At 56.3% G+C, this 46,409-nt stretch carries 39 protein-coding genes, 1 other RNA gene and 1 pseudogene; 24 read left to right on the top strand and 17 right to left on the bottom strand.

Annotation, left to right across the window (positions count from 1 at the left end):
• Nucleotides 1-167: 167 nt before the first annotated feature.
• The 5 genes from ssrA to AAFH99_RS15930 all read right to left on the bottom strand — a co-directional run bounded on the left by ssrA (nt 168) and on the right by AAFH99_RS15930 (nt 5,902).
• Nucleotides 168-556: a transfer-messenger RNA gene (ssrA, locus tag AAFH99_RS15950) on the bottom strand.
• A gap of 359 nt (nt 557-915) precedes the next feature.
• Nucleotides 916-2,313, bottom strand: a complete 1,398-nt coding sequence (rlmD, locus tag AAFH99_RS15945; protein ID WP_406828229.1) for a 23S rRNA (uracil(1939)-C(5))-methyltransferase RlmD — start codon at nt 2,311-2,313, stop codon at nt 916-918.
• A gap of 112 nt (nt 2,314-2,425) precedes the next feature.
• On the bottom strand, nt 2,426-3,772 hold the full coding sequence (locus AAFH99_RS15940) for a sodium-dependent transporter (protein ID WP_043319130.1): 1,347 nt from the start codon (nt 3,770-3,772) through the stop codon (nt 2,426-2,428).
• 190 nt (nt 3,773-3,962) lie between these two features.
• A complete protein-coding gene (smpB, locus tag AAFH99_RS15935; protein ID WP_043319128.1) occupies nt 3,963-4,442 on the bottom strand; it encodes an SsrA-binding protein SmpB in 480 nt (159 codons plus the stop codon).
• 41 nt (nt 4,443-4,483) lie between these two features.
• Nucleotides 4,484-5,902 (bottom strand): sodium-dependent transporter, encoded by a 1,419-nt coding sequence (locus AAFH99_RS15930; RefSeq protein ID WP_043319125.1) that lies wholly within the window; start codon nt 5,900-5,902, stop codon nt 4,484-4,486.
• A 246-nt stretch (nt 5,903-6,148) separates the two neighbouring features.
• On the opposite strand from AAFH99_RS15930, the gene AAFH99_RS15925 reads away from it, so the two are divergent.
• Entirely contained in the window at nt 6,149-6,607 is a 459-nt protein-coding gene (locus tag AAFH99_RS15925; RefSeq protein ID WP_043319124.1) for a type II toxin-antitoxin system RatA family toxin, read from the top strand.
• Entirely contained in the window at nt 6,604-6,933 is a 330-nt protein-coding gene (locus AAFH99_RS15920) for an RnfH family protein (RefSeq protein WP_043319121.1), read from the top strand. The genes AAFH99_RS15925 and AAFH99_RS15920 overlap by 4 nt, the downstream gene beginning before the upstream one ends.
• A gap of 22 nt (nt 6,934-6,955) precedes the next feature.
• On the opposite strand, the gene AAFH99_RS15915 is transcribed toward AAFH99_RS15920, so the two are convergent.
• Nucleotides 6,956-7,300 (bottom strand): outer membrane protein assembly factor BamE, encoded by a 345-nt coding sequence (locus tag AAFH99_RS15915; RefSeq protein ID WP_051687150.1) that lies wholly within the window; start codon nt 7,298-7,300, stop codon nt 6,956-6,958.
• Nucleotides 7,301-7,594: 294 nt separating this feature from the next.
• Here AAFH99_RS15915 and fur point away from each other — a divergent pair, with 294 nt between their 5' ends.
• Nucleotides 7,595-8,005, top strand: coding sequence for a ferric iron uptake transcriptional regulator (gene fur / locus AAFH99_RS15910; RefSeq protein ID WP_043319117.1), 411 nt, complete (start codon nt 7,595-7,597; stop codon nt 8,003-8,005).
• 93 nt (nt 8,006-8,098) lie between these two features.
• On the opposite strand, the gene AAFH99_RS15905 is transcribed toward fur, so the two are convergent.
• A complete protein-coding gene (locus AAFH99_RS15905) occupies nt 8,099-8,692 on the bottom strand; it encodes a 1-acyl-sn-glycerol-3-phosphate acyltransferase (protein ID WP_043319114.1) in 594 nt (197 codons plus the stop codon).
• 190 nt (nt 8,693-8,882) lie between these two features.
• The gene (gene recN, locus AAFH99_RS15900; RefSeq protein WP_406828228.1) at nt 8,883-10,535 is read right to left on the bottom strand and encodes a DNA repair protein RecN; all 1,653 of its coding nucleotides are present in this window, start codon (nt 10,533-10,535) and stop codon (nt 8,883-8,885) included.
• A 278-nt stretch (nt 10,536-10,813) separates the two neighbouring features.
• Here recN and grpE point away from each other — a divergent pair, with 278 nt between their 5' ends.
• From grpE to AAFH99_RS15880, 4 genes are all read left to right on the top strand, one after another.
• Nucleotides 10,814-11,428, top strand: coding sequence for a nucleotide exchange factor GrpE (gene grpE / locus AAFH99_RS15895; protein WP_043319112.1), 615 nt, complete (start codon nt 10,814-10,816; stop codon nt 11,426-11,428).
• A gap of 151 nt (nt 11,429-11,579) precedes the next feature.
• A complete protein-coding gene (gene dnaK, locus AAFH99_RS15890) occupies nt 11,580-13,514 on the top strand; it encodes a molecular chaperone DnaK (protein WP_043319111.1) in 1,935 nt (644 codons plus the stop codon).
• Nucleotides 13,515-13,639: 125 nt separating this feature from the next.
• Complete coding sequence (gene dnaJ / locus AAFH99_RS15885; protein WP_406828227.1) at nt 13,640-14,764, top strand: molecular chaperone DnaJ; 1,125 nt, start codon at nt 13,640-13,642, stop codon at nt 14,762-14,764.
• Between the two features lie 774 nt (nt 14,765-15,538).
• Complete coding sequence (locus tag AAFH99_RS15880) at nt 15,539-17,656, top strand: TonB-dependent receptor family protein (RefSeq protein ID WP_406828226.1); 2,118 nt, start codon at nt 15,539-15,541, stop codon at nt 17,654-17,656.
• 70 nt (nt 17,657-17,726) lie between these two features.
• Here AAFH99_RS15880 and AAFH99_RS15875 read toward each other — a convergent pair whose 3' ends face one another.
• Entirely contained in the window at nt 17,727-18,179 is a 453-nt protein-coding gene (locus AAFH99_RS15875) for a hypothetical protein (protein ID WP_043319097.1), read from the bottom strand.
• A gap of 250 nt (nt 18,180-18,429) precedes the next feature.
• Here AAFH99_RS15875 and dapB point away from each other — a divergent pair, with 250 nt between their 5' ends.
• From dapB to greA, 7 genes and pseudogenes are all read left to right on the top strand, one after another.
• A complete protein-coding gene (gene dapB, locus AAFH99_RS15870; RefSeq protein ID WP_043319095.1) occupies nt 18,430-19,239 on the top strand; it encodes a 4-hydroxy-tetrahydrodipicolinate reductase in 810 nt (269 codons plus the stop codon).
• A 44-nt stretch (nt 19,240-19,283) separates the two neighbouring features.
• Nucleotides 19,284-19,685: pseudogene (locus AAFH99_RS15865) on the top strand (ATP-dependent zinc protease); the annotation flags it as partial.
• Nucleotides 19,686-19,769: 84 nt separating this feature from the next.
• The gene (rimK, locus tag AAFH99_RS15860) at nt 19,770-20,684 is read left to right on the top strand and encodes a 30S ribosomal protein S6--L-glutamate ligase (protein WP_231492013.1); all 915 of its coding nucleotides are present in this window, start codon (nt 19,770-19,772) and stop codon (nt 20,682-20,684) included.
• 198 nt (nt 20,685-20,882) lie between these two features.
• Nucleotides 20,883-21,422: a YfiR family protein gene (locus tag AAFH99_RS15855; protein WP_406828225.1), complete on the top strand. Its 540-nt coding sequence runs from the start codon at nt 20,883-20,885 to the stop codon at nt 21,420-21,422.
• A 482-nt stretch (nt 21,423-21,904) separates the two neighbouring features.
• Nucleotides 21,905-23,041 carry a glutamine-hydrolyzing carbamoyl-phosphate synthase small subunit gene (gene carA, locus AAFH99_RS15850; RefSeq protein ID WP_406829191.1) on the top strand — a complete coding sequence of 379 codons (1,137 nt, stop codon included), beginning with the start codon at nt 21,905-21,907 and terminating at the stop codon, nt 23,039-23,041.
• Between the two features lie 68 nt (nt 23,042-23,109).
• Nucleotides 23,110-26,340, top strand: a complete 3,231-nt coding sequence (gene carB, locus AAFH99_RS15845; RefSeq protein ID WP_043319089.1) for a carbamoyl-phosphate synthase large subunit — start codon at nt 23,110-23,112, stop codon at nt 26,338-26,340.
• Nucleotides 26,341-26,485: 145 nt separating this feature from the next.
• Entirely contained in the window at nt 26,486-26,962 is a 477-nt protein-coding gene (gene greA / locus AAFH99_RS15840; protein ID WP_043319088.1) for a transcription elongation factor GreA, read from the top strand.
• 86 nt (nt 26,963-27,048) lie between these two features.
• Here greA and AAFH99_RS15835 read toward each other — a convergent pair whose 3' ends face one another.
• From AAFH99_RS15835 to AAFH99_RS15800, 8 genes are all read right to left on the bottom strand, one after another.
• Nucleotides 27,049-27,921: a hypothetical protein gene (locus AAFH99_RS15835; RefSeq protein ID WP_406828224.1), complete on the bottom strand. Its 873-nt coding sequence runs from the start codon at nt 27,919-27,921 to the stop codon at nt 27,049-27,051.
• 102 nt (nt 27,922-28,023) lie between these two features.
• On the bottom strand, nt 28,024-28,911 hold the full coding sequence (locus tag AAFH99_RS15830) for a hypothetical protein (protein WP_043319084.1): 888 nt from the start codon (nt 28,909-28,911) through the stop codon (nt 28,024-28,026).
• A gap of 550 nt (nt 28,912-29,461) precedes the next feature.
• A complete protein-coding gene (locus tag AAFH99_RS15825; protein WP_043319083.1) occupies nt 29,462-30,400 on the bottom strand; it encodes a hypothetical protein in 939 nt (312 codons plus the stop codon).
• Complete coding sequence (locus AAFH99_RS15820) at nt 30,393-30,935, bottom strand: hypothetical protein (RefSeq protein ID WP_406828223.1); 543 nt, start codon at nt 30,933-30,935, stop codon at nt 30,393-30,395. The genes AAFH99_RS15825 and AAFH99_RS15820 overlap by 8 nt, the downstream gene beginning before the upstream one ends.
• Before the next feature lie 44 nt (nt 30,936-30,979).
• A complete protein-coding gene (locus AAFH99_RS15815) occupies nt 30,980-31,843 on the bottom strand; it encodes a CsgG/HfaB family protein (protein ID WP_051687148.1) in 864 nt (287 codons plus the stop codon).
• 110 nt (nt 31,844-31,953) lie between these two features.
• Complete coding sequence (locus AAFH99_RS15810) at nt 31,954-32,373, bottom strand: curli assembly protein CsgF (RefSeq protein ID WP_043319081.1); 420 nt, start codon at nt 32,371-32,373, stop codon at nt 31,954-31,956.
• On the bottom strand, nt 32,373-32,834 hold the full coding sequence (locus AAFH99_RS15805; protein WP_081848049.1) for a CsgE family curli-type amyloid fiber assembly protein: 462 nt from the start codon (nt 32,832-32,834) through the stop codon (nt 32,373-32,375). Before AAFH99_RS15805 ends, AAFH99_RS15810 begins: the two co-directional genes overlap by 1 nt.
• Nucleotides 32,831-33,424, bottom strand: coding sequence for a helix-turn-helix transcriptional regulator (locus AAFH99_RS15800; RefSeq protein WP_043319079.1), 594 nt, complete (start codon nt 33,422-33,424; stop codon nt 32,831-32,833). The genes AAFH99_RS15805 and AAFH99_RS15800 overlap by 4 nt, the downstream gene beginning before the upstream one ends.
• Before the next feature lie 816 nt (nt 33,425-34,240).
• On the opposite strand from AAFH99_RS15800, the gene AAFH99_RS15795 reads away from it, so the two are divergent.
• From AAFH99_RS15795 to AAFH99_RS15750, 10 genes are all read left to right on the top strand, one after another.
• On the top strand, nt 34,241-36,928 hold the full coding sequence (locus AAFH99_RS15795; RefSeq protein ID WP_197023816.1) for a xanthine dehydrogenase family protein molybdopterin-binding subunit: 2,688 nt from the start codon (nt 34,241-34,243) through the stop codon (nt 36,926-36,928).
• Nucleotides 36,929-36,940: 12 nt separating this feature from the next.
• A complete protein-coding gene (locus tag AAFH99_RS15790; protein ID WP_043319074.1) occupies nt 36,941-37,486 on the top strand; it encodes a (2Fe-2S)-binding protein in 546 nt (181 codons plus the stop codon).
• Nucleotides 37,487-38,722: a c-type cytochrome gene (locus AAFH99_RS15785; protein ID WP_406828222.1), complete on the top strand. Its 1,236-nt coding sequence runs from the start codon at nt 37,487-37,489 to the stop codon at nt 38,720-38,722.
• Nucleotides 38,719-39,501, top strand: coding sequence for an outer membrane protein OmpK (locus AAFH99_RS15780; RefSeq protein ID WP_406828221.1), 783 nt, complete (start codon nt 38,719-38,721; stop codon nt 39,499-39,501). Before AAFH99_RS15785 ends, AAFH99_RS15780 begins: the two co-directional genes overlap by 4 nt.
• Nucleotides 39,502-39,508: 7 nt before the next feature.
• A complete protein-coding gene (locus AAFH99_RS15775; RefSeq protein ID WP_081848048.1) occupies nt 39,509-40,699 on the top strand; it encodes an HlyD family secretion protein in 1,191 nt (396 codons plus the stop codon).
• Nucleotides 40,689-41,663 carry an ABC transporter ATP-binding protein gene (locus AAFH99_RS15770; RefSeq protein WP_406828220.1) on the top strand — a complete coding sequence of 325 codons (975 nt, stop codon included), beginning with the start codon at nt 40,689-40,691 and terminating at the stop codon, nt 41,661-41,663. The genes AAFH99_RS15775 and AAFH99_RS15770 overlap by 11 nt, the downstream gene beginning before the upstream one ends.
• Nucleotides 41,660-42,784 (top strand): ABC transporter permease, encoded by a 1,125-nt coding sequence (locus tag AAFH99_RS15765; protein WP_043319072.1) that lies wholly within the window; start codon nt 41,660-41,662, stop codon nt 42,782-42,784. The genes AAFH99_RS15770 and AAFH99_RS15765 overlap by 4 nt, the downstream gene beginning before the upstream one ends.
• 256 nt (nt 42,785-43,040) lie before the next feature.
• Entirely contained in the window at nt 43,041-44,459 is a 1,419-nt protein-coding gene (locus AAFH99_RS15760) for a hypothetical protein (protein ID WP_406828219.1), read from the top strand.
• Nucleotides 44,460-44,544: 85 nt separating this feature from the next.
• The gene (locus AAFH99_RS15755) at nt 44,545-45,309 is read left to right on the top strand and encodes a glycerophosphodiester phosphodiesterase (RefSeq protein WP_406829190.1); all 765 of its coding nucleotides are present in this window, start codon (nt 44,545-44,547) and stop codon (nt 45,307-45,309) included.
• Between the two features lie 50 nt (nt 45,310-45,359).
• Entirely contained in the window at nt 45,360-46,283 is a 924-nt protein-coding gene (locus AAFH99_RS15750; RefSeq protein WP_406828218.1) for a glycerophosphodiester phosphodiesterase, read from the top strand.
• Nucleotides 46,284-46,409 lie beyond the last annotated feature (126 nt).

The following is a 46,409-nucleotide window of genomic DNA, read 5'->3' as shown; positions in this document are numbered from 1 at the left end:
AATGCTGAACCCGGACAAGGCGGTAAATTGTTAAAGAGCTGATACCTTAAACGCGACAACTACGTTGACAGATACCGCTGATCGAACCCGGCGCTTTACGTTCCTCTCGCGTCAGTTCTTCCAAATTAAAAAGGCCCGTCACCTTGCGGTAACGGGCCTTTTTAATTTGGTGGAGATGGCGGGAGTCGAACCCGCGTCCGTCAGCACTCCGCCAGAGGCTCTACATGCTTAGATCCATCTATTGATTTAGCCGCATACAGCCCGATGGGCAGGACGTAATTGGCGAACCTGTAAAAGTTTTAACCGATCCCCGACAGGCACGGTTCACGGCGATCCAGTTCTGTATGACAGCCATCAGCGCGGTACTGGCACCTTACTGAAGGCCGCTAAGGGGCGAACCCTTAGTAGTGCTTTACGGGCTGCTTACGCAGCCAGTTGGGCACCGTAGTTGTCGTCGTTGGCAACTAATAAAATGCAGCTTTTGATTTACGTGATTCGCTACCATCACGGCATGCACCCATGGTTTTGTTACCGGCGTCGAATCCAAGTCATCCCCGAATTTCGGGGGAACTCTGATTAAGTCCGCGATGCCTCAGGCTTTCAGAGCGGCTCACAATCAAGGCGTGGCTTCGCAGGAATGTCTAGACATTTCAAGAAGTCACAACGCAGAGTGTGAATCGCTCTGAAAGCCCCGGAGGGCGCGACCTGAAGACAGCATCTGCTGCGTTGCAGCTCTTGTAAAGGGCTAGCCATTCACTGCGAGCTGCGCCTTACAGTTGCAGCCTTCAGGTCACGCTGAGGCATTGCGGACTTATTCAGAGTTCCCCTAGTGCCAAAGCACGTTTGCGTATCGATCATTATACCTGAAGCCGGATTGTCACAATAGACGTGACTCAAAAAAGTTTGACTGTCGGTTCAGGCCTTTTCGAACAGGGCGATGGACTCCACGTGAGTAGTGTGGGGGAACATGTCCATTACACCCGCTTTGCTTAGACGGTAACCGGCCTGCAGAAGTTCCCCGGCGTCCCGGGCCAGGGTGGCGGGGTTGCAGGAGATGTAGAGGATGGCTTTGGCGTTGAAGTGGCGGATGTTGCGTACTACTTCCAGGGCGCCACTGCGCGGTGGGTCCAGCAGGATGCGGTCGAAGCCGCCGCGCGCCCAGGGGCTGCGGGTAAAGTCCGCGTTGAGGTCGGCGGCCTGGAACTGGATGTTGGTCAGTCCGTTCGCCTCGGCGTTCTCGCGGCCGCGCTGGGTGAGTGATAACAAACCCTCTACGGCAACCACTTCCTTGGCGCGAGTGGCCAGGGGCAGAGTGAAATTGCCGAGCCCGCAGAACAGATCCAGCACCCGGTCCTCCGGTTGCACGTCGAGCAGGTCGAGGGCGTGGGAAACCATCTGCCGGTTGATGTCGAAGTTGACCTGGATAAAGTCCTGGGGATGAAAATCCAGTTTCAGGTCGAATGCGGGCAGTCCGTAACTCAGGCGATCGGGACCGGATTCCGGCCAGACCTTGCGGGTGCTGTCGTCGCCCGCTTCCCCCTGCAGGTACAGGTGAAGATCGTGGAATTCGGCGAATGCGCGCCAGTGAGCCAGGTCGCTTGTAGAAAGCGGTTGCAGGTGCCGGATCACCAGGGCGGTATGGCCATCACCAACTGCGATTTCGATATGGGAAATTGCCCGGCGACCTTCGCATTGCAGAACGGTTTCCTTTAATCCCGGGATCAGTGCCGAGGCGGACGTCGGCAGTACCAGGCACAGGTCAATCTCGGTGAGGTCGTTGGAGCCCTTTTCCCGGAACCCGAGCACCAGCTGGGGCTTGCCTCCGCTCTTGGGTTTTACAAAACGCACGCCCAGGCGCGCCTTGTGGCGATAACCCAGGGTTGCGCCACTCAGGGGCGGAATGACCTGGTCCGGAACGGCCTTGGCAAAGCGCTGTAGCTGCTCTAGGAGTACCTGCTGTTTAGCCTGGATCTGTGCCTCGGGAGCCATCTGTTGTAGTGCACAGCCGCCGCATACCTTGGCGTGGGGGCAGGGCGGCGACAGGCGCTGGGGCGAAGGCTCGAGGATTTCTACCGCCACGGCCTCATCAAATTTGGCGCGCTGCGCGGTAAAGCGTGCGCGTACCTTCTCCCCCGGTAGTGCGTTATCCACAAACACGGTTTTGCCCTGGTGACGGGCGATACCGCGCACCTCGTGGCTGAAGCACTCTATTTGCAGTTCCGGAGTGCCCTGTACGGGTTTCGGTTTCGCCGGGCGTTTGTTGCCGTTGGCGGGACGATTGCGGACGAACGAGGGTGATTTTCTGGCTGGCATGGAAGACTATGGGGAAACTAGGGGAGGTTGGAGGGAGAGAAGACCGGGCTGTTTTGTGGCAGCCCGGCCGGTACATCAAGGTCTCTTTAAGACGGTAGTTTAGAACAAGTGGTTACAGTACGGTCTGCGCAAAAGCGGCGAGGATCAGCAGTGGGCAGACAATGCGCACGTACCAGGGCCAGATCTTCCAGAACAGGGTCTTCTCGATACCCGGGTGGCCTTCCTGCAGTTCCGCCAGCAGCTGGTCGCGGCGCCAGATCCAGCCTGCAAAGACACACAGGGCCACGCCCAACAGCGGCTGACCGTATTCGGTGCTGATGGAAATCACCAGGCTAAACAGCGCGTTAAAATTGAAAATGATCAGGCTGCTGATGGCGAAAATAACCGCGCCCATCATCAGGGTGGCGGGCTTGCGTTTGAGCCCAAGGTTTTCAATGGAAAATGCCACCGGTACTTCCAGCATGGAAATGGAAGAGGTGAGGGAGGCAATTGTCATCAGGGCAAAGAAGGCGATGGCCACAAACAGGCCACTGGTGCCCATGGTATCGAATAGAGCCGGCAGTACCTGCAGAATCAGGCCTGGGCCGGCGATCAGGTCGCCCGCCTCGGAAAAGATCTGGGTGCCGGCCTCCTGAGCCACGTACATGGCCGGCAGAATCAACAGGCCGGCGGTGAACGCGATGCCCACATCGATCAGGGTCACCAGCGCCCCCAGGCGCGGCAGGCTTTCCTGTTTGCTGAGATAGGAGCCGTAAATCAGCATGGTGCCCACGCCCAGAGAAAGCGAGAAAAACGCCTGCCCCATGGCGGACAGCAGCAGTTGCGGCGACAGCTTGCTGAAGTCCGGAATCAGGTAGGCTTCCAGGCCCTGCATGGCGCCGGGCTGGGTGAGCACGTAGACGATCAGCAGCAGTAACAGGATGATCAGTGCCGGCATCAGCAGGGTGGACCAGCGCTCGATCCCCTTTTCCACACCACTGGCGATAATCAGCATGGTGAGACCGCTGAAGATGGCGGTGAAGGTGAAGTTGCGGGTGGCGCTGTCGCCGGTGAGCCAGTTTGCGGTGTCGCTGGCGCCCACCAGAGTGGCGAATGGGTCGGCCAGATGCGCCACCATCCAGCCGGCGACAATGGCGTAAAAACTGAGGATCAGGGAGGCAACCGCGATACCACCGAAGCCCGCCAGGGTGCCGACGCCGCGGCTTACCGGGCCGGTGGAGATCCCGCGCAGTGCTTTCACCATATTGCTGCGGGCGTGGCGGCCGATGGCGAGTTCTGCCATCAGTACCGGATAGGCCAGCATAAACGCCAGCAGCAGGTAGACCACTACAAAGGCGGCGCCGCCATTGGCGGCCACATTGGTGGGAAACCCCCAGATATTGCCCAGGCCGACGGCGGAGCCGGCAGCGGCCATCAGAAAGCCGAAATTGGAACTGAACTGTCCTCGCGGTGCACTCATTGGTGAATCTCGTCGTTATTCTTCTGTTTTTAGTTTCTGTAGGAGCCTGCCTGTCGACGAATTTGGGCTCATCGCAAGCCGCCGTCCATGGAGCTCAGTCCGGCCCGGCCATTCATGGCCGGTCGCCAATCCGATCAGCGAACGACGCTCGCTATTCGATCTGATTGGCCCTGCAGGGCAGGCGAATACATTAGCGGTGTTCGGTGCGCATCACTCGCTGCTTCTGGCGGTTCCAGTCCCGTTCTTTCAGGGTGTCGCGCTTGTCGTGGGAGGCTTTACCCTTGGCCAGCGCGATCTCGCATTTAATCAGGTGTTTTTTCCAGTAGATGGCGGTACACACGCAGGCGTAGCCCTTCTGGTTCACTGCGGCGACCAGTTTGGCAATCTCGCGCTTATTCAGCAGCAGGCGTCGGGTGCGATCCGGCTCGGTGACAAAATGGGTGGAGGCGCTGGGCAGCGGCTGGATCCGCGCTCCCAGTAGCCACGCCTGGCCGTCTTTGAACAGCACATAACTGTCGGTGAGCTGAGCCTTGCCCTCGCGGCAGGATTTGACTTCCCAGCCCTGCAATTCCATGCCCGCCTCAAACTTTTCCTCGATAAAATAATCGTGCTTGGCCTTCTTGTTGAGGGCGATGGTGTTTGAGGACGGGGCCTTTTTCTTTTTTGCCATGAATACTTCTGTGTGCCTTTCTCAGGCGAATGTCGTGTCTTTTAAAGAATGCTGGAGTCAAAGAACTTCAGTGCAACCGTGTTGATGAAGATCAACAGCAGGATTGCCGGGATAAAGGTCCCGAGGGCGAAGTTTACATATTTCTGCGACAGGGAGCCGGCAAAGCCGCTGTCACCCTCGTGCAGCTCCTGGTCAAAATTGGCCCGCTTCCACTTGTAGATCACGAAGATGCATACCAGCAGGCCGTTCAGGGGCAGGATGGTATCGTAAAACAGGATTTCTACCAGATCGAAGAAGGATTTATCGCTGCCGGCGAGGCTGATGAACTGGGTCAGCCAGTCTGCCATGCCAAACGACATGGCACAGCCTACCGCGAGTACAAACTGTACCGCCGCCACGGTGTAGATGGCTTTTTTGCGACTCATGCCGCGTTCGTCGCGCAGGGTGGCAATGGGCACCTCGATAATGGACACCAGTGAGGTGAGTGCCGCCACAAAGACCAGGAAAAAGAACGCGGCGGCAAACACGCTGGCGCCGGTGTAGCCAATGCTGTCCTGCAGTGAGAGGAAAATCTTCGGCAGGAACAGGAAGATCATCCCGGCAGAGGAATCGCTCAGGGATGCGGTGTCGATCTGTGGGTTGAAGTGGAAGATGCTCGGCAGAATCAGCAGGCCGGCGGTAAACGCGACCATGGTATCGGTGAGGGCTACCGCCTTGGCGGAACCGGGAATAGAGTCCCGCTTCTTCATATATGAGCCGTAGGTGATCATGATGCCCATTCCCAGCGACAGTGAGAAGAATGCCTGAGCCATTGCCTTGCTGATGACTTCGCCGCTGAGCTTCGAGAAATCGGGGATCAGGTAGTATTTCACCCCGATCATGGCGTTTTCCCGGGTCAGTACAAACAGTACCAGTACCAGCAGCATCACAAACAGCAGCGGCATCAGGGTCTTTGCTGCGCGCTCGATACCGTCTTTCACGCCCATGGAGAGTACGCCATTGATGATCAGCATCAGCGCGATGAGATAGAAGAATACAGTTTTGGAATTGATGAAGGCGCCGAAGTAGGCTTCGGTGGTAAGACTGGTCAGATTGCCTTTGAAGATTTCTACCAGATAGCCCAGGACCCATACGGTGACCACCATATAGAATACGGCGATCATAAACGGGGTTATGAGTGCCAGCCAGCCGGGAATATGCCAGAGTCTGGACCCGCCGGAGAGCTGTCGGTAGGCGCCTACCGGATCTTTATCGGTTTTGCGGCCAAGTGCCAGCTCCGCCATCATCACCGGCAGGCAGATCAGAAAGACGAACAGGGCATATACCAGCAGAAAAGCGCCGCCCCCGCTTTTGGTTGCGGCTACCGGGAAGGCCACCAGGTTGCCAATGCCTACCGCAGAGCCTGCGGCGGCCAGGATAAATCCAATGCGGGATCCAAAATGTTCTCGAGCTGCAGACATGGGTTTCTCGCTTGCCTTTTATTCTTGTCGTCTGAATGATTGCGGCCCTGGCCGCCGGTTGTGGAGGTGGTGACCGAACTATCTAACAGTTTCGGGCCCGGAACACCCGGGCGGATAAAAACCGATTGTTGCAGGATTTATCCGCCTTGAGTAGCGTCGTGAGCGAAAATTGCCCCGTGCCACACAGGATAGGCAAGAATTCCGCCTCCGTGGGGCAATCCATAAGTGATGAATAAAATTTAATCGATGACGAAAATTGAGCGCAGCGCGCTGGTGATGTTCAGTGCGGAACAGATGTTTGACCTGGTCAATGATGTGGCCAGTTACCCGCAGTTTTTACCCGGTTGCCGGGGGGCGGAAGTGCTGCACCGGGACGAGGAAACCCTGGAGGCGCGGCTGGATCTTTCCCGGGCGGGAATCAGCCAGAGCTTTACCACGCGCAACCGGTTACAGCGGCCGGAAAGGATGGAGTTGGTGCTGGTGGACGGTCCCTTCAGCAGTTTCAATGGCTGCTGGACGTTTACGCCCCTGGCCGAGAATGCCTGCAAGGTGGCTTTTACCTTGTCGTTCAGCGTGGAAAACCGCCTGTTGGGTGCCGCGGTCGGCAAGCTGTTTAGCGGAATTGCCAACCAGATGGTGGATGCCATGTGCGAGCGGGCGAAGCAGGTCTATGAACAGAACGGATTGGATGGAGGGAACGGATGAGCAAACAGAAAACCATCGCGGTAGAGGTGGTTTATGCGCTGCCCCATGAGCAGCGGCTGATGAGTCTGCTGGTAGAGCCGGGCACAACGGCGCTGCAGGCCCTGGAGCTCTCAGGCATACCACGGGAATACCCGGAAGTGGATCCGGCAACTGCGAAACTCGGGATATTTGGCCAGGCGCTCGGTACCAAGGGGCTGGCAGTGGCGTCGGAATATGTGCTGCAGCCGGGGGATCGGGTGGAGGTATACCGGCCGCTGATTGCTGACCCCAAGGAGGCGCGCAAGCAGCGGGCGGCTAAGGCGAAGCGTCAGGCGGAAGGCGGCTGACAGCGCCTTCGCGACGTAAAAATCAGGGCCAGTTAGACGGCTGCCAGTCGCCGCTGGTCTCGATCAATTGGTCGCCATTGAAGTAAACGGTGAAACGCTGTTGGGTTTCTTCCCCTTTGGGGCTGCGCACACGGTTGATGTAATCCCAGCGGTTGGGGTTGAAGGTGTCTTCAACCAGCGGGGTGCCCAGCACAAAGCGCACTTGGCGGCGGGTCATACCTGGCTGCAGCTTGTCGACCATTTCCTGGGTAATGATATTGCCCTGCTGAACCTGAATGCGGTGCACCCCGGGGAATTTGAACAGGCTGCAACCGGTAACCAGGCTAACCAGCCCGGCGATCAGCAGAATACGTACAACTGATGGCATTGAATGCTCCATCTGGATTTTTATGGTTCCGTCGTGCCCCCATGATCGCGGGGATCTGGTGGGGAGCAGGTGGCCCGGGCGTCCAGCGCCCAGCCTCAACACAGAATAGTCGCCATTTGGGGGAATAAGTTCCCCGAGGAGCGGAAGATTCCTCACCGGGAGTGCCCGCGGCACATTGGCGATTTCGGCAGTTGGGGTTTCGCTGCCCACACTGGGCGTGGATAATACCCGAACTATTCGCCTGCCAACAGGCGAAACACCGATAGAGAAAACACATCCGGAATCTGAATACCCATGTCGAACGAAAATCAGGAACTGCGTAAGGCTGGCCTCAAGGTCACCCTGCCGCGCGTAAAAATTCTGCAGCTGCTTGAGGGCGCCAGCGAACAGCATCTCAGCGCTGAGGATGTGTACAAAATGCTGCTGGAAGCCGGTGAGGATGTTGGCCTGGCGACTGTTTACCGGGTTCTGACCCAGTTTGAGAGCGCCGGCCTGGTTATGCGTCATAACTTCGATGGCGGTCACTCGGTATTCGAGCTGGACCGCGGCGACCACCACGACCATATGGTATGCACCGATTCCGGCAAGGTGATCGAGTTTCACAATGAGCAGATCGAAGAGCTGCAGCACCAGATCGCTGAAGAGCACGGCTACGAGCTGACCGGCCACAGCCTGGTCCTGTACGTGAAGAAGAAAGAGAGCTGATCAGGCTCAGTTGATTCTTTGCGGCACTAAAAAAGGGAGCAGATCGCTCCCTTTTTTAATACCTGTTCTGTAATGCCCGCGAGCACCCGCTCGCTACACCGGGGGGGTGTAGTCTCCGGGATATTTACCCACTTTGGTCCCATAGAACTCGCCAAAGCGTGCCAGCTCCCGGGCCAGGTTTTCCCCCATCTCCATGACCGGTCCCAGTCCGGCCTCCTTGCGTGCGAAATCGATAAAGCCACACACCACGGGCACCGCGGCGCCGCGGGCGATATGGTAGAAGCCGGTTTTCCAGCGCTCGGCTTTGCCGCGGGTGCCCTCCGGCGGCACCGCGATCACCAGTTGGTCGCGCGCCTTATACTGGTTGATGGTGGCCTCCACCAGATTGTTGGCTTTGCTGCGATCCACCGCAATACCGCCAAACCAGCGCATGACGCCACCCAGAGGAAACGGAAATAGCTTGTCTTTGCCCATCCACTGTGGATTTACCTTCAGCTTCAGCGCCGCAAGGATAAAGAAGTAGCCGTCCCAGTTGGAAGTGTGGGGAGCGGCCAGCATCACGTATTTTTTCAGTTTCAGTGCGCGCTCGTCAGCGACGACCTTCCAGCCGTGCAGCCGGAGCAGCAGGCGCGCCAGTAGCCGCAGACAGGGGGTGAGAATAGGGGTGTTGAATATGGTGGTTTGCATGCTGAGACCGAGTTCTTTGCCCGTCAGTGTAGTTGTATCCCCGGTGGGGCTTGGTTGCGGGCCGGGCAGTATAAAGTGAATCTGCCGCCACTTTCGGTCAATTTCGGTCCCGCAGCCGGGTTAGTTGTGACCGGCCAGACGGATTGCTGGCTGATGGCCTACTAATGCGGTGCGGGTTCTGTTGTGCGGATCAGGCCCGCGCCAGCATCTCTTCGGCGTGAGCGAGGGACTGTGCGGTGGCTTCACCGCCCAGCATACGTGCCACTTCCGCGCTGCGTTCGCCATTCTTCAGTTCCCGCAGGGCGACGAACGCGGCTTCTCCATCGCTGTGTTTCTCCACCAGATACTGCCGGTGTGCGCGGGCGGCCACCTGTGCCAGGTGGGTAACACAAATCACCTGGCCCCGTTCTCCCAGTTGGCGCAACAACTTGCCCACTACATCGCCGGTGGCACCACCGATGCCTACGTCTACCTCGTCGAACACCAGGGTAGGGGTGCGGGAGGTCTGTGCAGTAACCACTTGAATCGCCAGGCTGACCCGGGACAGCTCGCCGCCGGAGGCGATCTTGCCCAGCGCCCGCGGCGGTTGGCCGGGGTTGGTGGCGATCAGGATTTCCACTTCTTCCAGGCCGGTAGCGCTGGGCTTCTCCAGTGCGGTGAGTGCCAGTTCTACCCGCGCGTGGGGCATGGCCAGATCCGCCAGCTGGCTGTTTACCGCATCCGCCAGCTTTTTCGCAGCGGCGGTGCGCAGTTTGCTGAGCTTGCCGGCGGCCTTGCGGAAATCCTGCTCCAGGCGCTCGCACTCCCCAGCGAGTTTGTCGAGGGCGTCCGGCGCGCCGATTTCTTCCAGCTCCTGCTGCCACTGCTGTTGCAGTTCCGGCAGCTGATCCGGCTGGACGCGGTGTTTACGGGCGATGGAATAGATCGCGGACAGACGTTCTTCCACTTCTGCCAGTCGTTCCGGGTCCATTTCAAAGCGATCGATATGCCGCGACAGGGTGCTGCCGGCCTCGTCGATCTGGATACGCGCGCTGTCGAGCATCTGCGCCACTTCCGCCAGTGCCGGGCTCTGTTCCGGCATGGCACTGACCAGTTGCAGGGCGCGGTGGAGCTGTTCGGCGATATCGCCTTCGCCGCCGTTCAGCAGGGCGGCCAACTGGTAGCTGCCGTTCAGAATGTCACCGGCGTTGGCCAGCTGGCGCTGCTCGCTCTCCAGCTCTTCCAGCTCGTGCGGTTTCAGGTCCAGTTGTTCCAGCTCCTGCAGCTGATATTCCAGCAGGTCCCGGCGGGCCTGGGTTTCCTCGGCGCTGTCGGCCAGCTTGCGGTAGCGACGGTACTGGTCCTGCCAGGTTTTGTAGTGAATGCGCACTTCGGCGCTCTGCGCCTCGGCGTGGGCGTATTCGTCCAGCAGGCGGCGATGAGTGTCTTTCTTCAGTAGTGACTGGTGCTCGTGCTGGCTGTGGATATCGATCAGCTGTTCACCGAGAGTGCGCAGCTGCATCAGGGTCACCGGCTGGCCATTGATATAGGCGCGGGAGCGACCGTCGGCACTGATGGTGCGGCGCAGGATCACTTCGCGCCCGGCGTCCATTTCCTGCTCTTCCAGCCAGCTGCGGGCATCCTCATATGCGCTGATATCGAAAGTGGCGTGGATGTCTGCCCGTTTGGCGCCGGCTCGGACCAGCTCACCGTTGCCGCGGTCCCCCAGGGCGAGGCCAAGGGCATCGAGGGTGATGGACTTGCCCGCGCCGGTCTCCCCAGTGAGGGTGCTGGTGCCCGGACCAAACTCCAGCTCCAGCTGGTCGACGAGGGTGAACTGACTGATAGACAGATGCAGCAACATGGAAATGTGATCGCCGTTGGTAGATTGGATAAGTAGTGGTTGTTTATACAGTATTTATCGAGGGGGTTTCAATCTCCCCGCGGGCTAATTGAGAGGTAATCAACTTAGTCACGGGGCGGGTGCCACATTATCCTCCCAGCATCACTCGGTATGGGACGATCACTTGAAGTGGCTGCTGATGCCCCCATATAGCCACCTCACCGGTGGCGGTGTCGCTGACGGTGTATATCCATTTTGACCAATTGGCAGTAGTCCGACGGACACAGACGGAGAAAGCAGTGGCCAAAGAGCGCAGCGAAGAAGAACAGATCGAGACTGGCGATCAGGTGGAGCAGGCCGCCGAGGTGGAAACCCCGAGCGCTGAAGAGCAGCAAGCCGCAGAAGAAGCGCTGGCGGAAGAACTGGCCGGTGACACCGGTGAAGAAAGTGCACTGGAGGAAGAAATCGCCTCCCTGCAACAACAGCTGGCGGACCATAAAGACATGGTGCTGCGCGCCCAGGCGGAGGTACAGAACGCCCGCCGTCGCGCCCAGCAGGATGTGGAAAAGGCCCACAAGTTCGGCGTGGAAAAGTTGATCAAGGAGCTGCTGCCGGTTGTGGATAACCTGGAGCGCGCACTCTCCTCTATCAATAGCGATGATGAGGCGCAAAAGGCGGTTGCGGAAGGCATTGAGCTGACCCAAAAGTCTTTTATCGACACCCTGACCAAGTCCGGCGTGGAAGTGATCGACCCGGCGGGTGAGCCCTTCGACCCCGAGCTGCACCAGGCCATGACCCAGGTGCCCAACCCGGATGTGGAGCCAAACACTGTTCTGGACTGCTTCCAGAAAGGCTACCGCCTGAACGGCCGCCTGGTGCGTCCGGCCATGGTGGTTGTCAGCAAAGCGCCATAAGGCCTTTCGCTTTTTCACCAGAAACCCTGCGGCGGCGCCCTTGAAATGTGAACGGCGGCACCAATATAAGCAGGCAACCGAATTAAACCGCGCAGCACCCGGCCACACAGAACAGAGCAGCGGCGCGCGCAGCAAAGTGAGGAATTAGAACATGGGTAAAATCATCGGCATCGACCTGGGTACCACCAACAGCTGTGTGGCGGTACTCGACGGCGACAAGGCCCGCGTTATCGAGAACGCGGAAGGCGACCGCACCACCCCATCCATCGTTGCGTTCACCGACGACAACGAAGTGCTGGTTGGCCAGTCCGCCAAGCGCCAGTCCGTCACCAACCCCAATAATACCCTGTACGCCGTCAAGCGTCTGATCGGTCGCAAGTTCAAAGACGACGTTGTGCAGAAAGACATCAAAATGGTGCCTTACTCCATCGTTGAAGCCGAGAACGGCGACGCCTGGGTAGAAGTGAAGGGCGACAAGAAAGCACCGCCGCAGATCTCTGCCGAAGTGCTGAAGAAAATGAAGAAAACCGCGGAAGACTTCCTCGGTGAGAAAGTAGACGCGGCGGTAATCACCGTACCGGCCTACTTCAACGACTCCCAGCGCCAGGCTACCAAAGACGCCGGCCGCATTGCCGGTCTGGACGTGAAGCGCATCATTAACGAGCCGACTGCGGCTGCGCTGGCCTACGGCATGGACAAAGCCGGCGGTGACCGCACCATCGCGGTTTACGACCTGGGTGGTGGTACCTTCGATATCTCCATCATTGAAATCGCCGACGTCGATGGCGAGAAGCAGTTTGAAGTACTGTCCACCAATGGTGACACCTTCCTCGGTGGTGAAGACTTCGACCTGCGCCTGATCGACTACCTGGCAGAGCAGTTCAAGAAAGAGCAGGGCATCGACCTGAAAGGCGACCCACTGGCCATGCAGCGCCTGAAAGAAGCCGCTGAAAAAGCCAAGATCGAGCTGTCGTCCAGCCAGCAGACCGAAGTGAACCTGCCGTACATCACCGCAGATGCCACCGGTCCCAAGCACCTGGTTGTAAAACTGACCCGCGCCAAGCTGGAAAGCCTGGTAGAAGACCTGGTTACCCGTTCCCTGGAGCCGGTAAAAACTGCCCTGGCCGACGCCGACCTGTCTGCCTCTGGCATCGATGAAGTGATCCTGGTGGGCGGTCAGACCCGCATGCCGCTGGTACAGTCCAAGGTCACCGAATTCTTCGGCAAAGAGCCGCGCAAAGACGTGAACCCGGATGAAGCCGTTGCCGTTGGTGCAGCGATTCAGGGCGCGGTGCTGGGCGGTGACGTGAAAGACGTACTGCTGCTGGACGTAACTCCGCTGACCCTGGGTATCGAAACCATGGGTGGCGTGGCGACTCCGCTGATCGACAAGAACACCACCATCCCGACCAAAAAGTCCCAGGTGTTCTCCACCGCTGACGACAACCAGACTGCCGTGACCATTCATGTGGTGCAGGGTGAGCGCAAGCAGGCGGCGCAGAACAAGTCCCTGGGTCGTTTCGACCTGGCCGATATCCCGCCGGCACCGCGCGGCATGCCGCAGATCGAAGTGACCTTCGACATCGATGCCAACGGCATCCTGCACGTGCACGCCAAAGACAAGGCCACCGGCAAAGAACAGTCCATCGTGATCAAGGCCTCTTCCGGCCTGTCCGATGAGGAGATCGAAAAAATGGTGCAGGACGCCGAGGCCAACGCCGAAGCGGACAAGCAGTTCGAGGAGCTGGTGACCACCCGCAACACTCTCGACGGCCTGATCTCTGCCACCAAGAAAACTCTGGAAGAAGCCGGTGACAAGGCGACTGCGGAAGAAAAGGCGGCCATCGACGCTGCGCTTGCAGAAGCCGAGGAAGCGGTGAAAGGCAACGACAAGGCGGCCATGGAAGCGGCTACCACCAAGCTGACCGAAGCCTCCGGCCCGGTTGCCCAGAAGATGTACGCAGAGCAGGCGCAAGCCGGCGAAGCCGCCGCAGAACAGGCCGAGCAGGCTCAGTCTTCTGGCGGTGATGATGCAGTGGACGCTGAGTTCGAAGAAGTCAAAGACGACAAGAAAGAAGACAAGTAACTCTTCACGAGTCAACGACTTGTCCTAACCCGCGCGGAGCTGGCTCCGGGCGGGTTGTAAAAAAGGCGCGGGGGCTAGCTTGAGCTTTCGCGCCTTCTGCAGTTTTAAGAAGAACACACAGAGCTATGTCCAAACGCGATTACTACGAAGTCCTTGGCGTCAGCAAAGGCGCGGACGAAAAGGAGCTGAAAAAAGCTTACCGCCGGGTGGCGATGAAATATCACCCGGACCGCAACCCCGACGACAAAGAGGCGGAAAACAAATTCAAAGAGGCCAACGAGGCCTACGAAGTGCTTTCCGATCCGCAAAAGAAAGCGGCCTACGATCAGTTCGGCCATGCCGGCGTTGACGGCCAGGCGGGCGGCGCCGGTGCCGGCGGCTTCGGTGGCTTCTCCGATATCTTCGGCGACGTGTTTGGCGATATCTTTGGTGGTGGTGCCGGTGGCGGCCGCCGCGGACCGGCGCGCGGTTCCGACCTGCGCTACGACCTGGACCTGGATCTGGAAGACGCGGTGCGCGGAACCACCGTCAAGATCAAGGTGCCGACCCTGGCCAACTGTGGCACCTGTCATGGCTCCGGTGCCAAGGCCGGTTCCAAACCCCAGACCTGCGGCACCTGTGGTGGTGCCGGTCAGGTGCGTATGCAGCAGGGCTTTTTCTCTGTCCAGCAGACCTGCCCCAACTGTCGCGGACGCGGTACCGTAATCACCGATCCCTGTGGCAGCTGTCACGGTCGCGGTCGCGTGGAAGAAACCAAAACCCTGTCGGTCAAGGTGCCGCCGGGTGTGGATACCGGTGATCGCATCCGCCTTGCCGGCGAAGGTGAAGCCGGTCCCGATGGCGGCCCGGCCGGTGACCTGTATGTGCAGGTCATGGTGCGCGAGCACGAGCTGTTCCAGCGCGATGGCAAAAACCTGTATTGCGAAGTACCCATCAGCTTTGCCACCGCTGCCCTCGGTGGCGAGATGGAAGTGCCGACCCTGGATGGCAAGGTCAAACTGAAGATTCCGGCAGAGAGCCAGACCGGCAAACTGTTCCGCCTGCGCGGCAAGGGTGTCACCCCGGTGCGCGGCGGCGCGCCGGGCGACCTGCTATGCCGTGTGGTAGTGGAAACGCCGGTGAACCTGTCTGCCAAGCAGAAAGAGCTGCTGGAAGAGTTTGCTGATACCCTGAGTGAAAAGAAAAATTCACCCCGCCAGACTGGCTGGTTTGAAGGGGTTAAGAATTTCTTTGGGGATATGAAGCTGTAAAGAAAGTTGAAAAACCCGGCGACACTGCCGGGTTTTTTTATGGGGCAACTGTGCGCTGCGGCTTTATTTCGCAATGCCGGGAAGGAAACCTTTCCAGTACTTCATCATGTAATCGTCACGGGCTGCGGCAATGAAATCGCAAGCTCTACGCGTACTTTGGGCGTCTTGACGTTGATCCGGTTGTCCGTTCCGTCAGTCCGCCGGGAATCTTCCTCTATCGAAATGATTTCATTGTTTGGTTCTACCTGGTGAACTTTTCTCTCTGCTGAATTTATTCCGCTGTGTTTCCATGGGATTCAGATTACCTCTTCCTTCTGTATCAGCCTGTTGCTACAGCCAGCTGTGAATGAGTGTGATGAGAAAGCCTTCTTGAGTATTCGAATGTAAATGGTTATCATTCAATGTAATTGTTTCGAGGCTGCATCCAGGCTGTTGTTGTCGGATGCAGTTTGCTGTTTGGTTTACTAGTCTGGATCACTGGCAGATAGCGGTAAGTCCTTTGCCACAATCAATAAAGTTAAAGTGTAACGCAGGGAATTGAGTCCCACTCCTGCAATAAAAAGTCCGACCGGGGAAAGCACTTCGTTAGCAGGACGTACCTGCATTTTAAATACTAAGCCCTCAATACTGGATTTGCGAAATAGTCGGCGCTGGAGGTTGTGGCTTGATTGTTTTCGATACCGAGCATTTTCTGGTGTTATTTCGACAGTTCTAAACCTCAGTGCGCGACGCGTTAAGTTATTGATACCCCTGATATAGTCTAAGGACAATCCAATGCACACCACGTTGAATTTTTTTTCGCGCTCATTGTTGAGTGTCGCCATCTTTGCTTCTGTTATCGGAGTTGTTAGCGCACAAGCTGCTGATGGCGATAAGAAGCAGGTAGAGCTGGAAGAGGTTCAGGTTACCGGTAATGTGTTGGGCAATTCGCTGTCGGAAGAGGTGCTGACTTATCCCGGTAATCGCAGTCTGCTGACTGCGGAGCAGCTGCAGAAAATGGCCACCCTGTCCATTGATGATGGCCTGCAGCGGGTGCCGGGTGTCAAGATCCAGGATGAAAGCGGCACCGGTGTTTTACCCAATGTAGCCGTGCGCGGCCTCAACGCCAGTCGCTCCGGTTATACCCAATTTCTGGTTGATGGGATTCCACTGACACTGGCTCCCTATGGCCACACCGGTCAATCACTGTTTCCCGCTGCCCTGAAAAGCCTCGATCGTATTGATATTGTGCGCGGTGGTGCGGCGGTGCAATACGGTCCCAATAACGTCGGTGGTGTAATCAACCTGGTTACCAAGCCGATTCCGCAGCAGTGGGAAACCAGTTTGCAGGAGAAGCTCACCATTTTTTCTGGTGGCAATATGCTGACCGATACCTATGCCCGTACCGGTGGTGCGCTAAACGACCAGTTTGCCATTCAGCTCGAAGGTAATCTGATCGCTGGTGATTCCTTTCGCGATCATTCGGATACCAGTGTCGAGAACTGGCTGGTAAAAAGTCGCTGGAATATCGATGCTGGCAAGCAATTGGATCTGACACTGCAGCGCTACGACGCCGATACCGAAATGCCGGGTGCATTGACTGCGGAGGCTTATGCCAAAAATCGGGAGCAGTCGCTGCGGCCCAACGATGAATTCCAGGGGGATACCACCCGCTTTAGCGCGCACTACAAGCAGCAGCTGGGTGAGCTGGGCTTCGCCGATGCGGGCACCTTTGAGTGGATGACGTTTGCGCACAACTCAACGCGTAATTTTCAGTGGGATTTCAGCACCGATCCCAGTGCCAATCACTGGGCGGACCCGGCAGCGCCCGCTACCCTGCTGCGCAGTTCACCCCGCGAGTTTGAAGTATGGGGCACTGAGCCGCGGGTGAGCCTCCAGTTCGCTGGCGATGTTTCACATACCCTGACTTTCGGTTCGCGCCTGGTCAAAGAAGAGGTAGATTACAAGCTGGTCCAGACAGTGATCGATACCGGGGTTACCGCGACTCCGCGGGACTGGTTGCTGGAAACCAGTGCGATTGCCGCCTTTGTCAGTGACGAGATTCGCCTGCTGGGTAAGCGCCTGAGCGTTACACCGGGGCTGCGCTACGAAAACGTCGACATGGATTTCACCGATGTGGGTAATGACTCTGCCACGGATAACCGCATCACGGAGCTACTGCCGGGTATCAGTGTGGGCTTTGAGGCCAGCGACAAGCTCTTCCTCTACGCCAATACCCAGCGCTCTTTGCGCGCGCCACAAATCGCCGTCATCCGCGGCACTGGCGACGAGGGGGCGGAGCTGGCGTGGAATTATGAGGCGGGAATACGATTCGAGCCGGCGGAAAGTGCGAGTGTGAGTGCCTCACTCTATCGTATCGATTTTACCGATCAGCTGCTCTACAACAGCAGCGAGCAGAGCTTCGACAATGTGGGTGAGACTCGTCACCAGGGCTTGGAGCTTGAAGGTGCGATTTCCCCCAGTAGCCTGCCGGCATTGCAGTTGCATGTGGCCTACAACTATCTCGATAGTGAGCAGCGCGAGGGCGCCAATATCGGCAAGGAATTGCCCTACGCTTCTGAACATCAACTGAGCTGGGATGCGAGCTACGCCATGGCCGGTATCGACCTCACTCTGTCTGGTTTCTATTTCAGCAGTGCCTACAGTGATCAGGCCAACACGGAAGAGGAGTCGGCCTCGGGTATTACCGGAAAGCTTCCGGCCTACACTGTGTGGAATTTGCAGGTGAGCAAGGTGTTTACCCAGGGGAATGGCTCGGAATTGTATACCGGTCTCTCGGTGAACAATCTATTGAACGATGAGTATTACTTCCGAGGTATTGATGTCAGTCCTTCCGGTCGTTACCCGGCGCCGGCGCGTTCACTCAGTGCCGAGATCAAGTACCTTTTCTGATCGCCCCGCATTTTTCGGTGCCCCTCTCGTCCGCATTTGGCGGTGAGGGGGCGTTCCACATCAGCGCTAATCAATTCTCCGCCAACTGGCTTCTGAAGTCTTCATGATACTCCCGTTGAACGGCCTTGAGTTCTTTAAGCTGTTGTTCGTTGAGTACAGTAATTGCCTCGACTCTGGTGGCCGCGCGGATTGCAATCAGCTTGGCATCCAGCTCTTCTTTTTGCTCCCGGGTGAGTTCTGGTATCTCTTTTCCAGGCTCGATTCCATATTCTTTAAGCACCGCCATCTTCAGTTCGAAGTTTTTTTCCATGAGTGGCAGTAACTTATCCTCCTGTTCGGGCGTTAGTTTCAAGCGGATGGTCATCCAGTCAGCGATGTCATCGTACTTTTCCCAGAAGTCGTCCATCGAGCCCAGCTTTTCGTCGGACGCGTGGCTTGGAAAGGACAGGATACTGGAGAGGAGGATCGCCAGGATGGCGGCGGACAGGTTGGACCAGAGAGAGTTTTGCGAGTCACTAAACATCGGAGGCGCTCCATTCATTCGGGCTACTCAAAGTCTAGTGGAGGAATCTTGTGTCACAAGGTGAACTCTCGAGTCATTTGTCTGGTAGGTTTGCTGGGGTGTTGGTACATCGGGGCCGTGTAGGGTGGGCTCGCATTTTGGTAGGGTGTGCTGGAAAACCGGGGTAGAATCCGCCGCTTTCGCCCGCGGGACCAGACAGGGTCGATTGGGTGACCGATAAACCTCGGTAAAGCAGGAGAGTCAGGGAGTTATGTCAGTAAACATTGCGATTACAGGGTTTGGTGGCCGTATGGGCCGGGTACTGGCGGAAGCGGTGTCCTATGCAGAGCAGGAAGGCAAGGCCCGGCTGAGCGGTGCCATTGTGCGCCCGGGGTCGAGTCTGGGCGGGGCGGATGCCGGGGAAGTGGCGGGGCTCGGCCGCAATGGTCTGGCCATTGTGGACAGCCTGGAAAAAGCCGAGTTCGATGTGCTGATCGACTTCACCTCGCCGCAGGCCACTCTCGCCAATGCGGCCTACTGTGCCGAGCACGGCAAGGCTATCGTGATTGGCACCACCGGGTTTACCGCGGAGGAGCGCGCGCAGATGCTGAGCGCCGGGGATAAAACCCCGCTGTGTTTCGCGACCAATTTTTCAACCGGTGTGAATCTGTGCTTTAACTTACTGGAAACCGCAGCGCGGGTGCTGGGCGATGACGTGGATATTGAAATCGTCGAGGCCCACCACCGCCACAAAGTGGATGCTCCGTCTGGTACCGCGCTCAGTATGGGCGAAGTGATCGCCGATACTCTGGGGCGGGACCTTGCCAAGGTTGCGGTATATGGCCGCGAGGGCCAGACCGGTGCCCGCGAGCGGGAAACCATCGGTTTTGCCACTGTGCGCGGGGGCGATGTGGTGGGGGAGCACACGGTGTCTTTTCTCGCTGACGGCGAACGTATCGAAATTACCCATAAGGCCAGCAGCCGCCTGGCATTTGCCCGCGGTGCCGTGCGCGCCGCGGCCTGGTTAACCGGCCGCGCTGCCGGCCAATACGATATGCGCGATGTACTGGGGTTGAAATAACGCGACGTCCGGTTGCGTCACTACACGCTTTTAAGGAGCGACACTTGGATAAAAAGATCATTGTCGGCAGTGAGGAGTGGTGTGCCTTTCCGAGTCTGGGAATTCCCGCGATCAAGGCTCGGGTGGACTCCGGAGCCAAGACCTCCTGTTTGCACGCCTACAACATCCAGCAATTCAATCGGGGCGGTGAGCCGTGGGTGAGCTTTGAAGCACACCCGCTGCAGAACCTGCGTCGCCCGCGAGTACGCTGCGAAGCGCGCGTGCTGGACCGCAGAACCATACGCAGCTCTTCCGGAGACGCCGAGAAGCGCCTGGTTATCAAAACCAGTATCAGCATTGGCGGCAGTGTATGGGACATCGAGCTGACCCTGACCAATCGCGATTCCATGGGTTACCGCATGCTGCTTGGTCGTGAGGCAATGATGGGGCGGATGCTGGTGGACCCCTCGGAGAGCTTTTGCCTGGGCGAGATCCCTCCCAGTCAGATTGAAGAGTATTACCACGATGAGCACCATATAGCGGGTACCGGCCTGCGTATCGGTGTTCTGGCGTCGAACCCGGATCTGTACAGTAATCAGCGGATTATGGAAGCCGGCGCCGAGCGCGGCCACCGCATGACCTTCCTGAATATTCGCCAGTGTTACATGAAGTTGGATTCCGCTGAGCCAGAAGTGCACTACCGGGACGGCCGGATTCTCAACAATCTGGATGCGGTCATCCCGCGTATTCGCCCGAGCCAGACGTTTTACGGCTGCGCCCTGACCCGTCACTTTGAAAGTATCGGTGTTTACGCGCTAAACGGTTCTCAGGCCATCAGTCAGTCCCGGGACAAGCTCTATTCCCTGCAATTGCTGCAGGAAGGCGGTTTGAATATTCCGATTTCCGGTTTCGCCAACTCACCGATGGACACCAATGAGCTGATTGAAATGGTCGGCGGCGCACCGCTGATCGTAAAGCTGCTCGAAGGCACCCAGGGGCGCGGTGTGGTGCTGGCGGAGACCCGCAAGGCGGCAGAGTCGGTGATCAATGCGTTCAAGTCGCTGAAAGTAAACTTGCTGGTGCAGGAGTTTATTCGCGAGGCCCAGGGCAAGGATCTGCGGCTGTTTGTGGTGGATGGCAAGGTATTCGCCGCCATCCAGCGGGAAGCGGCACCGGGCGAGTTTCGTGCCAATATTCACCAGGGCGGTACCGCGTCGGTAGTAAAGATTCTGCCGGAAGAGCGCAAACTGGCTATCAAGGCGGCAAAAACCCTGGGCCTGAAAGTGGCCGGTGTGGATATCATCCGTTCCAAGAAGGGGCCTCTGCTGCTGGAGGTGAACTCCTCACCGGGCCTTGAGGGGATCGAGAGCGCTACTCGCAAAGATGTGGCGGGCTCCATGATCATGGCGATCGAAAAGGCGTTGAAGTGGCGCCCGACGATTCCTGTTGGGGACGTAGAAGACTGAGTGACTGCCCCGGCGCCGGCGGTGTACGTTTTCTGGCGCCCGGCTTGCGCTCCGCCCGTGGTGGGGGAGGCTGGTCGAGACTAGTCTTTGGGGAGCCTCACCGCTAATTTACCGGTGGGGCCATCATTCGCGCCGGTGACCCCAGAGATGTATAGCCTCAGTCAATTAATTTCCCCTAAGACGTCGGCATGTTGTCGTGTGCTGTGCTGCGGTCTTTTACTCAGCGCGCTGGCCATCAGTCCCGCCCGCGCGGATTACCTCTCCGATACAGATCTTGGCCGTAAGGTCATGGTTGACTATATCGTCCATTTTGCCCACCACTTCCAGTGGCCCATCGAGGTGTTCAGTGGTTCCGCCGCCCCTTTCCGGATCTGCGTGATGGGGGATGATGCCCTGATGTCTCCACTGGCGGTGCGCTTTCACCGCCATCGTATCCAGGGGCGTATGGTCGCCCTGGAAACCGTAAACGATGGTGAGAACATGCGCGCGCGCAGCTGCCAGATTGTGGTGATGGGTGATGAGCTGGGTAAAGAGCCGATGGCCAAGACTATCGGTGCTCTGGAGTTCTTTCCGGTGCTGACTGTGAGTGATGTCAGTCGCTTTACCCTGTTGGGGGGCATGGTGGAGTTCTCCGGCAGTGGTGCCAACATGTCGCTGCAGCTGAACAAAACCCGCCTGGATCGCGCCGAGCTGAAAATGGGCACCAGCCTGTTTCGACTCACGCGCACCGCGAACTAACGAGCATTTTCCATTCCTCGAACAGGCGTGTCGGAGATCTCAAGCTGGCGCAAATTTGTACTGGCGATCTGCGCCGTTTTCCCGTAGAATCTGCGCCCGGCTTGGAAAGGTCCCACCGTAGTTTCCCGCGCCATATGGCGTCCCCGCTGTCCGATCAGGAACGGGGAGGCAGGCAGCAAGGGCCCGTGGCTTTCCAGCCTCGAATTGCGCCGGTGCCGGCGGATTTTTCCGCCAATTCAACCGTAATACTGGTTGCCGGCCACATCGTGAGAGCCCAGGTAAATGCCTCAGTGAGCGCCCGAGAAGAACTTTATAAAAAAGCGAGATGAAGCTGAAGTTTCATCTCGCTTTTTTATAAAGGGCGCAGAGTAAAAAGTTGCAGCTGTAACTTCACTGAACGTGCACCCTCTCACCCTGCCCGGAAGCTGTTCTGACGACTGGAGATTGAATTGAACAACGCCGTTCCCACGCCGGAATCCCTGATGCCCAGCACCACCCCGGCACTGCTGGTGCTCGCCGATGGCAGTGTCTTTCGCGGTCGCGCTATCGGCGCGGAAGGCTCAACCGTTGGTGAGGTGGTTTTCAACACCTCCATGACCGGTTACCAGGAAATCCTGACAGACCCGTCTTACGCCCGCCAGATCGTTACCTTGACTTATCCCCATATCGGCAACACCGGCACCAACTCGGAAGATGAAGAGTGCGGTGAGATCTGGTCTGCCGGTCTGGTGATCCGCGATCTGCCGCTGCTGGCTTCCAGCTTTCGCAGTGAGCAGTCTCTGGAAGACTATCTGAAGGCGCGCAATATCGTCGGCATCGCCGATATCGATACCCGCCGCCTGACCCGCATCCTGCGGGACAAGGGCGCCCAGAGCGGTTGCATCATTGCCGGCGAAGGCATCGACGAAGCAGAAGCACTGAAAAAGGCCCAGGAATTTGCCGGCCTCAAAGGGATGGATCTGGCGAAGGTCGTCTCCACCAAGGAGAAGTACGACTTCAACGAAGGCACTTGGGAATTGGGGCAGGGGCATAAGCCGGCACCGGCGGCGCAGCCCTACAAAGTCGTGGCCTACGACTTCGGCGTTAAGCGCAACATCCTGCGCATGCTGGTAGATCGCGGCTGCAGCATCACTGTGGTACCGGCGGAAACCCCGGCATCTGAAGTGCTGGCAATGAACCCGGACGGTGTCTTCCTGTCCAACGGCCCCGGCGACCCCGAGCCCTGCGACTATGCCATCAAGGCGATCCGGGAAGTCCTTGACGCCGGTCTGCCCACTTACGGCATCTGCCTGGGCCACCAGCTGTTGGGCCTGGCGGTAGGCGCCAAGACCGCAAAAATGAAATTCGGCCACCACGGCGGCAACCACCCGGTACAGGACCTGAACTCCACCAAGGTGATGATCACTGCGCAGAACCACGGTTTTGCGGTGGATATGGACTCCCTGCCGGAGAATGTGGAAGTTACCCACAAATCCCTGTTCGATGGCACCCTGCAAGGCATCCGCCTGAAGGACAAGCCGGCGTTCAGCTTCCAGGGTCACCCGGAAGCGAGCCCGGGCCCACACGATGTGGCGCCGCTGTTCGACCAGTTTATCGAGATGATGGAAGCGCGCCGCTAAGCCGCCTCTACTGAAACGAAGACCAGAATTTTATCCACCGGCCGCGGCCGGCTAGATACGGAAGAAAGATGCCAAAACGCACAGACATTAAAAGCATTCTGATCATCGGCGCGGGCCCCATCGTCATCGGTCAGGCCTGTGAATTTGACTACTCCGGCGCTCAGGCCTGTAAGGCCCTACGGGAAGAGGGGTTCCGGGTGATCCTGGTGAACTCCAACCCGGCCACCATCATGACCGACCCGGCCATGGCGGACGCCACTTACATCGAACCGGTGGAGTGGAAGACCGTTGCCAAGATCATCGAGAAAGAGCGTCCCGACGCGATCCTGCCCACCATGGGCGGCCAGACCGCACTGAACTGTGCGCTGGCGCTGGACAAGCACGGCGTGCTGAAGGAATTCGGTTGTGAGCTGATCGGTGCGGACAAAAACGCCATCGAAAAAGCGGAAGACCGCGACCTGTTCGACAAGGCGATGAAGGCCATCGGCCTGGAAACCCCGCGGGCCAAGATCGTTCACTCCATGGAGGAAGCGAAAAAGGTACCGGAAGAGTTCGGCTTCCCGGTGATTATTCGCCCGTCTTTCACCATGGGTGGTTCCGGCGGCGGTGTGGCTTACAACTGGCCAGAATTTGAAGAGATCTGCAAACGCGGTCTCGATCTGTCTCCCACCAATGAGCTTCTGATCGACGAATCCCTGCTCGGCTGGAAAGAGTACGAGATGGAAGTTGTGCGTGACAAAAACGACAACTGCATCATCGTCTGTGCCATCGAGAACTTCGATCCCATGGGGGTCCACACCGGTGACTCCATCACCGTAGCCCCGGCACAAACCCTCACCGACAAGGAATACCAGCTGATGCGGAACGCATCCATCGCGGTATTGCGTGAGATTGGTGTGGAAACCGGCGGTTCTAACGTGCAGTTCGGTATGGATCCGAAGACCGGCCGCATGGTGGTGATCGAGATGAACCCGCGGGTATCCCGCTCCTCCGCACTGGCCTCCAAGGCCACCGGCTTCCCGATCGCCAAAGTCGCGGCCAAGCTGGCGGTGGGTTACACCCTGGACGAACTGCAGAACGACATCACCGGCGGTGCCACGCCGGCGTCTTTCGAGCCGTCCATCGACTACGTTGTGACCAAAATTCCGCGCTTCACCTTCGAGAAGTTCGGTGAAGCGGACGCGCGACTGACCACCCAGATGAAATCCGTGGGTGAAGTCATGGCCATCGGCCGCAACTTTCAAGAGTCCATGCAGAAAGCCCTGCGCGGTCTGGAAGTGGGCTCCTTCGGTTTCGAGCCGAAGATCGACGCCGCAGAAGTGGGCTCCATGGAGCGCCTGCGTCGCGAACTGTCCGTTCCGGGCGCCGAGCGTATCTGGTACGTGGGCGATGCCTTCCGTGTAGGCATGAGCATTGACGAAGTCTACGAACTTTCCGGTATCGACCCCTGGTTCCTGGTACAGATCAAGGAACTGATGGATATCGAAGAGCCGCTGAAGACCATGCCGACTTCGGCGCTGAATGCCGAGACCATGCGCTTCCTGAAGCGCAAGGGCTTCTCCGACAAGCGCCTTGCGGACCTGCTGGGGGTGAGCCAGAAAACCGTGCGGGAATTCCGCCATAAAATGGGTGTCTTCCCCGCCTATAAGCGAGTGGACACCTGTGCTGCCGAGTTCGCCACCAGCACCGCCTACATGTACTCCACCTACGATGAGGAGTGTGAAGCGGAGCCCACGGACAAGAAAAAAATCATGGTACTCGGCGGCGGTCCAAACCGTATTGGCCAGGGTATCGAGTTTGACTACTGCTGTGTGCACGCGGCACTGGCCATGCGTGAAGACGGTTACGAGACCATCATGGTCAACTGTAACCCGGAGACCGTTTCCACCGACTACGACACTTCCGACCGCCTCTACTTCGAGCCGGTAACCCTGGAAGACGTGCTGGAAATCGTGCGCAAGGAAAAACCGGTGGGCGTGATCGTACAGTTCGGTGGCCAGACCCCGCTGAACCTGGCGCGCTACCTGGCCAACGAAGGTGTGCCGATTATCGGTACTACGCCGGAGCAGATCGACCGCGCGGAAGACCGTGAGCGCTTCCAGCAGATGATCATGCGCCTCGGCCTCAAGCAGCCACAGAACGCCATCGTGCGCTCCGAGTTTGAAGCCATCCAGCGCGCGAAAGAAGTGGGTTACCCACTGGTGGTGCGCCCATCCTACGTATTGGGCGGCCGCGCCATGGAGATCGTCTACAAGGAGGACGAACTCAAGACCTACATGAAGGAAGCGGTGGAAGTCTCCGAGGACGCACCTGTGCTGCTGGATCACTTCCTGCACTCCGCCATCGAGGTGGACATTGATGCGGTGTCCGACGGCCAGGACGTGGTGATCGGCGCGATCATGCAGCACATCGAACAGTGTGGCGTGCATTCCGGTGACTCCGCCTGCTCCCTGCCGCCCTACAGTCTGCCGGCGGACGTGCAGGACAAGATGCGCGAGCAGGTCAAAGCCATGGCCCGCGAACTGGGTGTGGTTGGCCTGATGAACACCCAGCTGGCCTATCAGGACGGCGAGATCTATGTGATCGAAGTGAACCCACGCGCGTCCCGTACCGTACCTTTCGTGTCCAAGTGCATCGGTACTTCACTGGCCAAGATCGCCGCTCGCTGTCAGGCCGGTATCAGCCTGAAAGAGCAGGGCTTTACCACGGAAATCGTACCGGACTACTACTCCGTGAAAGAGTCGGTGTTCCCGTTCAACAAGTTCCCGAAAGTCGACCCGATTCTCGGCCCGGAAATGAAGTCCACCGGTGAAGTCATGGGCGTGGGCGAAACCTTCGCTGAAGCCTTCGACAAAGGTCTGATCGGCGCCGGCGATGCCCTGCCGGAGTCCGGCAAGGTGTTCATCTCCGTGCGCGATGTGGACAAGCCTGGTGTAGTAGACGTGGCCCGCGAGCTGGCCGGCCTCGGATTCGAGCTGGTGGCTACCCGCGGAACCGCCAAGGTCTTGCAAGAAGCGGATATTCCCGTTAAAACGGTGAACAAGATGAGCGAGGGGCGCCCGCATATCGTCGACATGATCAAAAACGACGAAATCGCCCTGGTGGTCAACACCACCGAAGGCCGTCAGGCCATTCGCGATTCCGCAGATATCCGCCGCAGTGCGGAAAACCACCAGGTTTGCTACACCACCACCCTGGCGGCGGCACGTGCCATGGCCATGGCCATGCAGATTGCCGAGCCGCACAAGGTGCGCAGCCTGCAAGAGCTGCACCAGCGTGTAGTGCGTCTGCAGGGCTGATCAGCGAGCCAATCTGCACCGCTTGCCGGAGTGGTGCACCGGAAGAGCTCCGCCGTTTGGCGGAGCTTTTTCGTTAAGGAAAACATTAAAAACCATTGCGGCCCATATTGTGCGGCCGTGAAATACTGAAAATGTGGAGGTTCCCATGAACCGCGTACCCATGACCGTCGAAGGCGCAGAAGCACTGCGTGCCGAATTGGAAGATCTGAAAAAAGTACAGCGCCCGGCTGTGGTGCAGGCCATTGCCGAAGCGCGCGAGCACGGCGATCTGAAGGAGAATGCCGAGTACCATGCTGCCCGCGAGAAGCAAGGGTTTATCGAAGGCCGCATTCAGGAAATTGAAGGCAAGTTGTCATTGGCACAGGTCATCGACGTAAAAGCGATTGAGCCGTCTGGAAAGGTGATTTTTGGTACTACCGTGACCATCATTCACCTGGAAGACGACAGTGAAGTGACCTACAAAATTGTGGGTGACGACGAGTCTGATGTGAAAAACAAGAAGATCTCAGTGAACTCCCCAATCGCCCGCGCGCTGATTGGTAAAGAGGAGGGAGATATTGTTGTGGTAAACACTCCGTCAGGTGCCATCGAGTACGAGATTGACTCGGTCGAACACATCTAAGCCAGTCTCGTAAGAATAAAAAAGGGCGGTCAAATTGACCGCCCTTTTAATTTTGAGCAAATCTATTCCGCTGCGGACAACTGGAACTATTGCAAGATATTGGCCTGGTTTCCGATACCGATCTGCGAAACGATCGCAGTATTCGATGCGGAAGTCTGGCTGATATAAGCACTGTTGAGCAGTCCATTTTGGCTGATAGTGGCGGAGTTACCGCCAAGTACACCAGCCTGGGAAATAACGGCCATGTTCGCAATGCCATCTTGTGTTACCAAGGCAGTATTGAAATTCGACGTCTGTGTCACGCTGGCGAAGTTGGCAACACCGTCCTGACTGATGTCAGAGCTGTTCCCTTGACCGGCCTGCGTGCTAAGTGCGACGTTGTAGGTACCGCTTTGCAGAATATTGGAGTACTGCCCCATGCCTGTCTGCGTGATAAAAGCCTGTTGGCCAATACCAAACTGGGTAATATGCGCATCGGAATCCTGAGCAGCAATCTGCCCGATATTCCCGTTGTGCAAAGAACCGAATTGAGTAATGGTGGCCAGGTTATCGCTGCCGGCAAGCTGCAAAATATTGGCGCTGTTGTTGTCGCCTACCTGGAAAATGTAGGCATCACTGTTGGTGACATCAATCTGAAGTACGGTACCCCAGTTATCCACGCCCAATTGAAAAATTGCATTGCTATTATCCTGTCCGCCAATCTGGAAAGAGTAGGCGTCATTAAATAGCCCGAACTGGGTGTGCTGGGTAATACTACCGAATGAGGCTACAACCGAGTTACTTTGGTTAAGGCCACCAGTCTGTGTCTTGATAATGACACTGCCATCCATGCCCGTCTGATCGATGAGCGCTGCGTTGCCGAACCCTGTTTGTGTAAGGATGGCAACGTTGTCTGACGCTGAGGCTAAACCGCTCGTCGCCAATGCAGCAGCTAACGCACAATAGTGGAAAGCTTTCATTGGAAACCCTCTACTGCTTACTTCAAAGGAGGTTCAGGATTATCCTGAACACCTGATGCAGTAATCGGCGGCCTTCCGGCCGCCGAAACTTCAACTGGTGTCTTACTGAACGATTACACCGAGGTTTGCAACACCGATCTGGGTGCCAACAGCAACGTTGTTGTCGCTGCCTTGCGCAGTGATGTGCAAGTTCAGTGCGCCGCCTTGAGCGGTGAATGCGGCGTTGCCGTCACCAGTTTGACCAACCAACGCAACGTTGAGTACACCAACCTGCAAGGTAGAGGCCAGGTTGTCATCACCGAGCTGATCGTGATCCGCAACGTTCAGCGCACCTACCTGAGTGATCATGGAGTCGTTGCCATTACCGGTTTGCAGAACGTCAGCCACGTTCAGAACACCAAACTGGTTGGACACGGAGGTATTGCCGTTGCCTTGTTGCAGGTGGTTGGCCAGGTTGGCAATGCCAAACTGGTTGGCAACTGCGGTGTTGAACAGGCTTGCAGACTGGTTGATGTTGGCTTGGTTCAACAGGCCATCCTGGTTGATGGTGGCGTCGTTGAATGCAGACTCATTCTGACCAATGTTACCGTTGTTCAGTACGCCTACCTGATTGATGGTAGCGTCGTTGAAGAAGGAGTTGCTCTGGAAGGTTGTCGCGTTGTTGAGAACACCAACCTGGTTGATAGTGGCATCACTGTCGATGCTGATAATGCCGTTTTGCAGAGAGAATGCGTTGTTCAGGGCACCAAACTGAAAGTGGTTGATGTCGTTGAACGCGCTGATCAGACCAACCTGCAGAGCGGTAGACAGGTTCACAAAACCGACTTGGGTTTGATAAACCTCGTTGAAGCCACCAATCAGCTCCAGCTGGGTAGAGGAAGCTACGTTGAAAGCACCAACTTGGGTTTGAACCGCAATATTGTCGTCTGCGAAAACACTGCCGCTGGTTGCAAGTGCGATGGCAGCAGCGATACGGGAAAACGTCTTCATGAGTTGCTCCTTTACTTCGGACGTTAGAATCCAACCAGCCCCAAGGGTGGAACTGATCTTCAATGGTGCTGAGGGCAGCGCCATATTTCTTTTCGGGTCTTTTGGCTGAACAGGTGGCAGGTCCCCGCCGAACATGTTCAGTAACCCGGTGAACGAATCAGTGTGCTGTGGCACACATGTCATTTCCTCTGTCTAAACCTTAAACCGTTAGGTTGGTTTTTAATCTAAAAGAACAAAAAATGTTCACCTTACTATTGATTGTTGTCGGTTGGGGGGAGGGTCGCTATAGGAGGGAAGTCATGAAAGAGTAGGAAGAAAGTACAGTTTTTAATCAGTATTGATTCTGGTTAGCCCGGTTTGATAACTGAAAGATTGTGTTTTGGCGGGAAAAGCCCTTCGCGGCGGGAGTTACATCGCCTCAAATAGAAGGGGCGTATAGGAAAAATGTTCAGAGGTGTATGGGGAAGGGCGAAATTTGGCTGAAGCAAAAATTAGACTGAAGTGCCGTGTATAGAAGGTACACCTGGTGGCTGTTACAGAGGTTCTTCGGTCAGTGGTTGAGTGAAACCGAGTTGCCGTGTCCGAATTGAGTGATAATGGCCGTCGATGAAACCCCGTTCTGAGTAATCGAGGTCGCATTCAGGTTACCGACCTGATTGATAAGCGCCTGGTGACTGCCGCCCAAACCGAAGATGCCGCTTTGCGATACCGCGATCTGGTTGAATGAGCCATTCTGGAAGGCGCTGATATTGCTGTAATTATCCTCCTGAAGAAGATCCATCTGGTTGGCAATACCCACCTGGATAATTTCTGCGTCCTGTAATAGTCCGGACTGTCGTGTACCCGCATAATTGAATGCGCCCTCCTGAGAGGTTGCAGAGAAGCTGCCACTGCCCATCTGCTGAACCGCAGTCACATTATCATTACCGCTCTGCTCTACATAACTGCGAGCATTGATACTTTGTGTCTGAGAAATATCGATCTGGTTTATCACACCGCGCTGAAATGTTTGCACACGGTTCAGGCCTCCGGTTGTCTGCTCAACTGATAGCTCATTGCCAAATCCAACTTGCTGACTGGCAGTAGCGCTTTCATAGCTGTAGACCTGTGTGACCTCTATCGAGTTCTGGGCGCCATATTGCTGGGTTGCCACTGTGTTGTTTACGCCGTATGCCTGCCACGCATGGGCATTGTTCAGGGCCCCATCCTGAGTTTGTACAATCGAGCTTCCGGATTCACTGTGCTGAATACCGTCAGCCGTATTGACGTTACCCTCCTGCGATTGCTGGATCGAATTATCGGCACCGGTGCTGGTTTGCGCAGTAATCGCCTGCACGTCGGACGCGGTAACCTGGTGCCGATAATTGCCCAGTTCTTCCGCAATGGCAGAGTGAGTGATAACCGCGAAACAAAGCGCCCCAATACGGGCATGGACAAATGCACGCTCGTGAGTGTTATGGCTCCGGATATCGTTTCTACGCTTAATCATATTGATTGATCGTGGTGGTCATGGATACGCCCGTCTGGGTGACCGCCGTATGCAGTCCACTGCCCCGTTGGTTGATGGTGATCTGGTGTGCCACACCGATCTGCTCAACGGTGGCCGAGTTTTGAATGCCGTACTGAGTGATTCCCGCTTTATGAGCGAAACCTATCTGGTCGAGCAGAATCTGGTTTTCATAGCCCGCCTGCAGGAGTATTGCAACATTACTCTCGCCCTGCTGGCTGGCGATGATACTGTTGCTTTTGCCGACCTGATCGATTACCTGCAGGTTTCCATAGCCCGCTTGTTGAAGGGATAGATAGTTCACCGTACCTGTCTGGTCTGCGGCGACGTGATTGAAATTCCCCTCCTGGTGAATAACCGCCAGGTTGGCCGACCCGATCGCGGCATATAAGTCCAGTTCATTGGCCATTGAAAGCTCATGGGCCAGAGAAAAATCGTCGGCGCAAACAGGTTCCATGGCAAGTGCCAATAGTATCGTCCGCAAGGCGGCTTTTGGCAGGACGGTGCCAGAATTCATGTTCACCTCAGGTTATAAAATTTTATCCGGATCGTGTGGGGCTTTTACATGATCGCCGTGCTTTCGTTGAGATAATACTGGAGAACGGGACTGTTAATGTCATCCGGGTTTTGCAGCGACCAGGAGTTGTCGACAATGCCTTTGCCGATCAAATGAATGACTGCGGATTCCATCGCTGAAAGCATGGCCAGTTGCGCCGGTTCATTGGTGGTGGTTCCGGCTTCCAGTTCAAGCAAACGTTTGTATTTCACATAGCGGAATACATCGGCACTGATTGCTTTTGAGTAGACCGTCTTGGACGTCAATACAGTATGCAGAACCCTTCCTGATCGAATATCAATGGCTCGAAGGTTGACCGTTACCTGATCCACGCGGTATTGCTCATCGGCACCTATACCAAAGTATCGCGCTCCCGCACCACCGGTCTTTATATTGGTATCGTAGGCAACGATACCCCCTTCCAGAAGAATATTGGCAGCCACCAGAGAGGGCAAAGCCAGATTGTTTTCCGGTGCATTGGGTTTTGCCAGGGCCGCACGAATGATCTTGCGCTCGGTGAGGAGATTTTGCAGCCCTTCCCGTTCGAGCGGAATAAACCAGCCGGATTCGTTGAGCACATTCATCAGCATGGACGCTGCGCCCTGGGTTACCGCGGTAGAGAAACTGCTTGCGGGTGAGGGCTTGTACTGTCCCGTCTGGTCGCGAAAGCTATATACCGCAGCCAGAATCTTTCCTTTCGGCTGTGGCAGGTTGAGAAGGTCCCGGTAGGTTTCCGCCCTCGGCGTCAGCTTGGCCGCTTCTTCGCCAGGTCCGAAAAGGGCATCTCCAGTGTTCTTGACCGCTGTACATCCTGCCAATGCCGTAGCAAATGTCAGGGCGGTAACGAGTTTTGTACCTCTTAAAAACATCACGTTTATCTCCAATATTATTCGTGATTATCTGGGGTCACGGGGCGTTCCCGGGTACATCTAGGACGCGATCGCTTTACTTCCTCTCGTCGTTGTCTGTGTTGTTTCGATCAGTTTGACGGGTTCAGGCCACTGACGATAATTTCGCTCTTATCGCCGGTTGTACGGTCGGTGATCAGTACCGTGAGCTGACCGTCGTTATCCACGATCTGGACGATGAAATCATCGGTGACCAGCTCACCACTATTTCCATCACCGACGTCGGTAAGCAGCTGGTTGAGTAGTCGTGTCTCCAGTGAATCAGTGAAACGGTCGAGTGCGCTGGGTTGCTGGTAAAGGTCCGCCGGGTTATCCGGATCCTCATGGTCATCCTGTGATTGAGCGTTCTGAATCAGATAACTGCCGTTCAGCGGATTCCCGCCAAAATTCGGGTTTACCGGTTCATAGACAAGTTGAGATGCAACGCCATGGCTGCCCATGAGAACGAGGACGGGAGCTGCGGCCAGGGCGGCCAGCCTGGTAATTTTCATTAGAATTCATCCTTTCCTAGATCAAAATGATCGGTTAGTGCCTGACGGACCATTTCCTGAAGAACCATTTCGTGAATGGCCTTTGCGGTTTCTTCCGCGACTGCTCGAATATTGTTGGTGCTGGGACTGATAAACTGCCGAAATACGGTTTTGTTGTTATAGGTCACCCAGATCAGATTTCCCCAGCGAGCGGATGGACGTTCCTGAATGGTCAGGTTGTAGGTGCTATCCGGATAGTGCAGGTTTCGGTACTCGCTCATATAGCGAGCAAAATCATGGCCTGTTCGGGTAATCGTCTGGTCAACATTGAAGCCGCTGATTTCGTCTTCGATCTGGCCAGTGTCGGACTGAGTGGGGACCTCTTCGAGTCCCTGCCCATCATCCTGCGCCGAGCAGAGCACCGCTGGTAGGGTGAGCAGCGCAATCAATGCATGACATACAAGATGACAAGAGGCTTTCATATCCGCTCGACCTGTAGGTGGAGCTTTGCCCAGTTGCTCGCCTGAAGCCGGTTTTTCACCCCAATTTTCCGGTAAATGTTGTACATATGATTTTTTACCGTGTGCTCACTCAGGTGCAGTCGCGAGGCAATGATGCTATTCGGGTCGCCAGTGGTCAGCTGTGCGAGGATCTCCTGCTCCCGTTTGGTCAGTAGCAGTTGCGAGCGCGGGTCTGCCTCGGATGGAGCGCGCGCATTCTGTATGGAATATTCCAGCTTTTTTATCAGTTCTTTCTGGCTGGCGCGGTTGTCGCACAGGAAGGAAAATTTCCTGCTTTCCAGTGGCTGGGTAATATGCGCGGGTAGCCCCTGCGGGATATTGATAAGAATGACCTTGGAATGATCGATGCTTTTGAGGTAATTGAATTCCGCGCTGGGTGTTGATTTCGAAGAGAGGCCGAAGCAATCAACCACGATGGCATCGTATGTTTTAAGGCAGTGCTTTTGTTTGCCAAAGTCTGATTTCTCCCAGCTGAAGGGGAGTGACTGCGAAACAAGTGAGAACAATAAGTCCCCGTGTAGGCCGGAATCGCTCAGAAAGAGAATCGGCATGAATGTACCCCGTAATTAACCTCAGACGATCCCAGGTAGAGATTCATGCGCCAGTGCTGGCGGGAGGTTCCCCGCTGCAGGTCTCTCTCTTACTTCTATTTCAGGGGCCAATTGATCTCTGCCCCTTTTTCGAGAGTTCACGCAAGTCCGTTTAAGTGGAAAATCTCATTCCTTGAGAAATTTGTATGGAGTGTAGACGGGGCGCGGGGTAGTGCTGACGAATGCGGTGACAGATATAAAAGACTATTTTTTATTAAAAAATGAATTTTTAATAATGGAAAATCAGAAAAATATAATTTTGATTATTTAATGGAATATATTTCTATCGCCCACGCTACGCGGCTGTACAGAGTGTAGGGTTTCGGCAATATCATGCACGCTTATTCCCGCTGTAGTTTTCGGCGTCAGGGAGTGTCGAGGTGAGAAACGATACCAGTGCTAAGTCAAAATACGCTGTAAGGAATGAAGTGACGCCATCGGGGTATGACTCAATGGACGTTCTGCGTCTGCCAGACTATTAGTTCTTGGGTGGAGCGTGTGTTTAGGCGCGTAAATATTCTGAACGCCGAAAATGATAAGTGTGTCGGCAGGCTTCTCAACCATCGGCTACATGATGGTGTTCAACACGTATCCCGGTGCTGGCGGCGGGGTACGATCGAATCTGCGAAACCCGGGAAATTATTCAGGAAGACTATGCAAGGTTTCCGTTCGGATCGGCGAAAATTTATCAAAGTCTGCACCGTTGCCGGCATCAGTGTATTTGCGGCGCCTGCATTTTGGCGACAGAGTACTGCTGCACCGTCTACGGGAACTCCGGTGACGGACTGGCGGGGTTCAGGTGAATCACCGGCTTTCCGCATGGATGGTATCGCCAAAGTCACCGGGCAAAAAATATTCGGGCGAGACTTTCGCGCCATGGACATGCCCGATTGGGACAAGCAGCAGCATTATGCACTGGTCTTGCGGTGCAACCGCGTAGAGCGTCGGTTTGATGGCATTGACTGGAGCCAGATACCTTCGGACTGCCAGCCTTATCAGCGTATTACCGCGCAATCTCTGTCCGAAAAGAAGGTGAAGTTGCCGCCGTTTTACGGCGATGCCATGCTTCTGGCGGAAGGTGCGTCACCCCACTACTACGGGCACGCGGTGGCCATTCTGCTGTTTGACGATTTTGCAAAATACAATGGGGCCAAGCAGGTTTTACAGTTCAATCGGAAGGTGATCCGCTATGGTGATGCGACGCCGCCGGTGGTGCGTGATCCCTATGCCAGCTGGCGAATTATCCGCGTGGAAGGGCCGGATGGCCCGAGTGGTGAAGACCTGTACTCCCCCCTGCAGGATGGCCTTTTCTTTCCCAGCTATAAAAATCGCAAAGTGGAGTGGCCGACGGAAGCCGATAAAGCTGGAGATGTCAGCGAACGGGGCATCTATTACGCTCAGGAAATTCGCGCTCAGTCGCGGAAAGAGTCCAGTGCAGGAAACTGGCATCTGGTTGAGGGGGAATACAAGACACAGATCATTGATCCGATGATGATGGAACCGGAAGCGTCCAACGTATGGTTTGACCGACCCCGGCAGGCTCTACATCTGGTATTGACCAGTCAATCCCCTCAGGACTTTCAGGAGCTCGCGGCACACATGATTGCTGAGAGCGGCTTTGCTGACCATATAAAAAGTATTGTGGTGCACTCATCGGTGGTCGGTGGTGGGTTCGGAGCAAAGGATCACTCTATTTTCCCTTACTACGGTTTGGTTGCCGGTCTCTTTGCCAAGGCCCCGGTGCGCTTGGCCAATAATCGTTTCGAACAGTTCCAGGCGGGGCTCAAGCGACATCCTTTCCATATGCGCAACATCCTGGCGGTGGACAGAACCAGCGGAAAGTTTCAGGCACTGATTTCTGAAATGCAGGTCGACGGTGGCGGGCGTCAGAATTTCAGTGCATCGGTATCAATGGTCGGTGCCAGTGCGATACAGAGTATCTATTACCTGCCACGCAACGATATTTCTGCAATTGCCAACCAGTCCATGAATGTGGATTCCGGTTCTATGCGTGGTTACGGCACCCTGCAAACAATGTCCGCGATGGAAATGATGGTCAATCAGGCGGCAGCAGAGCTGGATATTGACCCGATTGAGCTTCGCTTGCGCAACGCCTTTCAGAATGGTTGGCGCAATACCCAGGGCGCTGTGCCAAGAGTGGGTGTACGTTACACCGAACTGCTCGAGCGGGCGAAGACTCATCCCATGTGGCAGGAACGCGCCACACGTAAGCAGACTTTCGAGGCGGAGAATCCCGGCTTGCTGTTCGGTACCGGCTATGCGATTGCGACCAAAGACTACGGTACCGGTGCTGCCGCTCCGAGTGCTGCGGTGCAGTTTGATAAGGAAGGCCGCCTGTCCATGGCGGTGGAATTTATGGAAATGGGGACGGGTATCAGTACCTCCCAGTCGATGCTGCTGGAAAGTGTTCTGGGGCAGGCGGCGCAGCGGTGTGACGTCGGGGAGGTGGATGCGTGGCATGCGCTCCGTCAGTTCCAGACTGAAAGCCCCTACACCATGAGTCAGGATCACCAGGATAAAATGTCGCGCAACCCTCTGTGGACACCGGTGACGGCGATGGCCAGCGCAGCATCCATGTCCGCCTATTTCCAGAGTCACGCGACCCACCGCGCTGCGGAAATTCTGTTGGCGCAGGGACTTTTGCCCGCCGCGCAACGCTTGTGGAAAACCGGACCTATCGATCCGGCGCAGATTGAGTGGCGTAATAGCCGGCTGCACTATGGCCAACATAAGCCCCTGCCACTGAAGGTGCTGGCAGAAGAGGTGCATCGCAGCGGAGGGATTACCGGTGTCATGGTACACAGCTTCAACCGCTGGGAGTGGGCGGAGGCGGATTTCGAGCTCGACGGTGTGAAATACACCTGGGGAGTGGACGGGCTCGCTTTGCGACACGGCGGTAGCTCCGACAGAGTCGTTGGCGGCGAATACGAGGTGGTAGAGCGTAAAGCAGTGCGTTACCCCAGCACAGCGCTGAATAATGCCATGGTTACCTACTATGCGCCGACAGCGGCACTGGTGGAAGTGGCGGTTAACCCGGGAAGTGGGGAGGTGACCATCCACGGGCTGCAGAACTATATGGATTGTGGGCGCGCCATTGTTCCTCAATTGGTGGAGGGGCAAATTGAGGGTGGGGTGGCCATGGGAATCGGTCATGCGCTCTATGAGGTGCTACCGGCCTTGGGAGAGGGTGCAGGTAATGGCACCTGGAATCTCAATCGCTACCAGGTACCGCTTGCCCGGCATGTACCGGTATGGAATCAGCAGCACGACATTCTGCCCCCCGAATCGGAGCAGGACCCGCACAAGGGGATCGCGGAGGTGGTCATGATCCCCATCGTTGCAGCACTGGTTGAGGCCATTTACCAGGCGACCGGTAAGCGGTTTCATGAAACGCCGGTATCACCTGAAAAATTGCGCCGGGCACTCAACCCCCAGGTACTGTGAGGAGACCAGGTTATGGCGAAGATTCCAGTTTCAATGGTGGTCAATGGCGAGCGAGTGGGGCCCGTGCAGGTGGATGAGTACACCACCCTGCTGGACTTTCTGCAGGAGTATCTGAACCTCACGGGTACCAAGCTTGGTTGTGGTATTGGTGTTTGCCGGGCCTGCACCATCCTCGTTGAGGGTAATGACGGTGCTCTGGAACCGGTGCGCAGTTGTATCAACAATGTAGGTCGGTTTAATGGTAGCAGCGTGACCACTGTGGAGGGACAGGCGCAGCGCAATAGCAATGGCGAGGTATTGGCCTTGTCTCCTGTACAGCAGGCATTCTTGCGTAATTTTTCTTTCCAGTGCGGCTGGTGTACAGCCGGCTTTGTGAACGCTGCCACTGCGTTGATCGATGACCTCCGGCGCAGACCTGTATCAGCGGGGAAGGTCGAGCAGGTGATAGAAGAAGCACTGGGAGAACACATTTGTCGCTGTACCGGTTACGTACGCTACTTTCGCGCGGTGCGTGAGGTTATTGAATCCACTCCGGGGCTGGTCAAGGAGGCGGATTAAATGGGCCGGATCATTTTGCTACTGTTGTCTATACTGAGCGCCGGATTTAGCGGTGCACAAACGCCGATTGAGACAGGGCGATATCTTGCGACTGCGGCGGATTGTGTGGCCTGCCATACCTCGTCCAATGGACGCCCCTTCGTCGGCGGCCGGCCATTCCATACCCCGTTTGGAATACTGTATTCGACAAACATCACCCCGGATAAGAAAACGGGTATTGGTCATTACACCCTGCAGGATTTCGCAGCTTCCATGCGCCGGGGGGTAGGCTTGCATGGCAATCTGTACCCTGCGATGCCGTACACCTCCTATTACCGGATCACTGATGACGACATAGCAGCCTTGTACGCCTACTTCATGCAACTGCCAGCGGTCGAGTATGTCGCTCCGAAAAATGATCTGCTCTTTCCTGCAAACCTGCGCTTTGGTCTGAAAGCCTGGAATCTGGCATTTTTCGACCGACAGCCTGTAAGTGAGATTGCAGGCAAAAGCCCGGAGTGGCAGCGGGGTAACTATCTGGTCAATGCCCTGGGACATTGTGGTGAGTGCCACACGCCGCGGAACTTTGCATTTGCCCTGAAACGAGACGAGTCATTGGCAGGCAATGTGCTCGAAGGGTGGGATGCGGTCGATATTCGCCCGCAGGCACTTCAGCGTCAGGGCTGGGACAGGGCGAGCCTGCGGGAATTGTTCAGGTTCGGAGCCAGTGAGCCGGGGGCCGCTTTTGGTGAAATGTTCCGTGTGGTGAAACACAGTCTGAGTCACCTGTCTGACAGTGATCTCGACGCCATGATTACCTACCTTCTGGATGGTAACGAGACCGCAGCCGAAGCGAGTGGCGATGTTGGCGGCAATCCAGGAAGCGCAGCCGACAATTATCCCGAGGGCCGAGGGGATTTTGTGGCCTACTGTGCCGCCTGTCATGGGCGGGAAGGTACTGGCACCACGATTGCCTTCGCTCCGGCAATGGATCGCAATGCCGGCGTCCGCGGTGAAAATCCCTATAACACTATTGCCGTGATACTGCGGGGGTTGCCAGCTCAGCGGATGAGTCGCACCAATGCCCGCGCTGGTATGCCTGGGTTTGCCAGTGAACTCAGTGATGCACGTGTTGCCGGGCTGGTCAATTTTATGCGGACCGCCTGGGGCGATCCCGGCGGGGAAGTAACGGAGGATCAAGTGGCAAAGATTCGTGAAGATCTCCGCAAGCATGGTTTTATCGGAGAGAAAAAGTGAATTCTATTCAGGATCTAGGCAGCCGTTTGGTCATTGTTCTCGGGTGTCTCACCTCCCTCCCCGGGATAGCGGCAGAATGGTCGACAACCGAGGCACAGCTACAGTATGGCCGTCTGGACAATCCGTTTACAGGTGGTACAACCAGCACCACGATTCTTACCTTGCAGCACGCCAGTGGTTGGAAGTACGGCGATAATTTTTTCTTCGTGGACTTTATCAATGACGGGGAACGCGACGGTTTTAACGATACCGATGTGTATGCAGAGTGGTACCCGAATTTCAGTCTCGGAAAAATAACCGGATGTGACCTGAGCTTTGGGCCGGTCAAGGATCTGGGAATTATTGCCGGATTTAACTATTCCGCGGATGCCAATGTGGAAAAATTTCTTCCCGGCGTTCGTGTGGCGTGGAAGCTTCCGGGGGAGGCTTTTCTGAATACCGATATTACCGGATACAAAGACATCGGCTATGGCGACAGCGCGCCCAAAGAGGGTGATAGCTACATGATCGATTTTAATGGTGCCTTCCCGTTCAGTATTGGTAAACAGGACTTCAGTATCGAGGGGCACATTGAATATATTCACAATCGCACCAGTGAGTTCGGCGATGTAAAAAGCTGGGTGTTTGCTCAGCCCCAGTTTCGCTGGGATATGGGGAAGACATTGTTCAACAGCCCCAAGCAGATATTCGTCGGCATAGAATATCAGTACTGGCGCAACAAACTTGGGGTTGATATTACCGAGAGCACTGTACAGGCGCTGCTTGTGTGGCGCTTCTGATGCGGCAATGTGGACTTCGCCCCTGAGCATACAAGGTATCGTCCTTTCGGTTGTACTTTGCCTGACGGCGTGTGCAGAGCGGGATGAGATTGCACTGGGCACCCTGGAATGGGATCGAATCGCACTGCCCGCTCCGGCCGCGGAAAAGATTGTACGGATATATGTGCGGGAAGGTGAGCGTGTCGAGGCTGGTCAGCGGCTTCTCGATCTGGACCCCTCGGAAGCCCTGGCAAAATTAAACAGCGCCGAAGCCATGGTCGCGCGGGAGCAGGCCGCACTTATCGAACTGCGTGCGGGCCCCCGGATCGAGGAAATCGAGCGCGCTAAAGCCGACCTTGCAGCGGCCCGTGCAAATCAGGTGGATAGCGAAGCGGATTATCAGCGCCTGCTAGCCCTCGGTAAAAAGGATTACGCATCCCGGTCGGATATCGATGGCGCCCGTGCGGCGGCGGAAAGCGCGCGAGCGCAGGTGCGTGCAGCCCTCGAACAGGTACAGGAGCTGGAGCGCGGTACGCGGGTGGAAGATATCGATCAGGGCGAAGCATCTCTGGCTGCGGCACGCGCTCAGGCAAATGCGCAGCGGGTACTTCTGGATAAGTTAAGTTTACGTGCGCCGCGTGCCGGGGTAGTGGATAGTATTCCCTTCAAACTGGGCGATCAGGCACCGGTCGGTGGGGCGCTGGTGATATTGTTGAGCGGCGTAACACCATACGCGCGTGTATATGTACCCCAGTCACTACGACGGAATATCGCCGTGGGTGGGCGGGCACGGGTGACACTGGATTCCCGCGCTGTGCGCGCTAATACCTTAAAGAAGGATGCTGCACAGAACCGGCACACAGTATTCGACGGCCGGGTACGCATGGTGCGTAACGAACCGTCTTTCACTCCGTACTACGCGCTTACTGGCGATGATGTGGCGCGCCTCAGCTATATCGCGGAAATCCAGTTGCGCAAAGGTGTGGGGGCTGACCGGTTACCAGCGGGACTCCCGCTTCAGGTAATATTTCTGCCCGGGACCGTAAGTGAGGAAGAGTATCCGCAGAGTGCGGCAATGAGCAGGGCGCTGGATCCAGACTCCTCATACTTACCTGAAGCCCGGGGCAATACACTGCCCAATGCGCGAAGCCTTCACCCCTCACACAACCCTGAGAGTGCTGCGCCAGCAGTCCGGGAGTCCGACGACGGTGGCAAATGACATCGCCATCCGTGCCCGTGGGCTCAGCAAGCAATTTGGCAGACTGCTGGCGGTGGATCAGGTCGATCTTACGGTGCCCAGCCAACAGATCTATGGGTTCCTTGGGCCGAATGGTTCCGGCAAGTCCACCAGTATTCGCATGTTGTGTGGGCTGTTGACACCCTCGGCAGGTGAAATGGAAGTTCTGGGGTTCGAGGTCCCCGCACAGGCGGAAGCGTTGCGCCGTCATATCGGTTATATGACACAACAGTTCTCCCTGTTTACCGATCTTACGGTGCGTGAAAACCTGGAGTTTCTCGCAGCAGTGCAGAATATGCCGACCCGCCAGGCGCGACGGCGCATTGATGAATTACTGGTGGAATACCATTTTGAGGAGCGTGCCGGGCAATTGGCCGGCACCATGAGCGGAGGTCAGAAACAGCGGCTGGCACTTGCCGGAGCGGTAATCCACAAGCCTGAGTTATTGTTTCTGGATGAACCTACCAGTGCAGTGGATCCGGAGTCGCGACGGGACTTCTGGAAAAAACTGTTCGAACTCACCGACAGCGGCACCACAATTCTGGTATCCACGCATTATATGGATGAGGCGGAACGCTGCCACCGGCTGGCAATTCTCGACCGCGGGCGGCTCGTGGCCGACGGTTCACCCGGCGAACTCACCGGGGCATTAGAAGGGCGCACCCTGTTGGTGGAAGCGCATAATCAGCGGGCAGCTCGCCAGCGGGTATTACGGGTTCCGGGGGTAATTAGCGCCGCGCAAATTGGTAACAACCTGAGGGTGCTGACCGATGGTCAGCAGAACGCGGCCGAGATTCTGAAGCACGTGCAGGAAGCCTTGCGAACACAGGAAAGCGATGCACGCGTGGCGCCAGTCAGTGCGACCCTTGAGGATGTGTTTGTCTCGGTGACTCACCGACGGCCTGCGCGGCGGGGCGTCACGGTGGATACGGAACCGCGGTCGTGAACTGGCGTCGTCTTTACGCGGTGTTGCTGAAGGAGTTCCGCCAGTTGCGACGTGACCGGATGACCCTGGCGATGATTGTTGGTATTCCGGTCATGCAGTTAGTGTTGTTTGGCTACGCGATTAACCTGAATCTGAGGCATCTGCCAGCGGCGATTGCGGACCAGTCCCTCACCAGCGCTTCACGTCAGCTTGTTATGGACATGCTTGCGACGGAAGTCATTCGACCGGTGGCGACCGCGCGAACTCCAGAGCAGCTGATGGATATGCTGCGGCGGGGCGAGATCAGTGTGGGCGTGGTCATTCCGTTCGACTACGAGCGCCGCCTCGCGGTTGGCCAGGAGGCGGTACAGATTCTGGTGGATGGTAGCGATACGGTAGTGCAGAGCGCCGCGGCACAGCTGGCCCAGATGCCGATTGGTGAGCCGCCACCGGAAAATAATATATTGTTGCCGAACCGGCAGTCTTCGGTTCCGTTTCCGGAAACGCCTATCCGTATTGTATCGTTCTACAACCCGCAACGGGTTTCTGCCATCAATATTGTCCCTGGATTGATCGGTATCATTCTAACCATGACCATGGTGATGTTTACCTCTGTAGCAATCGTGCGGGAGCGGGAAAGGGGCAATATGGAGTTGCTGATCGCCACCCCTGTAAGCAGTGCGGAACTGATGATTGGCAAGGTACTGCCTTACGGGTTGATCGGCCTCATACAGACCAGCCTGATCCTGATACTGGGGATGCTGCTGTTCAGCGTGCCTATTCGCGGAAGTCTGCTTGATGTGTACCTGGCTGCGCTGTTGTTGATCCTTGCCAATCTGGCAATGGGCCTGCTGATTTCTACCCGTGCCCAGTCCCAGTTCCAGGCGATGCAGATGACTTTTTTTGTATTTCTGCCTTCGATTCTGCTTTCCGGGTTTATGTTTCCGTTTGACGGTATGCCTGAGGCGGCTCAGTGGCTGGCGGAAGTGTTACCGCTCACACACTTTCTGCGTCTGATTCGGGGGGTGATGTTGCGCGGTGCGGATATTTTGGAGTTGTGGCCGGACCTTCTGGCCCTTCTGGTGTTCATCGGAGTGATGATGAGCCTCGCGATTCTGCGCTTCAACAAAAGTCTGGATTGACCCTCCCGGCGGCGACGCCGGGCCGGCTGGCGCGAAATGCATTTACCGGTTGACTTACATGCCGATCTGTCCGTTATTTCAGCGCGCCAGGCTTTCTTTTTACAGCATTTGTGGAATTCTCCACGGGAATCCTTTTCGCACAGTTGGTAGCATTTACAACTACCGCACAAAGGATGACAACAGCGGTTACCCGAAGGTTTCACGGGTCTGAAAACAGAATAATATTGCTGCATACCAGCAGGGAGGACGCTGTACCATGGCCGAGTTACTCTATAGTTTACCGCCGTGGTTGTGGTTTTTGATTGGGCTGGTCGCACTGTTTCTTGCTCGCAAGCCAGTGCATCAGGGGATCTATGCGGTAGCCCGCCTGTTCCACCAGTCATTCCGGCTCGGCGCCAACGCGGTTGCTGCTGCTGACGCGCGCTTGCAGCTACGCAATCGTGAGGTATTACTGGCCTTGGGGCGCGAAGCGAGCGAACGGCAGATAGAGCGGGACATTGAACGCATTGAGCACTCGATGAAAAAAGAGCTTGCGCAGTATCCCGCATTGCACCGCCGTCTGTGCGAGCAACTCGCAGCCATTGATGAAGACTATGTACGCAGCGCCGAAGTACCGCCGGCGCCCAGCAACTGGGCCAAGGCCATCAAGGCAGTTGCTGAAATCCCATCCAATCAGGATCCGGTGGTGGCCGATGTATTGGAAACCATTCACGGTTCCATGCGGAAAGCCGAAAGCAAGGCTCTGGAGGCCTATCGGGAATCGGCCCGTGAGCGCCACCAGTTACTTAAGCGCATGATGCCGGCCTGGCGCTCTATCCTGAACAGTCTTGGTAAAGTGAACAAGACCGTCTCCTCGGTACAGCAACGCGCCCGACAGGTTGATCGTCATATGGAGCGCTACGAGGAGATCGTGCAAGGCACTGACCGCGCCCTGCGTATACTGTCTTCCTCCTCCATGAGTCAGTTCATTGTTTCCGGGTTGCTGCTGGTGGCTGCTGCGGGTTGCGTGTTTATCAACTTCCATTTGATTGCCCGACCCATGGGGGCAATGTGGGAGGGCGCGAGCTATTTCGGTGATTACCATTTCGCGGACATTTCGGCACTGGTGGTGATTCTGGTAGAAATCACTCTAGGTATTTTTACGATGGAATCCCTGCGAATCACCAGACTCTTCCCTGCCATCGGTGCGCTCAGTGATCGGGTTCGTGCCCGTATATTGTGGGTATCACTGTCACTGCTGATTTTACTAGCTGCATTGGGCGCTGGCCTGGCGTATACCCGTGAATTGCTTTTGCAGGAGGGGGCTTCGGCGGTAGCCGCCGGTGCGGGAGCCACGGATAGTAGCGTATTTAGAGTCGTCCTCTCTGCACAATTGGTAATGGGCTTTGTTTTTCCCTTGGTGTTGGCCTTTCTGGCGATTCCATTGGAAAGCTTTGTTAATGCCACTCGTACGGTGTTGGGAGTGTCTATCTCTTTTTCCCTGCGACTTTTATCCGTGGCTCTGCGCCTTATCGGTTCCGGCATATTACGTGCGGGTTCCATCGCGGCACGCATCTACGATATCGTCATATTCTTCCCTCTGTGGTTAGAGGCGCGCTTTCTGCGTTGGCGAGAACAGGTGGCGCAACCGGATAAAGCGAAAAAGGCACTTCCTGGAATCGAGCCCGCGAAGTGAGTGACGATTTTTATTCAGCGAGTCGGGTGTTACGCCATTGAGTAATACGAATTCCTGGTTCAAATCACCCGGTACACGACCGTTGGTGATTGCTCATGGGGATGACCGAGGGCGCGGCTTGTACCCAGGCAATACATCCCTGTACCTGCGTAAAATGCTTGAGCTGGGAGTGGATGCACTGGAGGTTGATCTCAACCTTACGGCGGACGACCATCTTGTTCTGCTTCACGACGATACGCTGGAGCGAACCAGTGATGGCCGGGGGCTGGTAAGCGATAAATCGCTGGCGGAGCTACGGGAGCTTAATGCAGCCTATCACTGGTCTGCGGACGGTGAACATTTCCCCTACCGGGATAATCCACAACCTTTTATTTCCATTGATGACGCGTTTGCTGAATTCCCTCAGGCGCCGATGATCATAGAATTAAAAAATGACGACTCACGTGCGGCGTGCGCTTTGGCGAAAGCCATAGAGGATGCCCGTTGCCATGAACGGGTGGTTGTGTCTTCGTTTCACCACGGAGTGATTCGCACTTTTCGACGAATCTGCCCCCGTGTCGCGACCGGTGCTACCTTGCCCGAGGCGTTGCTGTTCTTTATGGCGCAATTGGTATTTGCGGAGCGGTGCCTCGCTCCTTCCTATCGGGCCATGCAATTACCCATGCACTACTATGGCATCCCGGTTTTCACCCGGCGTTTCGTCTCGGCAGCACACCGCTGCGGCCTGCACCTTTCCGCCTGGACCGTAAATCATCCTGGGGATATGAAAAAAATGATCACCATTGGAATAGATGGTGTCGTCACCGACCGTCCCGACAGACTGTTATCAATACTAAAGGGTAAGTTATGAAAGCTCCGCGGCAGGGTATTACAGGTCAATACCGGAATGGGAAGGGTTGAATGATCAAGCGCCTATTGTTGTTGCTACTGATCGCTCTGCTGGTGTTTGTCGGCTGGCGCTATCTTGCCGCGCGCCCGGCGCCATACACCGGATTGCAGTTCCCCAGTTATCAGACCGAGGGGCTTCGGCGTCCGCTGGTGATTTCTCACGCCGATGATTCCGGTCTGGGGCTTTTCCCGGGTAACACGCCGGTTTTTTTACGGAAAATGGCCGAAATGAAGGTGGATGTACTGGAAATGGATGTGCACGCCACCATCGATGATGAACTGGTGCTGATGCACGACGATACCGTCGATCGAACCAGCGACGGCAAAGGGCGCATACGCGATAAAACCCTTGCCGAACTCAGACAGCTGAATGTGGCGTACAACTGGAGTAAGGATGGCAGTAGCTACCCCTATCGGGACAACCCCCAGGGTATTCTCACTGTGGATCAAGTATTCAAGGCCTATCCACGCTACCCGATGGTGATCGAGCTGAAAACCCCGGATCCGGAAGCGGCACGCTCACTCTGTCGCAAGCTGAAGGCGTACAACAAAAGTAATCTGGTGATTGTGTCTTCCTTCCATCAGAGCGCCGTGGATGCCCTGCGCACGGACTGCCCACAGGTGGCCACAGGGGCCGGTTCCGATGAGGTGAAGATCTTTGCCGTAGCCAGCAAATTACGCGCCTTCCGGCTACTGAGCCCCCGCTACCAGGCGCTGCATATTCCCACCGAGTACGATGGTATTGCTCTGGTGGATCGCAGTAGTCTGCGCCAGGTGCAGGATCATGGTGTGCGCGTCGACGTGTGGACGGTGAATGACGAGGCCGAGATGCGCCGACTGATTGAACTGGGTGTGGATGGAATTATGACCGACAGGCCCGATCGGCTGTTTCAGGTGATTGAGGAGTTGCAAGAGTTTCACGAGATGAGCGATTGAACCAGCATGCGCTCTTCCGCCACTGAAGCAAAAAAGGCTTCCGTCCTGGCACTGCTGTCCCACAGTTTGGGATAACTGAAAAAGCCTGAACCAATCTGGTTACAATGATTCTGCGAAGAAAACAGT

It is taken from the genome of Microbulbifer sp. ARAS458-1 (assembly GCF_045348205.1).
Classification (GTDB): domain Bacteria; phylum Pseudomonadota; class Gammaproteobacteria; order Pseudomonadales; family Cellvibrionaceae; genus Microbulbifer.
Note: the sequence above shows the minus strand (reverse complement) of the source record. Positions and strands in the feature narration are given on the sequence as shown.

What these genes read in the sequence shown, in the direction of transcription:
- AAFH99_RS15905 (WP_043319114.1), bottom strand. Translation starts at nt 8,692, where the DNA reads ATGCAAACCACCATATTCAACACCCCTATTCTCACCCCCTGTCTGCGG.
- AAFH99_RS15825 (WP_043319083.1), bottom strand. Translation starts at nt 30,400, where the DNA reads ATGATTAAGCGTAGAAACGATATCCGGAGCCATAACACTCACGAGCGT.
- dnaJ (WP_406828227.1), top strand. Translation starts at nt 13,640, where the DNA reads ATGTCCAAACGCGATTACTACGAAGTCCTTGGCGTCAGCAAAGGCGCG.
- AAFH99_RS15760 (WP_406828219.1), top strand. Translation starts at nt 43,041, where the DNA reads ATGGCCGAGTTACTCTATAGTTTACCGCCGTGGTTGTGGTTTTTGATT.
- AAFH99_RS15940 (WP_043319130.1), bottom strand. Translation starts at nt 3,772, where the DNA reads ATGAGTGCACCGCGAGGACAGTTCAGTTCCAATTTCGGCTTTCTGATG.
- greA (WP_043319088.1), top strand. Translation starts at nt 26,486, where the DNA reads ATGAACCGCGTACCCATGACCGTCGAAGGCGCAGAAGCACTGCGTGCC.
- AAFH99_RS15790 (WP_043319074.1), top strand. Translation starts at nt 36,941, where the DNA reads ATGGCGAAGATTCCAGTTTCAATGGTGGTCAATGGCGAGCGAGTGGGG.
- dapB (WP_043319095.1), top strand. Translation starts at nt 18,430, where the DNA reads ATGTCAGTAAACATTGCGATTACAGGGTTTGGTGGCCGTATGGGCCGG.
- AAFH99_RS15830 (WP_043319084.1), bottom strand. Translation starts at nt 28,911, where the DNA reads ATGAAGACGTTTTCCCGTATCGCTGCTGCCATCGCACTTGCAACCAGC.
- recN (WP_406828228.1), bottom strand. Translation starts at nt 10,535, where the DNA reads ATGTTGCTGCATCTGTCTATCAGTCAGTTCACCCTCGTCGACCAGCTG.
- AAFH99_RS15835 (WP_406828224.1), bottom strand. Translation starts at nt 27,921, where the DNA reads ATGAAAGCTTTCCACTATTGTGCGTTAGCTGCTGCATTGGCGACGAGC.
- AAFH99_RS15805 (WP_081848049.1), bottom strand. Translation starts at nt 32,834, where the DNA reads ATGAAAGCCTCTTGTCATCTTGTATGTCATGCATTGATTGCGCTGCTC.
- AAFH99_RS15875 (WP_043319097.1), bottom strand. Translation starts at nt 18,179, where the DNA reads ATGTTTAGTGACTCGCAAAACTCTCTCTGGTCCAACCTGTCCGCCGCC.
- AAFH99_RS15930 (WP_043319125.1), bottom strand. Translation starts at nt 5,902, where the DNA reads ATGTCTGCAGCTCGAGAACATTTTGGATCCCGCATTGGATTTATCCTG.
- dnaK (WP_043319111.1), top strand. Translation starts at nt 11,580, where the DNA reads ATGGGTAAAATCATCGGCATCGACCTGGGTACCACCAACAGCTGTGTG.
- carB (WP_043319089.1), top strand. Translation starts at nt 23,110, where the DNA reads ATGCCAAAACGCACAGACATTAAAAGCATTCTGATCATCGGCGCGGGC.
- AAFH99_RS15820 (WP_406828223.1), bottom strand. Translation starts at nt 30,935, where the DNA reads ATGAATTCTGGCACCGTCCTGCCAAAAGCCGCCTTGCGGACGATACTA.
- carA (WP_406829191.1), top strand. Translation starts at nt 21,905, where the DNA reads ATGCCCAGCACCACCCCGGCACTGCTGGTGCTCGCCGATGGCAGTGTC.
- AAFH99_RS15880 (WP_406828226.1), top strand. Translation starts at nt 15,539, where the DNA reads ATGCACACCACGTTGAATTTTTTTTCGCGCTCATTGTTGAGTGTCGCC.
- AAFH99_RS15800 (WP_043319079.1), bottom strand. Translation starts at nt 33,424, where the DNA reads ATGCCGATTCTCTTTCTGAGCGATTCCGGCCTACACGGGGACTTATTG.
- AAFH99_RS15810 (WP_043319081.1), bottom strand. Translation starts at nt 32,373, where the DNA reads ATGAAAATTACCAGGCTGGCCGCCCTGGCCGCAGCTCCCGTCCTCGTT.
- AAFH99_RS15775 (WP_081848048.1), top strand. Translation starts at nt 39,509, where the DNA reads ATGTGGACTTCGCCCCTGAGCATACAAGGTATCGTCCTTTCGGTTGTA.
- AAFH99_RS15920 (WP_043319121.1), top strand. Translation starts at nt 6,604, where the DNA reads ATGAGCAAACAGAAAACCATCGCGGTAGAGGTGGTTTATGCGCTGCCC.
- AAFH99_RS15815 (WP_051687148.1), bottom strand. Translation starts at nt 31,843, where the DNA reads ATGTTTTTAAGAGGTACAAAACTCGTTACCGCCCTGACATTTGCTACG.
- smpB (WP_043319128.1), bottom strand. Translation starts at nt 4,442, where the DNA reads ATGGCAAAAAAGAAAAAGGCCCCGTCCTCAAACACCATCGCCCTCAAC.
- AAFH99_RS15925 (WP_043319124.1), top strand. Translation starts at nt 6,149, where the DNA reads ATGACGAAAATTGAGCGCAGCGCGCTGGTGATGTTCAGTGCGGAACAG.
- fur (WP_043319117.1), top strand. Translation starts at nt 7,595, where the DNA reads ATGTCGAACGAAAATCAGGAACTGCGTAAGGCTGGCCTCAAGGTCACC.
- rlmD (WP_406828229.1), bottom strand. Translation starts at nt 2,313, where the DNA reads ATGCCAGCCAGAAAATCACCCTCGTTCGTCCGCAATCGTCCCGCCAAC.
- AAFH99_RS15785 (WP_406828222.1), top strand. Translation starts at nt 37,487, where the DNA reads ATGGGCCGGATCATTTTGCTACTGTTGTCTATACTGAGCGCCGGATTT.
- AAFH99_RS15915 (WP_051687150.1), bottom strand. Translation starts at nt 7,300, where the DNA reads ATGCCATCAGTTGTACGTATTCTGCTGATCGCCGGGCTGGTTAGCCTG.
- AAFH99_RS15750 (WP_406828218.1), top strand. Translation starts at nt 45,360, where the DNA reads ATGATCAAGCGCCTATTGTTGTTGCTACTGATCGCTCTGCTGGTGTTT.